We start from the raw sequence: 57,671 nt of genomic DNA on the forward strand, positions 1-57,671 counted from the left end.
ATGCTCTGGACAGACTGCTTAACTCGCTTGCGACAAGAGCTCTCTGACAACGTCTTTGCGATGTGGATTCGTCCTTTGGTTGCTGAAGAAGTTGACGGTGTGATGCGTTTATATGCACCTAATCCATATTGGACACGTTATATTCAAGACAACCATTTAGAATTAATTTCAATTCTTGCTGAGCAATTATCGGAAGGTCGAGTACGTCAGGTTGAAATCTTGGTTGATTCGCGTCCAGGTACTATTTTGTCTTCTCATGAGCAACCTGCAACCACGACTGCGGCTTTAAGTAACACCTCAACCACTCCAATTGTTCCTATTAAAGCTAAGAAAGAAACTGATTTGGTGCAACCAAGTCAAAATGTCACGAAAATACCAAAGAAAAGACAACTCAACCCATTATTTACATTCTCTTTATTTGTTGAAGGCCGTTCTAACCAAATGGCTGCTGAGACTTGCCGTAAGGTATTAACCCAATTAGGCGCATCTCAGCACAATCCTTTATTTTTATATGGTCCAACAGGTTTGGGTAAAACACACTTGATGCAAGCCGTAGGGAACGCACTTTTACAAGCCAAACCGAATGCACGTGTCATGTATATGACCTCGGAAAGTTTTGTACAAGACTTTGTCAGTTCATTGCAGAAAGGTAAGGTTGAAGAGTTTAAGAAAAATTGTCGTTCTTTAGATTTATTGTTGGTTGATGATATTCATTTGCTTGCTGGTAAAGAAGCAAGTCTTGTTGAATTCTTTTATACATTCAACGCCTTATTAGACGAATCTAAACAAATTATTTTAACTTCAGACCGTTATCCAAAAGAACTCACGGAACTGGATCCGCGTTTGGTTTCCCGATTCTCTTGGGGATTATCTGTTGGTGTTGAGCCACCAGATATTGAAACCCGTATCGAAATTTTGCTAAAAAAAGCTGAAAATAGTGGGGTAGATTTGCCACGAAATTGTGCTTTATTCATTGCACAACAAGTGGTCGCAAACGTTCGTGAACTTGAAGGTGCCCTCAATAAGGTGGTGGCCATCTCACGTTTTAAAGGCACTGCGATTGATTTGGATGTGGTGCGCGAGTCATTAAAAGATGTTTTAGCGATTCGTGCACGCACCATTAGTGTGGAAAATATTCAGCGTGTCGTCAGTGAATATTTCCGCATCCCATTAAAAGAATTAATCGGACCTAAGCGTACCCGTATTTATGCACGTCCGCGCCAATTAGCGATGGGGCTAGCTCGAGAGCTGACAGGGGATAGTTTTCCTGAGATTGGAATGGCATTTGGTGGTCGTGATCATAGTACCGTGATGCATGCCTGTGAAAAAGTGGTCAGCTTGCGAGAACAAGATCCAATTTTTAATGAAGATTATAAAAACTTACTTCGTCTGTTACAAAGTTAATCTATTTTTCAGAGTTGCAAACTACTTTTAAGTGCAGCATAGTACACTGCTAACATTCATATCAGCTTCTGTTGTAAGAGGAATAAAATCGTGCGTTTGAAAATCGCTAAAGAAAGTTTAGTCAATGTTTTATCACATGTGGTGGGGGCTGTTGAACGTCGCCATACCTTGAATATTCTTTCAAATGTCAAAATTCAAACCACTCAACAGGCCTTAACGATTACGGGTTCTGATTTAGAAGTTGAATTAGTCGCAAGCACAACTTTATCTGAAGGTGCTTGTTTAGAGGTAGGTGAAACAACAGTTCCTGCACGTAAACTCGTTGAAATCTGTAAATCCCTTCCGACAGCAGCCTTGATTGATTTGCAAATAACAGAAGACCAACGCTGTATTTTAAAATCAGGCAATAGCCGTTTCGTATTGGGTACCCTTCCAGCAGAAGATTATCCATTACTCACGACTGACAATAGTCAAGGTACTCAGGTTCAAGTCACTCAGCGTGAATTAAAACGTTTATTTGAAAAAACAGCCTTTGCGATGGCAGTTCAAGATGTACGTTTTTACTTAACCGGTACTTTGTTGGAAATTGATCAAAATCAATTGCGTACAGTAACAACAGATGGTCATCGTTTAGCTTTGTGTGAAGTTGCTGCTTCATCAACTGCATCTGCACCGATTCAAGCGATCGTACCTCGTAAAGCGGTTGGCGAGTTACAACGTTTACTGAGTATTGAAGATGAACAGTTGACCCTGTTGATTGGACGTGAATTGTTGAATGTCACCATCAATACGCCAAGCCGTGATAAAGAGCAGGGCGATATTACCGTGCGTTTCACCACGAAGTTAATCGATGGAAAGTTCCCTGATTATCGCCGTGTGATTCCTAAAAATGGTGATAAGCATGTCTCTATCGCTCATGATGTCTTTAAGCAATCTTTACAACGTGTTGCCATTTTAAGTAATGAAAAACTTCGTGGTGTTTTCTTGAATTTTAATCAAGATTCATTGCAGTTGCGTGCCAATAACCCAGAACAAGATGAGGCGGTCGAAGATATTGCAATTCAATATCAAGATGCACCTTTAGAAATGTCATTTAATGCGCAATATATCCTTGAAGTACTTGGTGTGCTGGATGGTGATGACGTGAAAATGAGCATGAGCGAAGCCAATCAGTCGGTGCTTGTTCAAGATCCAGCGCATCCTGATCAAACCTATGTCGTGATGCCAATGCGAGTTTAATGAAGATTGATGTTTGAGTTCTAAAGCATGCAAATCACGCGTTTAAATATCGAACGTGTACGTAATTTAAAGACGGTTGCACTCCATGAGTTGCAACCGTTTAATATTTTTTACGGCGCAAATGGTTCTGGAAAAACTTCAGTTCTAGAGGCTATTCATTTACTAGCAACAGGGCGTTCATTTCGCACCCATATTCCAAAACATTACATTCAATATGAAGCAGGGGATGCGATTGTTTTTGCGCAATCTGTCACTGAACGTATTGGTATGCAGAAGTTGGCTTCGGGCGAACAGGTGATTAAGGTCAATGGCGATACCATTGCGACTCAAGGTCAACTGGCAAAATTATTACCTTTACAGCATATCGATCCACAAAGTACCGATATTATTGATCATGGCGCAAAGCCAAGACGACAATTATTAGACTGGTTAATGTTCCACGTGGAACCTGAATTCTATTTTGCATGGCAGTATTATTCTCGCGCACTTAAACAACGGAATAGTTTACTCAAAACACGGCGTAATCTGACTTTGGCTGATTTAGAGCCTTGGAATAAAATGCTCAGTGATTATGGTGAAATGTTGCATTCACAGCGGGTCAGTATCGTTGAGCAATGGAACCAATTTTTCCATGAAGATTTAAAAATCCTGCTACCTAATCTTGAGATAGAACTGGAATACAATCCTGGTTTTCATACTGAGCAAGGTCTATTGCAAGACTTGGTTCAGCAGCATCAAAAAGATCTGGATCGGCGTTATACTGAGTATGGTCCGCATCGTGCTGATTTACGTTTAAAAACACCTTTTGGCAATGCTGATGATGTACTCTCTCGTGGGCAAAAAAAGTTGTTAATCATGGCATTAAAACTGTCACAAATTGCAATGCTACATGCGAGTAATAAGGAAACTGTGGTATTATTAGATGATCTGACAGCAGAGTTAGATGAGACCGCACAACAACGGTTAATTGAGCGATTGAGTCAGTTAGGAAGTCAAGTTTTTATGACCACCTTAGACCATGCGTCGGTATTAAAACACTTACAGGATTTGTCGATTTCTTTTCAATTATTCCACGTTGTTCACGGTCAAGTCAGTCTTGCTGCACTATAATTTTATTTCCTCATTTTTGGATAGATTAATATTTACTAGGGAGTAACCATGAGTTCAGAGTCTCAATCAGTCTCTCAAACAGAACAATCAAATGAAAAAGCTTATGATTCCTCTAGTATCAAAGTTTTACGTGGATTAGACGCGGTTCGTAAACGTCCTGGTATGTATATCGGTGACACTGATGATGGTACAGGTTTACACCATATGGTGTTTGAGGTGGTGGATAATGCCATCGATGAAGCATTAGCTGGTCATTGTGATGAAATTTTAGTCACGATTCATGAAGATGAATCTGTCAGTGTGTCGGATAATGGTCGTGGTATTCCAACGGATATTCACCCAGAAGAGGGGATATCTGCGGCAGAAGTGATTTTGACCATTCTGCATGCGGGTGGTAAGTTTGATGATAATAGCTATAAAGTGTCAGGCGGTTTACACGGTGTAGGTGTTTCAGTTGTAAATGCTTTATCAAAAAAATTACAACTTACGATTTATCGCGCTGGACAAATTCACGAGCAAGAATATCAGCATGGTGATTCACAATATCCATTACGTGTGATTGGTGAAACAGATAAATCGGGTACAACAGTTCGTTTTTGGCCAAGTGAGCTAACGTTTAGCCAAACTATTTTTAGTGTCGATATTTTGGCACGTCGTTTAAGAGAGCTATCTTTCTTGAATGCAGGTGTTCGAATCGTTTTGCGTGATGAGCGTGTCAATCTTGAGCATGTTTATGACTATGAAGGCGGTTTATCTGAATTTGTTAAATATATTAACGAAGGCAAACACCATTTAAACGATATTTTCCATTTTACCGTTGATGCTGATAATGGCATCGGGGTAGAAGTCGCGTTACAGTGGAACGATAGTTACCAAGAAAATGTACGTTGCTTTACCAATAATATTCCGCAAAAAGATGGTGGTACACACCTTGCAGGTTTCCGTGCTGCATTGACTCGTGGCTTAAACAGCTACATGGAAAATGAAAGTTTATTGAAAAAAGAAAAAGTTGCTGTGACTGGTGATGATGCACGTGAAGGTTTAACTGCAATTATTTCAGTGAAAGTACCTGATCCTAAATTCTCTTCACAAACCAAAGAAAAATTGGTTTCGAGCGAAGTAAAACCTGCGGTAGAGCAGGCCATGAACAAAGAGTTTTCTGCTTATTTACTAGAAAATCCGCAAGCAGCGAAATCGATTGCAGGTAAGATCATTGATGCGGCGCGTGCGCGTGATGCAGCGCGTAAAGCACGAGAAATGACCCGTCGTAAGAGTGCATTAGATATTGCTGGTTTACCGGGTAAATTGGCAGACTGTCAGGAAAAAGATCCAGCATTGTCTGAATTGTATCTAGTCGAGGGTGACTCTGCGGGCGGAAGTGCGAAGCAAGGTCGTAACCGTAAGATGCAAGCGATTTTGCCGCTGAAAGGTAAAATTCTAAATGTCGAACGTGCACGTTTTGACAAGATGATTTCCAGTCAGGAAGTAGGTACTTTGATTACCGCTTTGGGTTGTGGGATTGGACGTGAAGAATACAATCCAGACAAATTACGTTATCACAAAATCATTATCATGACCGATGCGGACGTGGATGGTTCACATATTCGGACCTTGTTATTGACCTTCTTCTTCCGTCAAATGCCAGAATTGGTTGAGCGTGGATATATTTATATTGCACAGCCACCATTGTATAAGTTGAAGAAAGGTAAGCAAGAACAGTACATCAAAGATAATGATGCACTTGAAACTTATCTGATTTCCAATGCGATTGATGAACTTGCATTACATGTCAGCGCTGAAGCACCAGCGATTAATGGTGCGGCATTAGCGAGCGTTATTGCTGACTACCAAGTGTCGCAAAAGAGCTTACAACGCCTCACTCAACGTTATCCTGCAAGTTTGTTGGATGGTTTACTTGAGATTGATGCATTTAAAACAGATCACAATCATGAACGTGACTATGTTGAATCATGGGCTGAGCAATTACGTATTGCAATTGAAAAGTTGCAACCAAGCTTACGCCCTGAGATTACATTAGAAGCGTTTGAACGTGAAAATGCACAAGGTGAGAAATCAGCACATTATTGGCCACGTGTCACTGTCTATGTACATAACTTACCGCATTCGTATTTACTCGATGCTGGTCTGTTAAATTCTGCTGAATATGCGCGTTTATTGAAGAATTCGAAGAGCTGGTTTAAGTTACTTGAAGAAGGAGCTTATCTGCAAAAAGGCGAGCGTCGTATTCAGGTAAGTAATTTCCATCAAGTATGGCAACATATTTTGCAAGACTCGCGCCGTGGCATGATGATCCAACGCTATAAAGGTTTGGGTGAGATGAATGCTGAGCAGCTTTGGGAAACGACGATGGATCCTGAAAATCGAAATATGTTGCAAGTGACCATTGATGATGCAATTGAAGCAGATCGTATGTTCTCTTGTTTGATGGGTGATGATGTAGAACCACGTCGTGCCTTCATCGAAGAAAATGCACTGAATGCGGATATTGATGCTTAATTAAATTGATGGGAGATTTAGTTTGTATTATTTCTCTCGTATATAAGAAAAAGGCGATGCTTGATGCATCGCCTTTTTCTTATATGAATGTTTCACGTGGAACATTCCGTTGATTAGGTTTCAACTAAATCACTGACTTGAATGAGTGCATGCCCAAATAAATAACCAGCAGTCACAAGCACACTAATCCATAATAGCGCGCCTAAGATATTATAAATTACGAAATGGGTATAATTCATAGCACTAGAGCCAGCGGCTAAAGGTGCAAAAGAACGTGCAAATGGGATAAAACGAGCCAATAGAATAGTTTTCCCACCATGTTTTAAGAAAAATGTATTAGTTTTCTTTAAATATTCTTGTTTGATAAATCGAGATTCCATCTTAAAAATACGATCACCAAAATGACGACCAATGTGATAATTCACCATGTAGCCTAAAGCCGCAGCTATAAAAAGTAAGCTAATCATATAACCGAGATGCATAAACTCAATGACTGAACATAAAGCACCTACGGTGAGTAAAAGACTATCGCCTGGTAAAAAGAACATAAACACAAAGGCGGTTTCTGAAAAAATAATCAAAAAAAGGATCGCATAAATCCATAAGCCATATTCTTGAATTAAAATGGGAAGAATATGTTCAAAGTTAAAAATAAAATCTAAAGAATTCATTCAGTTTGTATGATCCAAAATAGAGTACTCACCAAATTGAAGTACAAAAATATAAAATGAACTTAGTTCTCAATGCGCATTTAAAAGTAATAACTTTAAAATGATAGAGTTGAGTATATCTAGCCTGAACCTAAAGCTCAATTTTATGAGAAAATTCCAATTTAGACCTTATCTGAAATGATTGGCGGAATCATGACATTTTTAGCAGGATTCTTAGTATTTTTTAGTATCTTAGAAAACTGTAAGGTGGTCTTTTCCTCTGTGATGAGATAATGCCTAATTCATCATTGAGATAGAATTAGGCATTTTTTTAGACTTCAAAAGAACTTTCTAACTCTTCAAGCTCCATCATCAACTCTAACAGTTGTTCTTCGTAATGTTCCAGCTTAGATTTTAGCTCAGTTTGTTCATTCATCAGCTTAATCAAATCATCTTTTCGATTGGCTTCGTATAAAGCACTGTCTGCCAAAGCATGTTCAATAGTGGCTAAGCGAGGCTGAACTTTCTCAATTTGCGCTTCAACTTTCTCAATATTTTTTCGAATAGGACGAGTTATTTCACGACGACGAGCCGCTTCTTTACGTTGCGCTTCTTTGTCTACTTTTGTTGCTGAGGTTTGAGGACTTGCTGTTTGCTGCTGTTGTGTATTTTGTGCATTGATTTGTTGTTGGCGTGCTTCACGTAACCATTTCGCATAGTCTTGTAAATCACCCTCAAACTCCGTGCATTGACCTGCATGAACCAAAAGTAAGTCATCACATACACTGGCAATTAATTGGCGTTCGTGTGAAACCAATACCACAGCACCATCGAAATCTTGTAGAGCCATACTTAAAGCATGGCGCATATCTAAGTCTAAATGGTTGGTGGGTTCATCTAGAATTAAAACATTTGGGCGCTGCCATACGATGAGGGCTAAAGCTAAGCGGGCACGTTCACCGCCTGAGAAACTTTCACACGGCGTATCCATACGTTCGCCACTAAAACCAAAACCACCTAAAAATGACCGTAAAGTAGCTTCACTGATTTTTCGATCAGCTATGCGAGCCAATTGCAGCATTGGACTGGCATTGGCATCTAAAGCATCCATCTGGTGCTGAGCAAAATATCCAATATTGAGTAATTCTGAGGCTTTACGTTCGCCAGCAAGTAATGGCAAATCACCCACTAAAGTTTTGATCAGCGTTGATTTACCCGCGCCGTTCATCCCTAGTAAACCAATACGAGAACTTGGAGTAATTTGCAGACGAATTTTTTCAGCAATCATTTTGTCACCATAACCAATCGTAGCTGCATCTAGACTAAGGAGTGGTGAACTCATTTTCGTGGGTTCGCGGAAACTAAAGGTAAATGGCGTATCGACATGGGCAGGTGCAAGTTGCTGCATGCGTTCAAGCTGTTTGATACGGCTTTGCGCTTGGCGTGCTTTGGTGGCTTGGGCTTTAAAGCGGTCAATATATTTTTGAATATGTGCGCGTGTTTCGAGTTGCTTTTCATAAGCTTGTTGTTGTTGTGCCAAACGTTCTGCACGAGTGGTTTCAAAGGTCGAGTAGTTCCCTGTATATAAGGTTAACTCTTGATTTTCGATATGCAGAATATGGTCGGTAATTGCATCTAAAAAGTCACGATCATGCGAAATGAGGACTAACGTTCCTTCATAAGCTTTAAGCCAATCTTCTAACCATAAAATCGCATCTAAATCCAAATGGTTAGTCGGTTCATCCAGTAACAGGAGATCTGAACGGCTCATCAAGGTACGTGCTAAGTTTAAACGCATCCGCCAACCACCAGAGAAGCTTGCGACATTTAAACGGATTTGATGGTCAAGAAATCCTAAACCTGCCATTAATTGGGCTGCTTTAGCCGGTGCTGCATAACCATGAATTTCATCAAATCGACCATGTAATTTGGCTAAATCATCATTACTTAGCTGGTCTGGATGAGCTAATTTTTCTTGAATATCCCAATATTCTTCGTCACCAGACAAAACAAAATCAATTGCTGGCATTTCTAAGGCTTTAATTTCCTGAGCCATGTGCGCCACAGTCCATACCGCAGGACGGGTTAGATTACCTTCGTCAGCAACCACGCCACCTAAGAAAGCGGAAAAGAGTGTTGATTTACCTGCACCATTCACGCCAGTAAGACCAATTTTCCAGCCAGGGTGAAGCTGCATCGATGCTTTTTGAAATAGGACTCGCCCACCACGGCGTAAAGAAACTTGGTCAAATTGAATCATGAGTCTGCAAGGTCGCAAAGAGATAGCTGCATTTTAAGGTGATCGCCCATGAATGCAAATTTTTATATTACAGATCAAACTGATCGAATTAAATCATTCAATCAATAAAAAAATAGAGCAAAAGCTCTACTTTTGTCATGCAAATCAGATTATTATTTAGTTTATATGAAAAAATAAGTAACAAGACTAGAAAGATAGAAACAGGATTATGAATGAAGAATGGAATTCTTGCATTAGGGGCGATGCTACTTTTGGGTTTAAACACTCAGGTAAATGCCTCAACCACAATTTGTGTTTTCGATTTATTGGGTAAGTCTGGTGAAGCATACAAAGCCATGGAGGAATGGGCACTGGCTGCAAAAACATGGCGCGCTGACATTCATTTAATTAGCTATCAAAGTGAAGCACAAGCTGAGAATGATTTTGAACAAGGCAAATGCGATGGCGTATACATGACGTCTATGCGTGCGCGTAGTTATAACAAATTTGCAGGTTCTGTCGATGCGATTGGTGCTGTACCGAGTTATGCGATTGCACAAAAAGCCATTAGTTTTGCGTTAGATAAGCGTAATCAACGTCGTCTGACCAGTAGTATAGGTAATCAGGTCTACGAAGTTGTCGGTATATCACAAATTGGTCTGGCTTATATTTTCGTTAAAGATAAAAAAATGGATACCATTGAGCAAATCAAGGGTAAAAAATTTGCTGTTCTCGCCTATGACGAAGCACAGAAAATCGTTGTGAAAAGCCTTGGTGGGCAAGCGGTCCTTTCAGACATTTCCGATATCGCTAAAAAATTTAACAATGGCCAAGCCGATATTATGGCCGCACCAGCTTATGCCTATAAACCATTAGAACTCTTTAAAGGTTTGGGAAATGATGGGGCAATTATTACTTTTCCAGCTGTCAACATGACCATGGATTTGATTATCCGTCCTGAAAAATTCTCAAGCAACTTTGGTCAAAATTCGAGAAATTGGTTCTTGAATCGTTTGAATAATAATTTTGCATTAATCCAAAGAATCGAGGCTGAACTACCAGCGAAATATAAAATTAATCTGAGCAATGAAGACAAAATGCGTTATCAGCAAATTTTGCGTGAAGCTCGAATTGGTTTAATTAAAAAGGGGATTTACGACGCCAGTATGATGAACGTTTTAAAGCGTGCCCGTTGTACTGTAGAACGTACCAATTTTGAATGTACCCTCGGTGGAGAATAATTTTTTAGTTTTTTGTGTGTTTGATAATTTGATTTTTTGCAGGGAAACGAAATGAAAAAGGGGTTGTTTGTTTTGGCTGGCTTAGCACTTATGGGTATGAGTGCAACTGGTCAAGTTCAGGCTAAACAAAATGTATGTGTATTTGATTTACTTGGTAAAGCAGGTGAAACATTTAAAATTACTGAAGAATGGGCAATTGCAGCTAAAGGATGGCAAGCAGATATTCGTTTGCTCTCTTATCAAGATGAAGCAAAAGCGCAAAATGATTTTGAGGCGGGTAAATGTGATGCTGTTTATATGACCTCGATGCGTGCTCGTAAGTACAATCGTTTTGCAGGGTCGATTGATGCAATTGGTGGGGTTACAAATAATCATGTCGCGCAAAAAGCGATTAGTTTTGCTTTGGACAAGAGAAATAAGCGTCGTTTATTGGCAAATGTCGATAATCAGAATTATGAAGTTGCGGGTATTTTACAATTTGGTTTGGCATATGTATTTGTACACGACCGCAATTTAAATACGATCGAAAAGGCAAAGGGTAAAAAGTTTGCCTACTTGCAATACGATATTGCACAAAAAGAGATTGTTGATAGTTTGGAAATGGTTTCCGTGCCTTCTGAAATCTCAGATTTTGTTAAAAAATTTAATAGCTATCAGGTAGATGTGATTGCTTCGCCAGCTTATGCATATAAACCCTTAGAAATTGAGCGAGGAATTTCAAAAGGTGGTGCAATGTTTTCGTTTCCTGTAGTCAACATTACGGGTGATTTGATTATTCGTCCAGAGAAATTCCCAGCGAATTTTGCTGCACAATCAAGAGAGTGGTATGTTGATCAATTACCAAGAAGTTTTGCATTAGTGAAACGTCTCGAAAATGGGATTCCAAATAAATATAAGTTGAATCTTCCGAAGGAAGACGAAGTGCGTTACCAGAAAATTTTACGAGAAGGCCGTATTCGTTTAACCAAACAAGGAGTCTACGATCCAATTATGATGAGTGTATTAAAACGTGCTCGTTGTACAGTAGAAAGAACAAGTTTTGAGTGTTCTTTAGGAGGCGAATAATTCGCTTTTGTAATCTAAGTTAAATAGAGTGATTATTTTTGATAAATGATCACTCCATAAAACATTTGTGAAAATGTGATTTGGGTTGTAAAAAAACATAAAAAACCGGCTTATGTCGATAAATACACTAGGTTTTTAGGCAGAATTTGACTATATTTGTCTCAATTTGGCGTAAAAATATGCAAAAACAGCAAATAAGGGAAAACAAGATGAAAAAAGGAATTTGGGCATTGAGTGCTGCGACTCTATTTGTTATGACCACTCCTGTACAGGCAAAACAAGAAATTTGTGTATTTGATCTATTGGGAAAAGCTGGCGAATCTTACAAACTTGTTGAAGAGTGGAAGCTTGCCTCAAAAACATGGCAAGCTGATGTTGAGCTGATCCCTTATCAAGATGAAGAAAAAGCAGAGAAAGATTTTGATGCGGGTAAATGTGACGGGGTTTATATGACTTCGATGCGTGCTCGTAAATATAATAAATTTGGGTGGTGTTTCAAAAAGTATGCTGACATTAAATGAAGCCATTATTGATGTAAAAAAAGGTTAAGTCGAAAGCTTTAAAATGGTTTTCAATCTTTTTTGAAAAATTACAACTCCTTCTAAAACCGCGCCTAATTCGATGCCTTATTTTGCAATTATTACCTTCAATACCTACAGTAAAAAATTTACCAATACTTTGCTTGCAGTTTTTAAAAGCAGTTATGAAACTGTCCCAATGATCACTTGCAATTCGGGTGTAGTGAATACCTAATTGTTTAAGCTTTGTCTTCAATCGTTGAACTGTAGCTAAGTCTCTTTTACCCCAAACATAAGCAACAATCTCACCTGTTTCTCGATGGTAGGCGTAAATAAGCCATTGTTTATTATTTTTATTTCCCACAAAAGTCCAAAACTCATCAACTTCAAGAGACTCATAATGACTTTGTTTAGGCTGAATTTGGTAGGTCGATTCGGTTAAAGTACGTAAAACTTTACCGATACTGATTCGCTCAACTTCAGCGATATCTCGTATACCACTACCTCTGACCATCAACTGTAATATTTTTCGAGTAATGCCTGAATTACATCCTAGATAGCTCAGAGCATGGTCACCAATAAACTGACGTTTACAGTCTTTGCACTGATAGTTTTGTTTCCCATCTACTTTGATGCCATTTTTCTTTATACTGTCACTGAGGCAGGTTGGACATTTGATTTCTAGAGTTATTCGCATTTCTCTATTTTATCAAAATTCAACCTGCTTTGTTTCAGCATACTTTTTGAAACACCACCTAAATTTGCAGGATCGGTTGATGCTGTAGGCGCGGTGACTAGCAATGCGATTGCACAGAAAGCAATTACTTATGTGCTTGATAAGCGTAACCAACACCGTTTAACTGCAACAACCAATGGTGAAAAATACGAAGTTGTTGGTATTATTCAAGTTGGCTTAGCCTATATTTTCGTACGTGATAAAAATATAGATACGATTGAAAAGGCCAAAGGCAAAAAATTTGCGTATTTACATTATGATCAAGCGCAAAAAACGATTGTTGAAAGCATAAATCTTGTTGCTGTGCCCTCTGATATTTCAGATTTTGTGAAGAAGTTTAACAGTGGTCAGGTTGATGTAATTGCTGCACCAGCATATGCATATAAACCTTTAGAGATTAATAAAGGTTTAGCAAATGGTGCATTATTTAATTTTCCAGTTGTGAACATCACGGGAGATTTAATTATTCGCCCTGAGCAATTCCCGAGTGGTTTTGGTACCCAATCTCGACAATGGTTCGTGAACAAATTGCCAAGTAACTTCGCAATGGTACAGCGCTTAGAAGCGGGTATGAATGCGAAAAGAATTACATTGTCTAGTGAAGATAAAATTCGCTATCAAAAAATGTTGCGTGATGGGCGAATGAATTTGACCAGACAAGGGGTCTACGATGCCAGCATGATGAACGTCCTCAAACGAGCACGTTGTACGGTTGAACGCACTAACTTTGAATGTTCTTTGAGTGCCGAATAGTTATAGTTTTGTTCCTGAATTTATAAATTGATTAACAAAAGTCATCACTTATCACAAATATGTTTATGAAAATAAGTGAATGAGATAAAACAGGACAAAAAGTAAACATTATTGACATAAAAATAGAGCACAAGCTCTATTTTTTTTTGAAAAACATGATTAATATTTGCTTCGAACAAGGAGACAAACATAAAGTTTGTGGAAGGATGAAAAATATGAAAAAAATTGCGTTAGCTATTGCAGCAACTTCAATCTTAGGTGTATCTGCTTCTACTCAAGCAGCAATTGATGTGTGTGTATTCGACTTATTAGGAAAGTCAGGTGAATCATACAAAATGATGCAGGACTGGGCACTTGCAGCAAAAGGCTGGGGCGCTGATGTAAACCTTCTTGCGATTACAGATGAACAAGTCGCTGATAATAACTTTAAAGCGGGTAAATGTGCTGCTGTAGCAATGACAGCGATGCGTGCTCGTCCATATAACAAGTTTGCGGGTTCTATTGACTCTTTAGGCGGTGCGCCAAGTAATGAGATCGCTCAACGTGCGATTACTTATGTTCTAGATGAACGTAATGCTGCAAAAATGGTAACTAACCTTGGTGGTAATAAATACGAAGTTGCTGGTATTGCTCCATTAGGCGCTGCTTACATTTTCGTGCGTGATAAGAGTATTAACTCAATCGAAAAAGCAGCGGGTAAAAAATTCGCAGTATTGGGTTATGACGATGCGCAAAAAATTATGGTACAACGCGTAGGAGCACAAGCGGTACTTTCTGATATTTCTAACTTTGCTGCTAAATTTAACAATGGCCAAGTAGATATGGTAGGCGCTCCTGCTTATGCATATAAGCCATTAGAGTTGAGCAAAGGCTTAGGCGCTAATGGTGCAATGTTTAACTTCCCTGTATTACAAGTGACTGCGGATCTTGTGTTACGCCCAGAAAAATTCCCAGCTGGTTTTGGCCAAAAATCTCGTGATTATTTTGTGAAGCAACTTCCAAAAGCTTTCGCAATGATCAAGCGTTATGAAGCTGAAATCCCAGCAAAATACAAAATGAACTTAACTGCTGAAGACAAGTTAAAATATCAAAAATTAATGCGTGATGGTCGTTTAGAAATGACTAAACGTGGTATTTATGATGCTGGTATGATGTCAGTATTGAAGAAAGCACGTTGTTCAGTAGACAAAGCTAACTTTGAATGTGCATTACCAGGTGAATAATCATCAAATGCTATAAAAGTAACTTAAGGCCTAGATTTTTCTAGGCTTTTTGTTTTTAAGTGCTTGTCATTTAAGTCATTGTCTTTATGTGAAAATATCGCAATCATACCCATATAAAAACAAATGAAATCGATAAGATTTAAAAATATGTTTTAATCAGGAAGATTAAAAACGACTGTATTTAAACATATATTCATTTGAAGACCCTATCAGGATAGAACGTTGCTCTTCATATACGTAAATGTTTCGCAACAAAACAATATAGATGCAAAGGAAAAATAATATGCAATGGTTTAAAACACTCCTACTCGTAACGGGTATAGCAGCAGTATCTGCTGGAGCTCAAGCAAAACAAACAATGTGTGTATTTGACATCGTAGGCAAAAGCGGTGATGTGTATGCATTAATGAAAGATTATCAGCTTGCAGCTAAAACTTGGGGTGCAGATATTGAACTCAAAGTGGCAACGAATGAAGCTGTAATTGCTGAAGATTTTAAAGCAGGGAAATGTGATGGCGTCAGTATCACAGGCATGCGAGGCCGCCAATTCAATCCATTTACAGGCTCATTAGATGCAATTGGTGCTATCACCGACCTTAAGCTTGCTGTAAAAGTGATGCAAGGTTTAGCGAGTCCAACTTTTGCCAAAGCGATGGTCAATGGTAAATATGAAGTGGCTGGTGTGATTCCGATTGGTGATGCATATTTATTAGTAAACGACCGTAATATCAATACTGTTGCAAAAGCTGCAGGTAAAAAAATTGCGGTTTTAGACTATGATGAAGCACAAAAAATTATGGCTTCACAAGTGGGTGCTCAAGCTGTAAGTTCAGATATTACTAATTTTGGTGCTAAATTTAATAATGGTCAGGTTGATATTATTGGTGCACCTGCTGCCGCGTTTAAACCATTAGAACTTTACAAAGGTTTAGGTACTAAAGGGGCAATTGTCAATTATCCAATTTTACAGGTAACAGGTAACTTAATTATTCATCCTGATAAATTCCCAGAAGGTTTTGGTCAAAAATCAAGAGAATGGGTGAAGGCACAATTGCCACGTGCTTTTGGTATCTTGGGTAAAATGAAAGCGGATATTCCACAAAAATACTGGATGGAAGTACCTCCTGCTGATAAACCTGGCTATCAAAAATTAATGCGTGAGGCACGTATTAACCTTACAGCAAAAGGAATTTACGATAAGCGTATGATGAAGTTGTTATGGCAATTCCGTTGCCGCGAAGATGCCAAAAATTTTGAATGTGCTTTGCAGGAAGAGAATTATAAATAATCTGTTAAAAAGTCCTTAATCGCACTTTAAACTTCAAATACAGACCCGATATTGAGTATGCTATACTGAATATCGGGTCTTTTATTTATGAAAGACGTATTGAAGTCTGAGGAATATCTACCATGAATGCCCAAGCTCTTGAATTGTCAGATAATGCTGCCAACAAAGTTCGCCAATTACGCGAAAGTGAAGGGAATAACGACTTGATGTTACGTGTTTATGTAACGGGTGGTGGATGCTCAGGCTTTTCTTATGGTTTTAATTTCGCTGAAAGTGTTAATGAAGATGATGCTGAATTTACCAATGGCGACGTTAAAATGTTAGTTGATTCACTTAGCTATCAATACTTAGTTGGTTCAGTGGTTGATTATCTTGAAGGACTGGAAGGTTCTCGCTTTGTAGTGCAAAACCCGAATGCAACGACAACTTGCGGTTGTGGATCATCTTTCTCGATTTAATAGATTCTAAAGATAAAAAAGCTTCTCAATTTGAGAAGCTTTTTTATTGTTTACACCATCGTAATCGTACCTAAAATACGATCACCCGATGCACCTGTTACAGCGGGTAAATTACCGCTAAGTTGTTCAACGAAACGCATGGCTAACCATGCAAACGCCGTCGCTTCGACCCATGTCGGTGCCAAACCAAGGGCATCCGTGGTTTGTACTGACCAATTGTGTTTGCGTAAGCGCCAACGTAATTGTTCCAATAAATAAGAATTATAAGCACCGCCACCACAAACGTAGAGTTCGCCTGTTTCCATGCTAGAACGATAGACTGCTTTTTGAATTGCTCTTACGGTAAGTTTCAGTAAGGTCGCTTGAATATTTTCAGGCGTATCTTCTAGTTCGTCATAGGTTAGATCATTGCGCCAATCGATCAGTTGATCATCTAACCAATCAATATTAAAGTCTTCGCGACCTGTACTTTTTGGAGGTTCTTTCGAAAAGTATTCGTGTGAGTGCAGTCGATCTAATAGGGAACGTATTGGATGGCCATAAGCAGCCCAGTCGCCATTTTCATCGTATGGATGCCCTGTATGACGATGACACCATGCATCCATTAACATATTTGCAGGGCCTGTATCAAAGCCATAAACACCGTCAAGGTCATTTGCAGGCAACATACTGACATTTGCAATACCGCCTAAATTCAAAATGACACGATGGATACTGTCATGCTGAAACAATGCTTGATGGAAAGCTGGTACTAAAGGAGCACCTTGCCCTCCTGCGGCCATATCACGACGCCGAAAATCAGAAACGACAGGGAGTTGAGTAATTTCAGTGATGATATTTGGATCACCAATTTGTAAGGTAAAGCCATGCTCAGGGCGATGACGAATGGTTTGCCCATGAGAACCAATCGCCTTGATTTGATTACGATCTAAATTGTTCTTTTCAATCAGCGTATTAATGCCATGTCCAATCATTTGCGCCAAAGCGACATCGGCTTTACCCATACGATCAATTTCATTGTCGTCAGGAAGCGTTAAGGCCATTAATTCATCACGTAATTCAGGCTCAAAAGGCACAGTCAGCGTGGCATGCAGCGTTAAAGGGTCAAATGAACTTGCAACAATATCAACACCATCCATGCTCGTGCCTGTCATTACACCAATATAGATCGCGCTCATATACAACTTATCCTGCAAGATGCTGAAAAAATGTTAGTATATCGCACAAATTGAATAACTGATGTGTTTAGGTTTTGTGATGTCAAATTTCTTGCCAGCCGAAGAACAGCTTGCTCTCATTCAACGAGGCACGCACGAGATTATCTCTGATGAAGATTTATTGAAAAAACTGAAAGAGAATCGTCCACTCCGTGTAAAAGCAGGCTTTGACCCAACGGCTCCTGATTTACACTTAGGACATACGGTTCTAATCAATAAATTAAAAACCTTCCAAGATTTGGGACATGAAGTCACTTTCTTGATTGGTGATTATACCGCCATGATCGGTGATCCAACAGGCAAAAGCGCAACACGTCCGCCGTTGTCGCAAGAGCAAGTACTTGCCAATGCCAAGACTTATCAAGAACAAGTTTTTAAAATTTTAGATCCAAATAAAACCAAAGTTCGTTTTAACTCAGAATGGTTTAGCCAAAAAACTGCGGCTGATTTAATTCAATTGGCAAGTCAGCAAACCGTATCACGTATGTTAGAGCGTGATGACTTTACTAAGCGCTATAATAACCATCAACCGATTGCGATTCATGAGTTTCTCTATCCATTGGTACAAGGTTATGACTCGATTGCGCTTGAAGCAGATGTTGAGTTAGGTGGAACAGACCAAACCTTTAACTTGCTCATGGGACGTACTTTACAAGGTCGTTATGGTCAAGAATCACAAGTCTGCATCACTGTACCAATCCTTGAAGGTTTAGATGGCGTCAATAAGATGTCTAAATCTTTAGGCAACTATATTGGTGTATTTGACACCCCAGGTGCAATGTATCAAAAAATCCTGTCTATGCCAGATAGCTTGATTGAACGTTACTTTGATCTACTGAGCTTTAAGTCACTTGATGAAATCAAAGTCTTGCTAGATGAAATGGCTGCGGGTCGTAACCCACAAGAAATCAAACGTATTTTAGCACTTGAGCTAGTTGAACGTTTCCATGATGCTGAAGCTGCTGAAAATGCACATAAGAGCGCGGGTAACCGTGTCACAGAGGGCGAAGTACCTGAAGATACACCAGAAGTGACGATTTCTCGTGGTGAGTTTGGTGGTGAGTTATTTATTGCAACCATTCTTCGAGTGGCAGGCTTAAATCCGAATGCAGCTGCTGCAAAAGATGCCGTGGGTCGTGGTGCGGTTAAAGTTGACTGGAATGTGGTTGATATGAGCTTCTCTGTAAAAGAGAATGTCACTTTAATCATCCAATCGGGTAAAAAAGCGATTGCACGTGTGACTTTCACTGATTAAATCACAATGAAAAAAATAAAAAGCAGGCCATGAGTCTGCTTTTTATACGTAAATAGCTGATAAAAACAACGAAAACACTAATTTTGTAGAAAAAAGAAACATGCAAAAGAAAATAATAAGAAAGGGGGTTGTATTGGGTAAGGAATACTGTAGAATGCACATCCATCGGCGGTGATGCAGATAAAAACTTGTTGAGAAACAAGGATTTGGCTAGAAAGGTTAGATTCTTGGGTTGATTGGTAGGTTTAAAAAATATCGAAATTACCTGTTGACTTTAGTTTAGATTAGAGTAACATAGCCGACCTAGCTTGATGATGACGAATCATCGAGAAGATCATTAAGAGAATAGAAGAACAACTTGTGTGGATTTTTACTGGTTGATCGATCGAAAATATTTCATTGATTGAATGGTAGAAATTTCTCGAAGTTTATTTGAGCGAATTTTTAGTCAGAAAATTGATGAGCCAAGATTTGTAGCCATAAGCTACTAATGATTTTAAACTGAAGAGTTTGATCATGGCTCAGATTGAACGCTGGCGGCAGGCTTAACACATGCAAGTCGAGCGGAGATGAGGTGCTTGCACCTTATCTTAGCGGCGGACGGGTGAGTAATGCTTAGGAATCTGCCATTTAGTGGGGGACAACATTCCGAAAGGAATGCTAATACCGCATACGTCCTACGGGAGAAAGCAGGGGATCTTCGGACCTTGCGCTAAATGATGAGCCTAAGTCGGATTAGCTAGTTGGTGGGGTAAAGGCCTACCAAGGCGACGATCTGTAGCGGGTCTGAGAGGATGATCCGCCACACTGGGACTGAGACACGGCCCAGACTCCTACGGGAGGCAGCAGTGGGGAATATTGGACAATGGGCGGAAGCCTGATCCAGCCATGCCGCGTGTGTGAAGAAGGCCTTTTGGTTGTAAAGCACTTTAAGCGAGGAGGAGGCTACTAGTATTAATACTACTGGATAGTGGACGTTACTCGCAGAATAAGCACCGGCTAACTCTGTGCCAGCAGCCGCGGTAATACAGAGGGTGCGAGCGTTAATCGGATTTACTGGGCGTAAAGCGTGCGTAGGCGGCTGATTAAGTCGGATGTGAAATCCCTGAGCTTAACTTAGGAATTGCATTCGATACTGGTCAGCTAGAGTATGGGAGAGGATGGTAGAATTCCAGGTGTAGCGGTGAAATGCGTAGAGATCTGGAGGAATACCGATGGCGAAGGCAGCCATCTGGCCTAATACTGACGCTGAGGTACGAAAGCATGGGGAGCAAACAGGATTAGATACCCTGGTAGTCCATGCCGTAAACGATGTCTACTAGCCGTTGGGGCCTTTGAGGCTTTAGTGGCGCAGCTAACGCGATAAGTAGACCGCCTGGGGAGTACGGTCGCAAGACTAAAACTCAAATGAATTGACGGGGGCCCGCACAAGCGGTGGAGCATGTGGTTTAATTCGATGCAACGCGAAGAACCTTACCTGGCCTTGACATACTAGAAACTTTCCAGAGATGGATTGGTGCCTTAGGGAATCTAGATACAGGTGCTGCATGGCTGTCGTCAGCTCGTGTCGTGAGATGTTGGGTTAAGTCCCGCAACGAGCGCAACCCTTTTCCTTATTTGCCAGCGAGTAATGTCGGGAACTTTAAGGATACTGCCAGTGACAAACTGGAGGAAGGCGGGGACGACGTCAAGTCATCATGGCCCTTACGGCCAGGGCTACACACGTGCTACAATGGTCGGTACAAAGGGTTGCTACCTAGCGATAGGATGCTAATCTCAAAAAGCCGATCGTAGTCCGGATTGGAGTCTGCAACTCGACTCCATGAAGTCGGAATCGCTAGTAATCGCGGATCAGAATGCCGCGGTGAATACGTTCCCGGGCCTTGTACACACCGCCCGTCACACCATGGGAGTTTGTTGCACCAGAAGTAGGTAGTCTAACCGCAAGGAGGACGCTTACCACGGTGTGGCCGATGACTGGGGTGAAGTCGTAACAAGGTAGCCGTAGGGGAACCTGCGGCTGGATCACCTCCTTAACGAAAGATTGACGATCGGTAAGAATCCACAACAAGTTGTTCTTCGAAGATGTATCTGAGGGTCTGTAGCTCAGTTGGTTAGAGCACACGCTTGATAAGCGTGGGGTCACAAGTTCAAGTCTTGTCAGACCCACCAAATCTGAAAGATATATCGTTCATTAAGTGATAAGCTGGGGACTTAGCTTAGTTGGTAGAGCGCCTGCTTTGCACGCAGGAGGTCAGGAGTTCGACTCTCCTAGTCTCCACCATGTACTTTACAGAGTACAAGCTAAGAAGATTATAGAGTTTAGTGAATACAGTCTAATTTGACTGGTTTATTAATCTCTGTGATTTATCACAGTTTACTGCAAGCTGACGAGGCTGTAGTTAATCATTAACAGATTAGAATTTGAGTCTGAAATAAATTGTTCAAACTCGATTAAATAGGAAGATAACAAGTAATTGTTAAATTAATATTTAATCTGAGAACTAGCAAAAACACTGAATCAAGCGTTTTGGTATATGAATTTAGATTGAAGCTGTATGGTGATTAAGTTCACAGACAACGAATAGTAGCAATTAAGTTTGCAACGCTAACACTGACTTGTATGTGTTAACGACTGTTTGGGGTTGTATAGTCAAGTAATTAAGTGCATGTGGTGGATGCCTTGGCAGTCAGAGGCGATGAAAGACGTAATAGCCTGCGATAAGCTCCGGGGAGGCGGCAAATATCCTTTGATCCGGAGATTTCTGAATGGGGGAACCCACCCGCTATAAGGCGGGTATCATAAGCTGAATACATAGGCTTATGAAGCGAACGAGGGGAAGTGAAACATCTCAGTACCCTTAGGAAAAGAAATCAATTGAGATTCCCTTAGTAGCGGCGAGCGAACGGGGAGCAGCCCATTAAGTTGTGTGTGTTCTAGTGGAACGCTCTGGGAAGTGCGAACGTAGAGGGTGATATTCCCGTACACGAAAGGGCACACACAATGATGACGAGTAGGGCGAGGCACGTGAAACCTTGTCTGAATATGGGGGGACCATCCTCCAAGGCTAAATACTCCTGACTGACCGATAGTGAACCAGTACCGTGAGGGAAAGGCGAAAAGAACCCCTGTGAGGGGAGTGAAATAGATCCTGAAACCGCATGCATACAAGCAGTGGGAGCCGACTTGTTCGGTGACTGCGTACCTTTTGTATAATGGGTCAGCGACTTATATTCAGTAGCGAGGTTAACCGTATAGGGGAGCCGTAGAGAAATCGAGTCTTAATAGGGCGTTTAGTTGCTGGGTATAGACCCGAAACCAGGCGATCTATCCATGAGCAGGTTGAAGGTTGGGTAACACTAACTGGAGGACCGAACCCACTGTCGTTGAAAAGCCAGGGGATGACTTGTGGATAGGGGTGAAAGGCTAATCAAGCCTGGTGATAGCTGGTTCTCCCCGAAAGCTATTTAGGTAGCGCCTCGGACGAATACCATTGGGGGTAGAGCACTGTTTCGGCTAGGGGGTCATCCCGACTTACCAAACCGATGCAAACTCCGAATACCAATGAGTACTATCCGGGAGACAGACTGCGGGTGCTAACGTCCGTAGTCAAGAGGAAAACAATCCAGACCGCCAGCTAAGGCCCCAAAATCATAGTTAAGTGGGAAACGATGTGGGAAGGCATAGACAGCTAGGAGGTTGGCTTAGAAGCAGCCACCCTTTAAAGAAAGCGTAATAGCTCACTAGTCGAGTCGGCCTGCGCGGAAGATGTAACGGGGCTAAAACTATGTGCCGAAGCTGCGGATTTGACAATAGTCAAGTGGTAGGGGAGCGTTCTGTAAGCCGATGAAGGTGTATTGAGAAGTATGCTGGAGGTATCAGAAGTGCGAATGCTGACGTGAGTAACGACAAAACGGGTGAAAAACCCGTTCGCTGAAAGACCAAGGGTTCCAGTCCAACGTTAATCGGGGCTGGGTGAGTCGACCCCTAAGGCGAGGCCGAGAGGCGTAGTCGATGGGAAATTGGTTAATATTCCAATACTTCTGTGTAATGCGATGAGAGGACGGAGAAGGTTAAGTCAGCCTGGCGTTGGTTGTCCAGGTGGAAGGTTGTAGGCATGTATCTTAGGCAAATCCGGGGTACTCTATGCTGAGAACTGATAGCAAGCTGTACTTGTACAGTGAAGTGGCTGATACCATGCTTCCAGGAAAAGTCTCTAAGCTTCAGTTACACAGGAATCGTACCCGAAACCGACACAGGTGGTCAGGTCGAGTAGACCAAAGCGCTTGAGAGAACTCTGCTGAAGGAACTAGGCAAAATGGTACCGTAACTTCGGGAGAAGGTACGCTGCTGACGGTGATGGGACTTGCTCCCTGAGCTATTGGCAGCCACAGAAACCAGGCCGCTGCAACTGTTTATTAAAAACATAGCACTCTGCAAACACGAAAGTGGACGTATAGGGTGTGATGCCTGCCCGGTGCTGGAAGGTTAATTGATGGGGTTAGCGTAAGCGAAGCTCTTGATCGAAGCCCCAGTAAACGGCGGCCGTAACTATAACGGTCCTAAGGTAGCGAAATTCCTTGTCGGGTAAGTTCCGACCTGCACGAATGGCATAATGATGGCGGCGCTGTCTCCAGCAGAGGCTCAGTGAAATCGAAATCGCTGTGAAGATGCAGTGTACCCGCGGCTAGACGGAAAGACCCCGTGAACCTTTACTGCAGCTTGACATTGAACTTTGACCTTACTTGTGTAGGATAGGTGGGAGGCTTTGAAGTTGGAACGCTAGTTCCAATGGAGCCGTCCTTGAAATACCACCCTGGTAATGTTGAGGTTCTAACTCTGCCCCGTAATCCGGGGCGAGGACCATGTCTGGTGGGTAGTTTGACTGGGGCGGTCTCCTCCTAAAGAGTAACGGAGGAGTACGAAGGTGCGCTCAGCGTGGTCGGAAATCACGCGTAGAGTATAAAGGCAAAAGCGCGCTTAACTGCGAGACCCACAAGTCGAGCAGGTACGAAAGTAGGTCTTAGTGATCCGGTGGTTCTGTATGGAAGGGCCATCGCTCAACGGATAAAAGGTACTCTGGGGATAACAGGCTGATACCGCCCAAGAGTTCATATCGACGGCGGTGTTTGGCACCTCGATGTCGGCTCATCTCATCCTGGGGCTGAAGCAGGTCCCAAGGGTATGGCTGTTCGCCATTTAAAGAGGTACGCGAGCTGGGTTTAGAACGTCGTGAGACAGTTCGGTCCCTATCTACCGTGGGCGCTGGAAATTTGAGAGGATCTGCTCCTAGTACGAGAGGACCAGAGTGGACGAACCTCTGGTGTACCGGTTGTGACGCCAGTCGCATCGCCGGGTAGCTATGTTCGGAAGGGATAACCGCTGAAAGCATCTAAGCGGGAAGCCTACCTCAAGATAAGATTTCCCTAGGAATTTATTCCTCTAAAGAGCCGTTCGAGACTAGGACGTTGATAGGTTGGGTGTGGAAGCACGGTGACGTGTGAAGCTGACCAATACTAATTGCTCGTGAGGCTTGACTATACAACACCCAAACAGTTGTTGTATTCAAGATAAATTCAATACATAACTTGATTTAGTGTGAAAACTAGTTAAAATGCTGAACACAAAGTTAGACTCAATATCTAATCCGTTAATAACTCATTTGGAAAAAGCCTTGGCATAGATAAGACCAAAGCAAGTATCCATAAACAGTTTGCTGGCGACAATAGCAAGAGTGAACCACCTGATCCCTTCCCGAACTCAGAAGTGAAACCTCTTAGCGCTGATGGTAGTGTGGCGTTTGCCATGTGAGAGTAAGTCATCGCCAGCTTTTAAATTATAAACACCCCTAACCTAACGGTTAGGGGTGTTTTTTTATTGGCAGTGGAAAAAGAAAAATATAAGCCAATATTTAACGAGTTGTGCTATTTTTATCCTGATTAGATGCTAAATAAGAAATGCTATTAGGACTGATATGATTCTCTATGAACTTTTATCTGCTATTGGAATTGTCTATTTAGGTTTTTTAGTATGGACGTGGTTAGAAAAACCTAAGAAAAAATATAAAGCACCTAGAGTTATTCGCGAATGGATATTGGATGATCCTGAAGGGGAGCTGTATTTAGCTTCTATTACATCAGACCAAAAGGTCTGGTCTGCTTGTGGACGTTATGCGCATTCTTCTGGTTCAACGAGTACGACTTGGTCTTGCTTTTTAGCAGGGGATTTAAATGAAGTTGTGCGAACAACGATGGGGCAGAAAGTATTGGATGAAATGATTGAATGCCTAAAGCAGCAAAATTTAGGATAGTTCTGTTAGATTTACAATACGACAGCTCAAGACGTTCATAAATGAATGAAGGTATTTTTCAAACTTAAAATCTAGCATGCTATAACAAATCGTTTTGCCAATATTTTATGCAAGAAAGACCCTATATTCGAGCTGTGAAGTTTAAATCTCCTGAGTCCTTAGATTGGGCCAGTTATCCTTATGTCGTTCCTGCTGTTAATGATCTAGAAAGTATCGAGTTCCATCCAGAAGTCACTTTCTTTGTCGGGGAGAATGGTTCAGGGAAATCGACCATTCTTGAAGCTTTAGCACTTGCTTTGGGTTTTTCAGAAGAAGGTGGAACGCGGAATGTACAATTAAATACAGCGACAACAGCTTCTGATTTGCATCAGGCGATTCGAACGATAAAAAGCTATAAGAAGCCCCAAGATTATTACTTTTTACGTGCTGAGAGCTTCTATAACGTTGCAACCTATATGAAGCAAGTAAACTATTTGGTGGAGTATGGGGGAGATATACATTTGCGCTCGCATGGAGAGGCTTTCTTAAAATTATTAACAATGAAATTAAAAGGGAAAGGTTTATATCTTTTAGATGAGCCAGAAGCCGCCTTGTCTCCAACAATGTTGATGACAACCTTATCTGTTTTGGATCGTTTATGTCGGGAGCAATCTCAATTTATTATTGCCACCCATTCTCCTATTTTATTGGCTTATCCAAATGCCAAAATTTATCAATTTTCGGATTCAGGGATTAAAGAAATATCTTATGAAGAAACAGAGCATTTTCGGGTAACAAAGGATTTTTTAAATAATTATCAAAAGAGAATTCAGCAGTTGCTAGAGAAAGAATAGATAAAAAGAAGCCCCATCATCCTGACGGGGCTTCTTCATATTCAGTTTATGTCGTTGATATCCTATTAACGACCACGTCCTGTGTCTATTCTTATTCTCAATGAGACTTCCTGTCTCTCTATGCTTTATATATTAGCGACCAAGTCGAAAGTGGAATAGACGTAAATCGACCTAATCAACGTACGCTTAGGCGTACAACTAAGCGATATGATATTTCTGTAATTTGGCAACGAGAGCCGCTAAGCCTTTCACTTCAAACTCATTGGCTTCAAAGTTCTCGTCTTTATTACGTTTAAAGATGTCGCGAATTTCAATCACAGCATTGGGATCAACGATACCTAAGCTAGAGGTCACTTGGCGAATTTGACTGATTGAACGGGAGCCATTGGTTGAACCATAGCCGATAAAGGCTGCAGGTTTGCCTTGCCATTCTTTACCCACATAATCCAAGGCATTCTTCAGTGCTGGACTATAGCCATGGTTATATTCAGGACTAATGAAGATAAACGCCTGTGCCTGCGCAATTTTATCCGCCCATTGCTGTTGTTTCGGCTGATCATAGATGCCTGTTGCCGGTGGATGAGAACCCGCAAAGAGTGGTAAGTCCCATTCCTTAAGATCGACGATCTCTGTTTGAATATCTTTTAATGCGAGTTTAGTGGTTGCTTGCTGTACTCAATTTGCGACTTTGATCGCTGTACGACCTTCCCGAACACTACCAACAATAATATAAATCAGCATGTTTAAATTCCTGTGTGTTATTACTTTGATTTTAAAAATGAATGCCTTTAAATGATCTTATACTTTTTTTAGGCGATAAAAAAAGCTCTCATTTGAGAGCTTTTTTGTTACATCAATTTGATGCCTTGCTGGCCTGCTGGGGTGACTTTGAAGATTTCCACTTCAAAAGTAATATTTTTGCCTGCCAGTGGATGATTAAAATCAATCTCTGTGATGTCATCATTGACTGATTTTACGATGCCAAACAAAGTTGCTTTGGCCTTATCTTCAAATTCAATCATATGACCCACAATTGGGCGTTGCTCAAATTTAACCGTATCAAAGGTCTGAATATTTTCAGGATTCCAAGGACCAAAAGAATCTTCTGGTGGTAAATGTACGGTACGACGGTCGCCTGCACGTAAACCAAATAATGCCTTTTCGAATCCTGGCAGTAAGTTACCATCGCCGATCACAAGACTGACGGGTTCTTCACGATTACGTGTATTGTCAATCTCAACACCATTTTCAATAGAAACAGAAAAATGTAAGTCGACTTTTGAGCCATCTTGAATACGAATTTCTTCGTTTGGTTGGATAATTTCAGTCATCTTAATTTTCCATGTTTGGGTTACGTTTCTTCTCAAGGAAGAAGGTATCAATCAGTAGTAAAATAGTACCTAAAGTAATGGCACTATCCGCAAGATTGAACGCAGGAAAGTGGTTATTTTGATAATAAACGTGGATGAAATCGACCACATAACCTAAGCTAACACGGTCAATTAAATTGCCAATTGCACCACCAAGAATTAACGCAATCGCCATTGGTAATACAATCATTTTCTTTGGCATACGCATCAACCAAAAAATAAAAATGATGGATACCACACCCGCCAAAGAGGTAAATAAATAACGTTGCCAACCACCCGCATCAGATAAAAAGCTGAAGGCTGCACCATGATTATGGAGTAAAGTCCAATTCAAAAAAGGCAATACAGGTACAGGATCTGCATAGTTTAAATGCGAGCTTGCAACCCATTTGGTCCATTGATCCAACACAATGGCAAGGACCGATAGCCCGAGCCAAAGTAAATTGTGCGGATAAAATTGAAACAAGCCTTTTTTTGCTTGTGTATTAGGCATACTTTCTCACTTCGCCACTACCTGTGACGTTGACGATACAACGAGCGCATAATCCAGTATGACCAACGTGTGTATTTACATCTGGCAATACATGCCAGCAACGTACACATTTTTCACCATCTGCTGCGGAGACTTGGACACGTAATCCTGCAAGATCCGTGTTTTCACCTTGTTCAGCATAAGGGTGAACGATGACTTGAGAAGTAATCAAGACAAAACGTAGTTCATCAGCCAATTGGTTTAACAATGTTTGTAATGCTTCATCTGCCCAAAGTTCAACTTTTGCAGATAAGTTACTGCCGATGAGTTTAGCGTTACGTGCTGCTTCAATCTGTTTATTTACTGCTGATTTTACGCTAATCAATGTTTGCCAATCTGCTTCAGACAGTAAGTTTGCTGTTGATGCAGTTGGGATGTCATACCATTCAGCGGTAAATACATATTTGCCAGTTTGTTCTGGAATTAATGGCCAAGCTTCTTGTGCGGTAAAGCTGAGGATAGGTGACATCCAGCGAACAAAAGCTTGCACGATATGATATAGCGCTGTTTGCGCAGAATGACGTGCCTGAGAATCTGCTTTGGTGGTGTACTGACGATCTTTGATGATGTCGAGATAGAAGCCACCTAAATCATTGATACAGAAATTGGTCAATGCGTTGGTGACAATATGGAAATTCATCTCTTCATAGGCTTGCTGAATGGTTTTTTGAACATCAGCAGCACGTTGTAAGATGTATTGATCTAATGCAATCAACTCATTTACAGGTAGAGCATCAGTTGATGGTTTGAAACCATTCAAGTTGGCCAACAAGAAACGTAAAGTATTACGAATACGACGATAACCATCTGACGCACGGCTAAAGATTTCTTTACCAGCTGTCATTTCATAGCGATAGTCAGCAGATGCGATCCAGAAGCGTAAGCCATCTGCACCCATATCTTTGATAATATCTTGTGGGGTGATGATGTTGCCTAATGATTTAGACATCTTACGACCTTTCTCATCTACCACGAAACCGTGGGTGAGAAGACCTTTATATGGCGCACGTTCATTGATCGCGATCGAGGTTAACAACGACGATTGGAACCAGCCACGGTGTTGGTCTGAACCTTCAAGATATAAGTCTGCTGGATCTTGTAATTCTTCACGTTCACGCAATACTGCGTAATGTGTTGTACCAGAGTCAAACCAAACGTCTAGTGTATCGCGTACTGCATTGTATTGTTCAGCATCCGCACCAATAAAATCGCTCGCATCACGGTTATACCAACCATCAATCCCTTCTTGCTCGATCAGTTGTGCCACTTCTTCGATCAATTCAGGCGTACGAGGATGCAAAGCATTGGTATCTTTGTGTACAAAGAATGGGATTGGCACACCCCAAGTACGTTGACGTGAAATACACCAGTCAGGGCGACCTTCAATCATGGATTGAATACGATTTTTACCCCAATCAGGCACAAATTCGATGTCATTTTCAATTGCATTCAGTGCCGTTTGGCGCAGGCCTTTGGCATCCATGCTGATAAACCATTGTGGTGTTGCACGGAAGATAATTGGGGTTTTATGACGCCAACAGTGTGGATAGCTATGTTTAATCGGCTGATGTGCCCATAAACGACCTACAGCACCCAAAGCTTCGATAATTTTTGGATTGGCTTTATAAATGTGTTCGCCTGCAAAAATCGGTGCAGTTGGTAAATATACGCCATTACCACCGACTGGATTTTCAACTTTTAAGTTATACAGTAAGCCCACTTTATAGTCGTCTACACCATGCCCAGGAGCGGTATGTACGGCACCTGTACCACTGGTTGCAATAACGTGTTCACCTAAAATAACAGGCACTTGGCGATCAGTAATTAGAGGATGTTGTAATAGAACATTTTCGATAGCCGAGCCTTGAAAATCAGCCAATACCACTGGGTTTTCAAGCTTATAACGTTCGATTGCTGATTCAACTAAATCTTTGGCAAGAATAAAGTTTTGCGAGCCGCGGTCAGTTGTAACTTGCACAAGTTGATAATCAATGTCGGCATGTACTGCAACTGCTTGGTTTGCAGGCAGCGTCCAAGGCGTTGTTGTCCAAATTACGATGTCCGTTACATCTTGCACGTTGATATTTAAACGTGCGCTTAAATCTTTAAGATCAACAACTGTAAAGCCAACATCAATCGCATCTGATTTTTTATCTTCGTATTCAACTTCTGCTTCAGCCAGTGCAGAACCACAATCCAAACACCAGTTCACCGGTTTTAAGCCCGGTTCGATATGACCTGCTTTGGCAATTGCGCCAAGCGAACGAACAATGTCCGCTTCTTGCTTAAAGTTCATGGTGAGGTATGGATTATCCCAGTCACCAAATACACCCATACGCACAAAGTCTTTTTTCTGTAATTCGACTTGGGTGTAGGCATATTCACGACACGCTTTACGGAAAGTGGAGGCATCGACTTTAACGCCTACTTTACCGACTTTTTCTTCGACTTTCAGTTCGATTGGCAGACCGTGGCAGTCCCAACCTGGTACATAAGGCGCATCGAAGCCATCCATGATACGGCTTTTAATAATGATATCTTTTAAGACTTTATTAACTGCATGGCCTAAATGGATTTGCCCATTGGCATATGGAGGCCCGTCATGAAGTACATATTTTTTCTTGCCAATACGCGATGCACGAATCTGCTGATAAATGTTGTCGGCATACCACTCTTCTAACCATTTGGCTTCACGCACAGCCAAATTTGCTTTCATGGCAAATTCAGTATCAGGCAAATTGAGTGTGGCTTTATAATCCACTGCATTTTCAGGAGTTTGCTTATCGCTCATGCAAGTTCTCTTCCAGTTTTATCAGTCTAAACTGACATGTATTACAAATGAAATTTAAATTTAAAAAGGAAATTTTGGTGTGCGTTCACGATAGTCTCGTAATTTTTGCACATCATCATCGATTCCAGCTTTGAGTGCTTCAAGCGAAGGGTAATTCAGTTCACCATGTAGATAGTGAAGGAAAGTGACCCGCATCAATAAGCCATACAGATTAGCAGAAACATCAGGAAAATGTACTTCTAATCGCCACTCTGGATGCTCTTGTTTGATGGCTGGACGTGTTCCGACATGACCTGCACCAAATAAACTGTCAGCTTGATAGCCTGCAATTCCGTTCAAAGCAGGATCAGTGTGTTTTGTTTTTGCAGTGAGTGAGGCATTTTCACAGACGACATCAACCGCATAAATTCCGTTTAAACACGGTTTATGACGGTTTAAACGAACATTGATGGTTGGAAAATCAAGGGTACGACCAATCTGATCGCCATATTGCACTCGGCCCGTAATGCTATAAGGGCGACCCAACAATTTTGCCGCTAATGCCAAATCACCTTCTTGTAGAACCTGACGGATACGGGTTGAACTGACACGTTCATTATTTAAAGCCACAGTATTTAAATTAGTGACATCAAAGCCGTAATCACGCAAGAATTCGCTGTTGCCTTGGCGGTCTTTACCAAAATGGAAGTCATCACCCAGTACTAAGCTTTGTGCATTGAGTTTTAATTTGAGTAAGTCAGCAAATTCAGTGGCATTTAAACTTCTAAAATATTGATCAAACTTTGCGACAGCAATGTAATCTACACCAAGCTCGGTTAAATATTCTACTTTTTCTCTAAGCGAGCTAATACGTGGTGGAGCATCATAACCTTTAAAAAATTCAAGCGGTTGTGGCTCGAAAATCATCACTAATGTTTTTAAGCCTTTGGCATCTGCCAATGTTTTGAGCTGGCTAATCATCGCTTGATGACCAAGATGGACACCATCAAAATTGCCAATCGTTACCGCAGTTGGGGGTAACTGAAAATCTGGCGATAATGCGTTGAGACGAAGCAACTTCATGGGCGTTAAATTCAGCGAATTTTGCAGAGGCTATATATTGCCATATTCTCAGCGTTTCGTCTTGTTGTTGTGTTTTTACACAGGAATTTTTCAATATTTAGAAGTTTTATATAAATTAAAATGATTCGTTAAATAAAAATAAATCAATTTTTCTTATTTTAGTGTTGCTCTAAGATGGTCACATAGTCGCTTGATATTGAGAAAGAGATGAAAAAGCCGTTTTATCAGCTAGAACAAACGATAGATGTGATTCGCCATTTTACCCCAAACTGGTTTACTGCAACCATGGGTACGGGTGTAGTGGCGATGATTTTAGCACAGCTACCTTTTGCTTCATCTCTGTTATTTATGCTTGCGACTAAATTATGGCAATTCAATATCCTGTTATTTAGCACATTCACTATTCTTTATGGCTTACGCTGGATTCTATTTCCAACCGAAGCCAAGCAGATTTTTACTCATCCCAATATGAGCCTATTTTTGGGTGCTATTCCGATGGGATTAGCCACGATTGCCAATGGTTTTCTCAGTTTCGGTACGCATTTATATGGTGATATTGCCGTTCAAATTGCCACTTACCTTTGGTATATCGATGTTGTTCTTGCGGTGGTGATTGCGTGGGTGGTGCCATTCTGTATGTTTAGCTGCCAAGATCATGACTTACAACGGATGACAGCGGTATGGTTACTCCCGATCGTAGCGTGTGAAGTCGCTGCTAGTTCTGCGGGTCTACTATTAGAGCACTTAGCTGCCGATCAACATGCATTAACGATCTTGATCACAGGTTATGTGTTGTGGGGTATTTCAGTATTACCTGCTTTTGCAATCTTAACGATTTTGATGTTGCGTCTGGCTTTACACCAGTTACCTGAAAAAGAGGTCGCAATTTCTAGCTGGTTATGTTTAGGGCCGATTGGAACAGGGGCATTAGCGTTATTATTACTGGGTGAACAAGCACCACGTATTATGCAGGCGATGGGTTTCGAAGGTTTAGCGACATTACTGCCAGCCTTGGGTATTGTGGCAAGTTTGGTGTTATTAGGTTTTGGCTTATGGTGGTTTGGGATTGCGATTTTGACCACACTGCGTCATATGCGTACTGGCATTCCATTTAACTTGGGCTGGTGGGGACTGACTTTCCCATTTGGTGTGTTTATCTTGGCGATCTTTAATTTGGCGCATCAGTTAAATATTGACTTTTTACAGTATGCGGCGGTGATCTTAAGTGTATTGTTAGTTGGTTTGTGGGCATTGGTGATGAAAAAAACGTTGGCAGGGGCGTATAGTGGTCAATTATTTTTCTCTCCTTGTTTGGTCGCCTTACAGCAGAAGATGCAATAATATCGAGGTGTGCTGAGGCACAATTTTTTTGTGTCTCTATTTTGAGTTGAACGAGTCTTTTTTATGAATGCTGATATTGCTCTGATTATGGCTTTACCGAATGAATCTAAAGGGTTGTTTGAACAAGCAGGCATTGACGTTCATTACAGTGGAATTGGCAAAATTAATGCAGCATTCAAGGCATTTGAGGTGATTCAAAAGACGGGATGCAAAACGCTGATCAATTTAGGCAGTGCAGGCAGTTCACACTTCGATGCACACTGTTTGGTTGAAGTCACTACTTTTGTGCAACGTGATATGGATGTATCACCTTTGGGTTTTGCTGTAGGTGTAACCCCAATGGATGATGACATCCCCGCAGAGATTTATACTCAACCACACTTTGAACACTTACCCAAAGGCATTTGTGGCACAGGTGATTCTTTTGAAACAGGTCTTCCAAAGGTCAGCTGTAATTTGGTGGATATGGAAGCGTATGCTTTAGCCAAAGTGTGTCAAAAACTGGGAGTGCGTTTAATCTCGGTCAAATACATAACGGATGGCGCCAATGATACGGCTCATTTAGATTGGGAAGAGAATTTATTACTAGGGGCACAAAAGTTATTGGCGCTGTATCAGGCGCATTTTTAAATGCAAAGGTCTAGCCTTGTAGTTTGTATGGGTGGACTTTTGCGTATCGGTAGATTGTTGAAATTAAATAATATTTTTATTTATTTGTATGATGTTCATTATGTTAAATAAAATTTATAAAAGGAAAAGTTTGCTTAAATTTCTCGGATATATGTGGATTATTTTTTAGATATTCAATGGATTGTTCTTGCGTAGAAATAGGGTCAAAAATATCTACTCCCCTTAGATAGGAGATGCCTTCTAACGCTATTTTTTCTGTTTTTGATAGCCCAGAGCTTGGCACAAAGCCAATAACTAAATGAATCTTCGCTAGTGAGTCTTCGAAATTTATAAGATCAAACATATAAAGCGGTATTTCATCTTGATCTAAATCGTTGATACAAAGCTCAATCCATTGTCTAAACTCATTTAAATTAATTGCTTCTGAAAATAGACACCCAATAGCAAATCCAAGATCAGAACTTTGTTCTTTATATATTTTCCACATATTTAAATTTATCTAAAATTAACATAATACACCTTATACGAGATCGAAAACAGGTGTCTTAAGCTCCCGTTTCTAATATACTTTTTAAAAATTTCATATAACGCCCATTGTGTTAAATAAAATATTAATTCATAATTTATACTATAAAAAAATTAATTGAGCGGACTAAATGAATATTGATGCAAGCAGAGATCGTGGTCAAATTGATAAAAAAATTATTGAGAATTATGCTGAATCGATTGGGTATAAATTCCCCAAATCTTATGTTGAATTACTCAGTAAACACAATGGATTAACACCTGAAAAGAACTATTTTGAGTTTCAAGATCATAACAATGAGATCACAGATAGAGACGTATATTTTTATAGCTATGGGTACGAAGAAATAGAAGTTTGGGATGAAGAAGATCGTAAAAAGTATGAGGATTCTATCAAAAAATATGAAGCTATTGAATTAAATCAGCCTGATGAACACATGTATGAATTTATGGATAAACATATGGTGATTTTTGGAGAATGTGCAGGTGGTGACCAAATAGCTTTTGATTATAGAGACAACTTTAATACGGATGAGCCACATATTGCTCTAATTTATCATGATGACCTTATCGAAATATCACCAACAGAAAATAAGTTAAGAACTATAAAGCTAGCAGACAGTTTCACTTCTTTTATGGCATTGTTGAAAGAAAATAATTTTTAAATATTTCTAAAATTAACATAATACGCCTTATGAGAAATGTTTGAAGTTTCCTCTTTAGCATCAATATCTTAAAGTAAGCCATTCTAGAGTTCAGCGCACTGGAGCGGCTTTTTCATGACTATTCATTTTCCATGTATGTTTCTTAATCAATGTTCCACATTTTTGATTAGCTTAGTTGAATAATCACCTTAACCATTTGGCAAGAAAAAAGCGACTAACAAAGTCGCTTTTTTAATGTATTTCAATCGCTAAAATTAAGGCTTTTAACGGAATAAAATTTAACGTGGTATCACGCCATATAGCATCAGGTGAACGGTGTGCTCGATGGTACGTTGGTACATACTACGGTTACGCAAGGTTTTGCCCGTAACCATTTCCATTTGGGTTGCGAAATCCGCATAGTTTTGCGTAATTGCCCAAATATTAATAATTAACAATTCAGGGTCAATTTCTGCTGATAATTTACCTTGCTCTTGCCACGTTTGAATGACTTTAGTTTTACGCTTAAACAGTTTTTTTAATGGCCCTTTTAAGATCGGTAAAATATGCGGCGCACCTTGAATAATTTCGAGGGCAAATAAACGAGAAGCTTTTGGCTGATCACGTGAGCTTTCAATTTTTTGAATTAAATAGTGAGTCAGAGCTTCAGTTGGCTCAAGTTCTGATTCTAAGGTTTGTAAAGGAGCGAGCCATTTTTGCAGTACGGTTGTCAGTACTTCAACGTAAAGTGACTCTTTATTTTCATAATAATAGAAAATATTAGACTTATGCATATTAGCAAGCTGTGCAATCTCGTCCAAACTGGCACCGCTAAACCCATAGACGGAAAAAACATCGAGGGCAGCATTCAGCAGTTGATTGCGCTTTTGTGTACTTTTTTTCTGTTCCATCTGCGAGCTTGATTCAAAAAATGTCATTGACATTGTAAGATAAATTGTCCGATTTGTGCACAATAACACAGTTTTTTTGTCGAAAAATACGCAGTTCTAAGATGAATTGAAGCGATCTAATTGATAATACTTGAAATCTAAAAAATGAATTACATATTTTGTAAACAATTCAGTGTTAAATGCTGATGAATAAGCTCATTTTTTTGATTCATATCCAGTGGGTTTTATGATCATGGTGCGGTTTTAAGTTGCTAAAACCGCATCTAACACTTGTTGTTCCAACTGCGCAAATGCAATAGTTTTCTTACGTGGTCGTGGTAAATTCACTTGAAATTGATGTGCAATATGTCCTTGATCTAGCAAAATAATTCTATCTGCCAATTGTACCGCTTCACTGACATCGTGTGTGACCAAAATTGCAGTAAAGCCTTGTTCTTTCCAAAGGCGTTCAATCAAGCTTTGCATTTCTAAACGCGTTAGAGCATCTAGTGCACCTAAGGGTTCATCCAGTAATAAAATACGTGGTGTGTGAGATAGTGCTCTGGCTAATGCGGCACGTTGACGTTGACCTCCAGAGAGTTGAGTTGGCCACTGTGTGGATTTGTCTTTTAAGCCTACTTTTTCTAATAAATTCTCAGCAAGAAGGTATTGATCTTTTGGTAAACCTAATTGTACGTTGTGTAAAATATTTTTCCACGGGAGTAAGCGTGGATCTTGAAACATAACGCGAATATCATCGTTTGTGATGCCTTCACGAAAGTTTCTTGCGGATTGAAATTTAATCTCGCCATAGCTTGGTTTTTCAAGTTGGGCGATTAAGCGGAGTAGGGTGCTTTTACCACAACCACTGCGACCTACTATGGCGACAAATTCACCTGCTTGAATATTTAAGTCTAAGTCCTCAAGTACTTTGACTTCACCATAAAACTTATACAGTTGTTCAATCAGAATATTTGCACCATTGCTATGGCTTGCAGTAGTCGATGCTTCAGATTCACCAAGGGGTTGAATCAAGGGATTTTCATAGAAATTTAAATTTAGATTGCTCATATAGTTGACCTTTTTATTTTTGATAGCCTGCATGCCAACGTAATAAATATCGCTCTAGGGCTTGAGCCAGTACATCCGCGAGTTTTCCAAGCAGTGCATAGAGCAAAATGCCAACCAAAACGATATCTGTCTGTAAAAATTCACGTGCGTTCATGGTCATATAGCCAATGCCTGCTTGAGCTGAAATGGTTTCGGCAACAATTAAAAGCACCCAAACTAAACCCAAAGAAAAACGTAGACCCACTAAAATCGATGGCATCGCACCTGGTAAAATGATTTCTTTATAGAGCTGCCAACGATTAAGCCCATAACTTTTACCCATTTCAATCAACTGAGGGTCTACCGAGCGAATACCATGATAGGTATTGATGTAGATTGGAAAAAATACACCTACTGCGACTAAAAAGAGTTTGGCTGTTTCATCAATACCAAACCACAAAATTACCAGCGGAATGAGTGCTAGCGCAGGAATATTGCGGATCATTTGCAGTGTAGTATCTAATAAGGTGGAAGCAATCCGTGATGAACCATTCAGTAGTCCTAGAACCAGTCCTAAACCGCCACCCACCAATAAACCAAGCAGGGCACGACCTGCGCTGACTTTGACATGATGCCAAAGTTCACCACTGATCAGTAAGTGCCAAAAAGCACTCACTACAGCAGTTGGAGCAGGTAACACACGGCTTTGTAATAGACCTGAACTTGAAGCAGCTTGCCAAATCAGCAGCAATAAAATTGGAAACAACCAAGGCAGGAGACCTTTGCCTATTTTTTGTGTTCCACGTGAAACATTATTTAGAAATGGCGTTGTTCTCATGCCTCCTCCTTAACCAAGCCTTTTTGTGTTTTGACCTCAGGCACATAGTTATTGGCAATGATTTCACCAAAAGGACCTGTGAGATGTGGCTGTGCCAATTTCTCACGAGTTTTGAGTGGCAGAAGAGGAAATACCAATTCTGCAAAACGAATCGACTCTTCTAAATGCGGATAACCTGAGAAAATAAAGGTATCAATCCCCAAGTCAGCATATTCTTGAATACGTGCAGCAACAGTTTCTGGATCGCCGACTAAAGCCGTACCCGCACCGCCACGAACTAAACCGATACCTGCCCATAAGTTTGGTGAGACTTCTAATTGATCTTTACGCCCGCCGTGCAAAGCTGCCATACGTTGCTGCCCGACCGAGTCCATTTGTGCAAATTTTTTCTGCGCTGCTGCAATAGTCTCATCATCTAAATATTGAATCAGTTCATCGGCAGCAGCCCAAGCCTGTTCATTGGTCTCACGAACAATGACATGCAAGCGAATACCATAATTCAGGATGCGCCCTTTGGCTGCGGCTTTTGCTTTTAAATGGTCTATTTTTTCTTTTACTGCCGCAGGCGGTTCACCCCAAGTTAAATAAGTATCGACTTGTTCGGCTGCAAGTTCAGTCGCGTCTGCGGATGATCCACCAAACCAAAGGGGTGGATAGGGCTTTTGCACAGGTGGATAAAGTAATTTTGCTTCATCGACACTGAGTCGTTCACCATGAAAAGTAAACGACTCACCTGTATGGGAGCGAGTCAGAATTTCACGCCAAATTTTGACATATTCAGAGGCAGTCTGATAACGCGTGCTGTGATCTTCATATAGACCATCGCCCTTGAGTTCCTGCTCATCACCACCTGTTACAAGATTGAGTAAAATACGACCATTGGATAGGCGATCAAAGGTAGCAGCCATGCGCGCTGCCAATGCTGGTGTCGTAATTCCGGGACGTAGCGCCACCAAAAACTTTAATTGTTTGGTTGCATCAATGAGGCTGGCTGCTGTGATCCATGGATCTTCACAAGAACGACCTGTTGGAATCAGTACGCCAGCATAACCAAGGTTGTCGACAGCAACGGCGATTTGTTTCATATAAGCATGATCGACCTGACGTGCGCCCTTGCTGGTGCCTAAGTAACGGCTGTCACCATGAGTGGGGATGAACCAGAAAATATTCATGTCGATATTCCTTATGAAGAATGAGATCATGTGAATGAGACAGATTGCATCGTGTTTTAGATTGCAATCTGCATGGGGGATAAAGCACTTTGATTGATCACAATCAAAACCGATGAGAAATTACCTAAAGTAGACTCTCAATTATTGAACTTGGTTTTTTAATACAGCATCTGCAATGACCAATTGCTTTGGAATTAATTTCTGAGCAAAAAAGGCATCAGCGACGTACTGCTGTTCTTTTTCGACTTTTTCAGAAATTGGCTGAACGCCAAAACCCATGCGAGAAATTGAAGTTTTTAAAACATCGAGTTCAAGTGCGGTTGGTTTTTCGAGTAATTTTGCAGCATCATCAGGATGGGTCTTTACCCAATCTGTGGTTTGATTCAATGTTGTCACCAGTGTTTTTAGAACTTCGGGATGTCCTTCCGCAAACTTACGATCAGCTAAATAGAATTGATGATTGTTGACCAAATGCTCGCCGTTTGCGATCACACGTGCATGGATTTGATGCTCTGCTGCTGCGAAGAATGGATCCCATATCACCCAAGCATCGACTGCGCCTTTTTCAAAGGCTGCGCGTGCATCTGACGGTGGTAAATAAACAGGCTGAATATCATTTAAAGTTAAATTATTGGCTTCTAGTAATTTCAATAAAAGATAATGAACGTTTGAGCCTTTGTTCAATGCAATACGTTTACCTTTCAGGTCTTGTACAGATTGTATTGGTGAATCTTTTTGAACGATTAAGGCTTCTGCTTTCGGTGCAGGTGGCTGATTTGCGACGTAGACCAAGTTAGGATTTGCTGCTTGGGCAAAGATCGGAGGCGCTTCACCGGCCTCGCCAAATACGACACTACCTACATTTAGGCCTTCTAAAAGTTGGGGGCCAGCTGGAAATTCAACCCATTTTACATTGACACCTTGAGCAGCAAGATTCTTTTCTAATTCACCTTTTGCTTTAACAATCGGCAAAATGCCATACTTTTGAAAGCCGATATTTAATGTTGTGGTTTCTTGTTTTGGTGTTGCTTGCTGCTCAGGTTTTTTTGCACAACCCGCAACGCCCATTACGCCAGCAATAGTTGCTGCGATGATGGTTGAAGTTGCCCATGAGCGATTGATAAAAATAGCCATGTTGATTGTGCTCCCCAGAAAATTACAAGATCTAAATAAGTTGAGCAATTAAGCTAAAACTTTTTTTAATGCATAAAAAATAAATAATTGGGCTTTGCTTATGATGAAAAGTGCAAAATAGAAAAATAGATAATGTTATTGAGAAGATGAATAAGCATTGAAATTTAATTAACACTTAAGTTTCTGTTTTATATTTTTATTTTTAAAAAATTCAGTGCGCTTATTTTTCTAATGAGCTGAATAAAAATAGAAAAGAAAGAGGTCAAAAGATATCTTTATCAGAAATAAAGATATCTTCGAGTCAAATATAATTAGAACAAAACTTTTTTGAAGACTAAGGAGTTACGCTGATAATTGTACAGCGCTTGTCGAGCATTCGGTAAATCATCAACACTTGCTGGGCTGAAACCCTGCTCTAAAAACCAATGTGCGGTACGGGTTGTGAGAACAAACAGTTGTTGAATACCCTGTTGTTTTGCTTTGGTTTCCAAAAATTGCAAAATTTGGCTACCACGGTTCGATTTACGATAACTCGAATCGACAGCGACACAGGCAATTTCAGCAGATTTAATTTCACCTGATTCAGCAGGAATAGGATAGAGTGCTGCACAGGCTAAGATCATGCCATCTCGTTCAATCACCGCGAACTGTTCTATTTCACTTTCAAGACGTTCACGTGAACGATAGACTAAAATACCTTCCTGTTCGAGTGGACGTAATAAGTTGATTAAACCACCCACATCATGAATATTAGCAATGCGTACTTCTTCATAGTGGGCATCTGTGATTAAAGTGCCAATCCCGTCGCGTGTAAATAGTTCTTCAATCAAAGCACCATCATAAGTATATGAAATGAGGTGAACACGGTGCACCCCAGACAATGAAGCTTGTTGAGCTTGTTTAAGGTGTAAGGCAAATTCTGGATATTGTGTTTGGTATTGTTGAATATAAGGTTCAAGTTGATACGAGCTTAATTCACGTAATAATTGTTGTTGCTCATTCATTAATCCTTGTTTTTCACCCAAGAAAATCAATTTATCGGCTTGTAATGCAGTTGCTGTTTTGGTCGCGACTTCTTCCGCCAATAAGTTAAATACTTCTCCAGTGGTTGAATAACCTGTAGGCCCTAGTAACACAATATTGTGATTATCTAAGTGACGTTGAATCGCATCGGTATCAATTGAACGGACTTCGCCTGTGAGCTGAAAATCAACCCCATCCCGAATGCCATAGGGTTTAGCCGTTACAAAGTTACCCGAAACCACATCAATGCGAGCACCATACATGGGTGAATTTGCTAAGCCCATTGATAGAAGAGCTTCAATTTCTAAACGAATCGATCCAACTGCATTCATGACACTACGTAGTGATGCACGAGTTGTCACACGACGACTTTGATGAAAAGGCGTTTCAATTTGGCTTTCACGAAGATTTTGATTAATTTGTGGGCGTGCGCCATGCACCAAAATCAAACGAATCCCTAAAGAATGCAATAGGGCAATATCATGAATAATATGCTGAAAGTTCTGGTGTAAGACGGCTTCACCGCCAAACATAAGCACAAAGGTTTTATCACGATGGGCATTAATATATGGTGCTGAGTGGCGAAACCAATGCACATAATCTTGCGTTGTACTATGTGAAGTTTCAGTCATTTGGTTCGCCATGTTCATCTCAGATATACATCAATTTATCTGATTCTAACGAAAAAAATAAAAAGATAAATCTATTCCTAAAACAACGCTTCAACTTTGTACAGTCATCGTCTGAGAACGTGTTTAGAACCCCATGATGCGGATAATACTATTATCATCAGAGTTGACTAAAATAAAATCATTATTGATTTTATACCATTGCTCATTACGACCGGGACGTGGGAGATTATTATCTTTATAATCAACTTTGTAGCCGTTTCCGCGATAATGCTGTGGCATGACGTAACCTGCTTGCCAGCGATGTTGTTTTAAACGCTCGACACCACGTTCTTCACGCATACGACGTTCACGCATACGGTTTTCATCATCTGGACGGTCAAAGTTACGACCTTGCCAGCCACCACCGCGTGAGTCATCATCATCATCAAAATGTGGACCTGCAAAACTACCCATACTACTCAATAGGGTTGTTGAACCTAAAACCAAGATAATGAAAAATTTTTTCATGATGCACCTTATGGACTTCGGATGTCTCTCATGTGAAAACTGTACCTTAAAAATGCAGAGAAACTGTGAAGATCAATTCATTATTCCATTAAAAAGATGGAGATCCTTAAGCAATTTCTCTAGAAAAGCATCATCGAAGCCCGTATTTAATATCATTTAAATTTATTATATTCAATTAGTTAAGATTGAGCGTCAATACTTTGCCCATTCATATCTAAACTATCATCACCCATCAAATAAAGATAAGCAGGCATAATGCTATCCGGCGTTGGAAGAATTTTTGGATCTTCCTCAGGATAAGCCTTCGCCCGCATTGCTGTACGGGTACCGCCTGGATTAATGCAGTTAAAACGAATGTTTGGATAGGTGTTTTCTGCTGCAAAAATCTTACTCATTGCTTCGATTGCAACTTTAGAAACAGAGTATGCTCCCCATAAAGCACGAGCTTCACGACCTACACTCGAACTGGTAAATACCACTGAAGCATGTTCAGATTTTTCAAGCAGTGGTAATAATGTTTGAGTTAACGCGAAAGGTGCACGTAAATTTACGGCCATGACATCATCCCAAACATCAACAGGGTAATCCGCTAGTTCAACTCGATCACCTAACATGCCCGCATTATGTAAAATTCCATCCAAGCGACCAAATTGTTGCTCAAGCGTATCGACAAGAAGCTCATAGTCATGACTGGATGCAGTTGAAAGCTGTAATGGCAATATTGCAGGCTGTGGTGCACCTAAACCTTCAATTTCATCATAAATGACTTCAAGTTTATTCAGGCTACGTCCATGCAAAACCACAGTTGCACCATGAAGGGCATAACTAAGAGCAGCAGCTCGACCAATTCCATCACCTGCACCTGTGATGAGAATGATACGATCTTTGAGTAGATCTGGACGAGGTTGATATTCTGAATATTTCATTGTTATGCCTCCTAGTTGTTATATTAAATATTTAGCTCATCATACCCTGATTTTCTGATAATGCAGAGATTTTCTGTTTTAACAGTTGGTGTAATTCAGGGACAGTTTGAATAATTGCATCTGCTTGCCAAGCGTTCAGATCATCACGAGATTCTATTGGTAAATACCCGTAAGCTGCCAAAATGGTATACATCTCTGCATTTCGACCTGCATCAATATCACGTGGATGATCACCCACATAAATAATTTTTTCTGCATCGATGCCGAGATGCTGAGCTGCTAAATACATCGGTTCAGGATCGGGTTTGGTATGTGTGACATCTTCAGGACAAACCAAAACTGCACAGCGTTCGGTTAAATTTAATTCAGCCAATAATGATTCACTTAAACCACGTGGTTTATTGGTCACAATTCCCCAAGGAATCTGGTTTGCTTCAAGTTCTTCGAGCAGAGGATACATCCCAACAAATAAATCCGTATCCACCACAATATTGTCACCGTATACATCTAAAAAGCGCTGGCGATGGGCTAGAAAGATGGGATCGGTCACATCCAATTCTGGATACACCAATTTGACCATTGCCCGTGCGCCTTCAGACACTTGAGTGCGAATGGTTGCTGCATCAACAACAGGACGCTGTTCATCACGGCACATTTGTTGAATGATGCGAATAAAATCTGCAGCAGTGTCGATCAAAGTACCATCAAGATCAAATAAAACGGCTTTCATTAGGCACCTGTATTTGTGGTATGAACCATATAATTCACATCTACGTTGGGCGCTAACCAATAATGCTTAGTGATAGGGTTGTAATGTAAGCCAGTCATTTCTTTTAGACTCAAGCCTGCGTTACGAATATCATGCGCCATTTCTGAAGGACGGATAAATTTATGATAATCATGCGTACCTTTTGGTAACAAACGTAGGACATATTCTGCGCCAATAATTGCGAATAAATATGATTTTGGATTGCGATTAATGGTCGAAAAGAAGACGTGTCCACCCGGTTTAACCAGTGTTTGACAGGCTTTGACAATTGAGGCTGGATCAGGAACATGTTCCATCATTTCCATACAGGTCACTACGTCATATTGTCCTGCTTGTTGTTGCGCTAACTCCTCGACTGGGATTTGACGATATTCAATATTTTGCACATTGTCTTGCTGTGCGTGTAAACGTCCTACAGCAAGCGGGGCTTCGCCCATGTCGATCCCTAAAACATCAGCGCCACGACGAGCCATACTTTCTGCCAAAATACCGCCACCACAGCCAACATCAAGCACTTTCTTACCTGCTAAGCCACCAACACGTTCGTCAATCCAATTTAAACGTAAAGGATTGATTTGATGAAGTGGGCGGAACTCAGAATGTTGATCCCACCATTTGGCAGCCAATGCTTCAAATTTTGCGATTTCTTGTGGGTCAACATTCAATTGTGACATGGAAATACCTCTATATTAGGATGATTATTTCGGTTTAATCTGTTGTTAGTGTAGCGCTTCTTGAAAAAAAAGCGATAAATCCAATAAAAAACTTCACACAAGCAAAACGAATTAGTCGTGTTTGATTTATATTTAGCATATAAACTTACGAAAAATGCTTAGAGGAAAAGCAAACTCAATGAAAAAGTTAGTATTAGGTGGTTTAAGTGCAGCTGTAATGGCATTTTCGATGAATGCAATCGCTGCTGATTTTGTAGCGGGTAAAGACTATACCGTGGTTGCCAATCCGGGTAAAACAGCTGCGCCAGCGGGAAAAATTGAAGTACGTGAATTCTTTTGGTACGGTTGCCCGCACTGCTTTAAGCTTGAACCACATATGCAAACGTGGTTAAAGAAGATTCCAAGCGATGTATATTTCCTCCGTACGCCAGCAGCTATGAATAAAGTATGGGAGCAGGGTGCTCGAGGTTACTATGTGTCTGAGGCACTAGGAGTACGTAAGAAAACCCATATTCCATTATTCCATGCCATCCATGACGGCGGACAACAAATTTTTGATCAAGCATCACAAGCAAAATTCTTTGCCCGTTATGGCGTGCCTGAACAGAAATTTAACAGTATGTTTAACTCTTTCCCAATTACTGCAAAAGTGGCTGAGTCAAATAAATTGGCACAGCAATATCAACTTACGGGCGTACCTGCCGTTGTTGTAAACGGTAAGTATGTTGTGCAAGGTGAAGATGGCAAAGTGACACAAGTTGTTGATTACTTATTAGAAAAAGAACGCAAAGCAAAATAGTTCGTACGATGAACAGTAAAAAAGGACTGCAGTAGCAGTCCTTTTTATTTAGTTTTGATCGATTTGTAAATCTTTTAAATCGATTTGAACTTTTTGTGTCGGTAAAGACAGAGCTTGGTTTACATACAGGTTAATCAGCTTCTCACGAGAACCAATTGAACGCTGGTAATAGCTTGAATTCAATAGCAAAGCTGCGCCGTAAGTCAGAGACCAAATATAGGAAAGATAATCACGAATCGACATATCATAATTCTGTGATTTTAAATATTTTTCAGTCATATCTTTGAGCGAAATAATACGCTGTTGACGGATCGCATAAAGCTCATCGAACAAATGTTTGAGCTTGGACTCGGTCATCGTCAGATGCTCTTCTAACTGATGCAATAAAATCGTGCGACTTGGTGAGGTTAAATGATAAAGCATATAACGAGGCGCATATTCTTTAACATCAGTGTTATATTTTTCTGAAATTTTTAAAATTTCTTTTTCATTTTGAATAATCAGTTCCAACAGTAATTCATTTTTACTGCGGAAATGTTTATATAAAGTACCTTTAGCAATATCTAGCTCGGCAACCAGTTCATCCAAGGTCATTTCTTGGTTATTTTCTAATAAAAGTTTTTCCGCAACCTGCAAAATTTTTTCTTTACGAATTAAGAACTGAGTATGACGATCAGGATTCATGATGCTTATAAGCTCCTCATAGTGTTCTAAACGGCATTTGCATTAGTGTCTTATCAATCATAACGCTAAGCAATGCTTTTATATATCAAACTTTAGCTTTGATAAGATCAGGCGTTTTGTGGTTCCCAGTTCGAGATACCTCGGAAAAGTAAGCGGACTTGAGTCGCTGCATTGTCAATAAATAAGTTTTGTTGTTCTAACAAACGATCAATTGGAAATTGTTTCGGTAAGTTGATCCACGTCATTGCCCATGTAAATGACATATTAATCAAAATCGTGGATAACACTTGTAAATCTTTGGCTTCTTGAATGTGTTTAAAGGTATCGAGTTTACACAAATCAATTGCAAGATCTTCAATCAAAAATTCAATTTCACGCGCAATTGCGATACGAACGGTTTCAGAGCCACCCCAACGTTCTGCAATCATAAATTGCCATTGTTGTGGGCTGTGATTTACTGCCTGTACAAACAATTCAATGCTTGTCCGTGTTTTAGCAGATCCGCTATGTTTTAAATAGCTTTGCCCCAATTGATGAATCAAGCTTTTTAAATGCAAAGACACTTGGTCAACCAGTTCTTGCCCTAATGCCTCCATATCTTGGAAATGACGATAAAATGCCGTTGGGACTAAGCCAACTTCACGTGCAACTTCACGCAAACTAATACTACTAAATGAACGTCCAGAAGTACTGAGGTGGAGCGCTGCATCAAGTAAAGCCTGACGACTCTGTTGTTTTCGTTCATCTCTAATCGACATGAATAAGATCCATTAAAACCATACGCTAGAGTCTAGCAAAAAAAACATGATTTTTTTAGCTTTTATCCATTGCTAAATCATATGCATTTGTGGTTTTAGCAAAATAAATCGTTTTTTTTAAAAATAATAAATGCTAGATCGTGATCAATTTTCAAGAAAATTTAAATGTTTATAGGGATGAATAAAAAATATTCAAAAAAATAGTGAACAGGTGTTGACTCAGTGAGCACAAATAAATATAGTGTACACATGTTCACTACACGAACATTTGTTCACTCAAAATAAATAGCCAGATACAAAACGAGGAACGTATGAACGCACAGTTAAGTTATCAGCCACATTGGGTTAGAGAAGATTTTGTTGATTTTATCCTTGCAAAGGTTAACCCGATGTGGACTTTGCGCCGCATTATGGCAAAAATCGAAGCGATTGAGCCTATTGCCGATGAAATGATCAAGGTCACTTTAAGCAGTAACAATAAATTTACAACCTATCAGCCAGGTCAATTTGTAATGGTGACGGTTCGTATTGATGGTGTGCAGCATCAACGAGCGTATAGCTTGGTGAGTTCACCAAGTCACGACAAATTGGTATTAGGTATCAAAAAACAAGGTCGAGTATCTAACTATTTAGCCAACAGCGCACGTGCTGGTGATGTGATTGAAATTACTCAGGCGATGGGCGAATTTACGCTAAAAGACTTTGATACAGAAGAAGGTAAACAACCGATTCTTTTGGTATCTGCGGGTAGTGGTATTACGCCGATTATTCCGATTGCGAAACAGGCATTAGCACGTTCGAATCAACCTGTGACGTTGATTTATTACTCACGTGATCCAGCGTTCCGTACTGAATTGGAAACACTGGCAACAGAATATCCGCACTTTGACCTACACATTATTGTCGATAGTGCTGAACAACCTGCTTATTTTGATGAAGAAACTTTGGACCGTTTGTGTGCCGATGCTGTTCAACGTCAAACCTATGTGTGTGCTGCTCCAGGATTGATGAAAGCGACACGTCAAATTTGGGCGAAGCGTGGTTGGTTAGACCGTTTAACACAAGAAAGCTTCTTGCCAGTGACGATGGATGTGGATGCCCAAATCCAACCGGTCAATTTCCGTCGCAGTATGCAAGAGTTTGAAGGCCGTGGCAACTTGTTAGCCAGCGCTGAAGCTGCGGGTTTGAAACCATCTTTTGGTTGCCGTATGGGGATTTGTAATACCTGTGTTTGTACCAAGGTCAGTGGTGCAGTGAAAAATCAACTTACAGGTGAAATCGATAACCAAAACAATGTGCAAATCAAGTTGTGTGTGAGTGAAGCAGTCAGTCCTGTTGAGATTGACCTTTAATTCATATTGACCAGATAGAGAATAATATTATGAACATGATGACAGTAAATCCGACTAAAACGATTCCTCCAATCAAATTTGGTGGTAACACAAGCCGTGCATTAACACCAGAAGAAGTACAAGAGTTTGGCCGTAAGATTGATGCCATCCGTACTGAAACCATGGCTAAAATTGGCAAAGAAGATTCTGATTATATTTATAAAGTACGTAACTTTGTACGTTACACCGAAATTGCATCGCGTGGCATGTTGATGTTTGGTGGTTGGATTCCACCTGTTTGGTTATTGGGTACCGTTATGCTAGGCGTATCTAAAATCGTTGAAAATATGGAACTCGGTCACAATGTGATGCACGGTCAGTTTGACTGGCTAAATGATCCAACCTTGAACGGTGCAACCTACGACTGGGATACGGTGTGTACGGGTGAAGATTGGAAATATACCCATAACTATAAGCACCATACCTATACCAATGTTGTTGGCATGGATCATGACATTAGCGGTTATGGCGTAATGCGCATGAGTCGTGAGCAAAAGTGGGAACCTCGCTTTTTATTCAACGTACCAACAGGTTTTGTATTATCAACGGGTTTTGAATGGCTATTGGCTTTGCAACGTTTAGAGATGGAAAAAGTGTTGTTTGATGGCACCAAAACTTGGAAAGAAGTGTATGTAGAATCTAAAAATCTACGTAAAAAGATGGTGCGTCAGTTTGGTAAAGATTATGTATTGTTCCCATTGATCGCGGGCCCAATGTTCTTGCCAGTATTAGCAGGTAACTTTGTTGCCAATCTGATCCGTAACTACTGGGCATCGACCGTGATTTATTGTGGTCACTTCACAGAAGACTCTGAAATTATCACTGACAATATTGATAATGAAACCAAAGCAGAATGGTACTTACGTCAGATTCGTGGTTCAGCAAACTTTACTGGCGGTAAAATCATGCACTTCTTGAGTGGTAACTTGAGTCATCAAATCGAACATCACTTGTTCCCTGATGTACCTGCCAACCGCTATCAAGAAATGGCACCTAAAGTACGTGAAGTCTGTGCAGAGTTTGGTCAACAGTACAATACAGCGCCGTTTGGATCTCAAATTGTGAGTGTATATAAACGTTTGGCGATTCATTCTTTGCCTGACAATGTGGTTGACCGTTTGGGGGCGATCAAGCATAGCCTTGTTGACGCAGTGAAAAGTATGTTTGGTAAAGCTGCTTAATCAAGATTGAGCGTCGTTTGAGCCATCAAGCGATGCTCATCACCAATAAGTAAAAGGGAAAGTACGAGTAATTGAGATATACTATGGTGCAATTATATTTGTGCCATCGTTTTAAGGAATCATTATGCGTATTGACCAAAGAGCATTAGACCAGTTACGTGAAGTAAAAATCACCCGTAACTATACCCGTTACGCAGAAGGTTCAGTTTTGGTTGAATTTGGTCATACCAAAGTGTTGTGTACAGCAAGTATTGATAACTCAGTTCCACGTTTCTTGAAAGGTAAAGGGCAAGGTTGGGTGACTGCTGAATACGGTATGTTGCCACGTTCGACACATACACGTAGTGACCGTGAGGCAGCGCGCGGTAAGCAAACAGGACGTACCCAAGAAATCCAACGTCTCATTGGTCGTAGTCTTCGTGCCATGGTGGATTTGAAGAAGTTGGGTGAGAACACGATTACGATTGACTGTGATGTGATTCAAGCAGATGGCGGTACTCGCACAGCAGCCATTACAGGTGCAGCTGTGGCTTTAGTTGATGCCATGAATGTGTTACTGAGCAATAAAAAGATTAAACAAGACCCATTAAAAGGTCTCGTAGCAGCAATTTCAGTAGGAATGTACCAAGACGAAGTTCTACTCGATTTGTGTTACGAAGAAGATTCAAATTGCCAAACGGATTTGAATGTGGTGATGACACAAGCGGGCGAATTTATTGAAATTCAAGGAACGGCAGAAGAGAAACCGTTCACTCGCCAGCAGTCTAATGCCATGTTAGAGCTTGCAGAAAAAGGAATCGCAGAATTGATTCAGAAGCAACAGCAGGCACTCGGTTGGTAATCTCCAGTTGATAGTGCGGGCGGTCTGGTATGTTTAGACCGCCTTTTTTTTATTTATCAATTTAGATGCTAATGAAGCATAAACCTATAAATACCTAGGAAAATGAGTATAAGCCAAGTCAAAAGTCCAACCATAACAGATCAACACTGACCTGTTGCCAAGGGCTGTAACAGCAAGCAAAAAATAAACAGGTCAATTTATTCCTCAACATAAAATCACACAATCTTTGCAGTTTGTCACATAACCCATTTATTTGACTCATTTTGGATTGATAGACTAGAAAAATTAAGAATAAATAAGGAAGGGGAACATGGTACAAGTTTTTCTAGTGTTATTAACTGCAGTGACTTTTGTGCTAATGGCGGCAGATCCAAGACCTACTGATTCAGCTGAAGCTAAATCAGCGTGGACTGAGAAAGTCGAAACAACAAACATTTCGACTTCTGATGAACTTAAAACACAGTCATCGGATGATGATGCTTAGAATATTTAAGCATTAAAACGCATAGATAAGTCTACAGCGCGAACATCTTTAGTGAGTACGCCCATTGAAATATAGTCGACGCCTGTGGTTGCAACTTCGCGCAAGTTTTCAATTGTAATATTACCAGAAGCCTCTAATTTACAACGCCCCGCAACATGCTTGACCGCATCAATCATTTGTTGCTGGCTAAAATTATCTAACATCACGATATCTGCACCAGCTTCAAGTGCTTGGTTTAACTCGTCCCAAGTCTCAACTTCTACTTCGACAGGTTTACCTGGTGCAATGTCATGTGCTTTGCTAATCGCTTGAGCAATACCACCAGCTGCCATGATATGGTTTTCTTTAATTAAGAATGCATCAAATAGACCTAAACGATGGTTCTGTCCACCACCCACAGCAACTGCATATTTTTGTGCAATACGTAGACCGGGTAAGGTTTTACGTGTATCAAGCAATTTGGTATTTAAACCCTCAAGTTGTTGCACATAATTTGCAGTTTTAGTCGCCACAGCAGAAAGAGTTTGAATGAAGTTTAAAGCAGGGCGTTCCACAGTCAGTAAACTACGCGCAGAACCAGCGAGTTTTAAAAAAGCCTCATTTGCAGCAACATGCTCACCTTCTTGTTTAAGCCATGTGATTTGTACGGAGTCATCATACGCTTGAATCAGCGCATTGACCCAAGGCTGACCAGCTAAAACCATATCTTCACGGGTAATAATCGTTGCGGTTGCTTGCTCTTCTTCAGGGGTAAGCATTGCGGTAATATCACCATCCCCAATATCTTCTTGTAATGCTTGTTGAATATTGATTTGAATAGATTGTTCAAGCAAAGATTGAGGAATACTCATACCCGTTCCAGTATATTTATGACCAAAAAACTTGTGCGATATATTAGCACCCTCCTCATAAAAAATAAGTATTTCATCTCGATTATTCGTGATAAAGCATGTCAGAATGCAGTAGATAAACATTAAATTGCTGATTCGGGTCATAATGCAACAGGCTAAATTTACTCAAGTGCAAGATGGAAAATTAATCGGTGCGACCCAGATTGCATCACCTAATTTTAATACTCGTCCTGATGATACGGATATTCAACTAATTGTTATTCATAATATTAGTTTGCCACCCTCACAGTTTGGTGGAGGCTATATTCAGCAGTTTTTTCAAAATAAATTAGATTGGTCTATCCATCCATATTTTCAGACCATTGAAGGGATGCAGGTATCCGCACATTTGCTGATCTTGCGTACAGGAGAGGTCATTCAATTTGTAAACTTTAATGACCGTTCATGGCATGCAGGACGTTCCAGTTATCTGGCTCAAAAAGAATGTAATGACTATTCGATTGGCATCGAATTAGAAGGCAGCGATGATTTGCCTTTTGAAATTGAACAATATCAGGCTTTGGTAGAAGTCGTAACACTACTGCGACAGGCCTATCCAAAAATTCAGAATCATATTGCAGGTCACTCTGATATCGCCCCAAAACGTAAAACAGATCCAGGACCATATTTTGATTGGCAGTTGTTCCGCCAACAACTCGCTAAAAAAACTTCGTCGGATTTATGATTTCACAACGAAATCTATTTGGACTTTCATTACAATAACGCTTTTTAAAGATAAGCCGTAGGTGAATGCGATGGCATTGTGGCGATCGACTGTCATTGTCAGTGCAATGACGATGTTATCCCGAATTTTGGGATTAGTGCGTGATGTTGTGCTACTCAATGTATTTGGTGCGGGCAAGGACTTCGATACTTTCGTCGTTGCCTTTCGTATTCCCAATTTTTTTCGGCGACTCTTCGCAGAAGGGGCTTTTTCTCAAGCATTCATTCCTGTTCTAACTGAATATAAAACCAGTCGTGCGCATGCCGAAGTTCAGATTCTCATTAGTCGAGTTTTTGGTTGTCTACTCACAGCCATGTCATTATTGACGTTTGTCGCAATGGTTGCTGCACCTGCAATTATTTATATCTACGCACCCGGATTTCATAACGATCCTGAGAAATTTGACCTCGCTGTTGATATGTTTCGTCTTACGATTCCCTATCTGATGTTCATGTCATTAACGGCTTTTGCGAGTAGCATCTTAAATAGTTATGGTTCATTTGCATCGCCAGCCTTTTCACCTGTGTTGCTGAATCTGGCAATGATTGCAGGGGCGTGGTGGCTAACGCCGTATATGGCTGAACCGATTATGGCATTAGGATGGGCTGTTGTCGTGGCAGGTGTTTTACAGCTCGCGATTCAGATTCCTGAGTTATGGAATAAGAACTTACTGATTCCCCCGAAAGTTGATTTTAAGCATGAAGGTGTTAACCGTATTTTAAAACTGATGTTACCTGCTTTATTTGGTGTATCAGTCACGCAGATCAACTTATTGCTGAATACGATTTGGGCTTCATTCATGCAAGATGGTTCAGTGTCATGGTTATATAGTGCTGAACGTATGACAGAGCTTCCACTCGGTTTAATCGGCGTAGCAATCGGTACCGTGATTTTACCTTCGTTATCAGCGCGTCATGCAGAACAAGACCAAGCTAAATTTAAGAGCATGATCGATTGGGCTGCTAAAATCATCATGCTTGTTGGTATTCCTTCGAGCATCGCATTATTTATGTTGTCTACACCGATTATTCAAGCCTTGTTCCAACGTGGTGAATTTACGTTGGAAGATACACGAATGACAGCATTAGCCTTGCAATGTATGAGTGCAGGCGTGATCTCATTTATGTTGATCAAAGTGTTTGCACCTGGGTTTTACGCTCAGCAAGACACCAAAACCCCTGTTCGTGTAGGTTTGATGGCAGTGGCTGCGAATGCGATTTTAAACGTCGTCTTTATTGGCTTGTTTAAGTTAATTGATTGGCATGCAGAACATATGGCTTTAGCTTTAGCATCATCAGGTTCAGCTTTGGTGAATGCGTGTATGCTATATTTCTATTTACATAAACGGAATATTTATCGATTTGGTGCGCATTGGAAGAAACTAGCGTTCCAATATGCAATTGCGAACATCACTATGATTGTCGCACTTTGGTATGGTTTAAGTTGGTATCAAGGCGATATTTCACAATGGTTACGCATCGCTGAAGTGGCTGGTTTATGTGTAATTGGTGTTATTGCGTATGCTATTGGGCTTTTTGCAACAGGCTTTCGCCCAAGACAACTTAAGCATTAATATAAAAAACCTCCTGTACAGGAGGTTTTTTCTTATTTCACTTCTAGTAATTCAATATCGAAAATTAGTGTGCTATTTGGTGCAATCACATCACCTGAACCCACTTCGCCATATGCTAAATTTGCTGGAATAAAGAAACGACTCTTACCACCTACTTTCATGGTTTGAACGCCTTCAGTCCAACCGGCAATGACTTGATTAAGTTTGAATTCAACTGGATGATTTCGTGCAATTGAACTGTCAAATACCGTATCGTCTAAGAGTCGTCCTTCGTAATTTACTTTCACTGTTGAAGTTGCTTTAGGTGATTTGCCTTTGCCTTCTTGGATCACTTGGTACTGTAAACCTGATTTGGTGGTTATAATCTCAGCTTTCTTTGTGTTTTCAGCTAAAAATGCTTTTCCAATTTGCTCATTTTTTTGAGCAAGTTCCTGAAATTCTACCAGTTGTTTTGCTTCGAGACGCTTTTTATATTGGCTTAATAGATTAATCATTTCTTCATCAGTTAACGATGCAGACTTACCTTGTATCGCTTCTTCTAGACCTTGTGAGATTGTTGCAATATCAAGATCTTTTAATGTCTCAGCGTAACTCTTACCAATTAAATAACCGTAACTATATCCCAACTGATCTTTTTGTGGGCTTTTTAAAGTAATGGGTGCTGCATGTGCTGTCCCCAGCATTGAAGCAATTAAAATCAAACTTAGTTTTTTCATTATTTCTTCCAAAATAAAGGAGAGCTTATGCTCTCCTTGTTACTAATTATTTTACAGCGATTAACTCGACATCAAAAATTAATGTGCTATTTGGTGGAATAGAACCCGGAACGCCTTGTTCTCCATAAGCAAGTTGAGAAGGGATATAAAACGTTGCTTTACCACCTTCTTTCATTAATTGTAAACCTTCTGTCCAACCCGGAATGACTTGGTTGAGTGGAAATTCGATTGGCTCACCACGGTCATAAGAACTATCAAAGACCTTACCATCTGTTAATTGACCTTTATAGTGAACTTTCACAACAGACGTTGCGACAGGTTGTTTGCCAGTACCTTCTTTAATAATTTTGTACTGTAAACCGGAAGCCGTTGTTTTCACACCTTCTTTTTTCGCATTCTCAGCTAAAAAACTATTGTTTGTGGTTTCAGCTTTTTTTGTTTCATTAAGTTGTTTTTGTTGAAGTTCCTTTTGGAATTCCATATAAGCAGCTTGTAATTCTTCTTCGGTGTATGCAGCAGGCTTTTTGGCATGCCCATCACGGAAACCTGTGATAAATGCAGCTGTTTCCAATTCAGGTGGTGTTTGTTTTGCAACTTCATAGCCTAAGGCATAACTGATTTTTGCAACAGGTGCTGCATTCTTATCCGCTTTTGATCCAAGTTCAGTCGTTGGATGCTGAGTAGCATAGTAAACAGGAACAAGGGCTGCGCCACCTAAAACGACTGCTGCAATGACAGGTAAAGCTTTACTCATGAGATGTCCGAAGTAAGATTTTAATAAAAAATATGGTCATGATCTTAGCATGTCTAAGCTTAAGCATTGAATAACTCAGCTAAAAAATGCGTGTATTTTTTATATAGTTTATGTGTTTATCAATAAAAAGCCAGACTTTGAGATCTGGCCTTTTGACATGACTATCATGATGGATTTTTAATCATTGTTATTTGCTTTGTAAGCATAGGAATAATTGTATCCATATCCATAACCAGCACTTGCACGTTGAATATCATTTAAAATGAAGCCATTTACTTTAACATTCGCTTGTTCAAAACGATTTAAACTCAGTTCAAGTTCTTTCATTTGTGACTTAGCATAGCGCGCTACAAGTAAGTTTACACCCGCATATTGAGAAATGATAATTCCATCGGTCACGGCAAGTACAGGCGGTGTATCAATGATAATATGATCATATTCTTGGCTTAATTGATTAAGTAATAATTCAAACTGCTCAGATCCTAACATTTCTGAAGGATTCGTAGGACTTTTACCTCGTGTAATAACACTTAAGCCTGACACCTCAGTTGTATTGACGACTTGGTTTAAATCAGCTTGATGACTTAAAAATTCAGATAAACCAGGCTTTACGTCTAAATTAAAATATTTATGCATGTAGCCACGACGCATATCTGCATCAATTAACAAAACTTTCTTGTTACTCTGTGCAAAGATAGTTGCCAAATTGGTTGAGATAAATGATTTACCAACTTCAGGAGAAGGGCCTGCAATCACAATGACATTGTTTTTTGCACTTGCGAGTGCAAAATGAATCGCAGTTCGAATACTACGTAAGCTTTCGATTGCAATATCATCATTATGCTTAACCGCAAGGATAGGAATAGTTTTCTTTTTCTTTAAAATACTGATACGTGTCTCTTGAATCGGAGAGCGAGGTACAGTTGAGTAAACAGGTAAATTAAATTCGTTTTCAATTTGCCCACTATCTTTGATGCCCGTACGTAACATATTGCGCAATAATGCAATTACTGTGCCTAAGAAGCCACCCAAGAACATAGCAAGAATAAGCACTTGTAGTTTCTTCGGCTTAATTGGTTCAACTGGTTCAACCGCAGTATCAACAATACGAACATTACCAATTTCTCCTGCTTTTGCGATTCGGAGTTGTTGATACGAATTCAATAAAGCAGTGTAAAGTTGGGTTTTTACTTCAACTTCACGATAAAGTTGTAAATATTGGCGTTGCAAATCAGGTAATTGTTTTAATGTAGTATTTAATTCACCAATCTGTTTATTAATTGCAGAAATTTGAGCGTTAATTTCTCTCATCGCTGGATGTTCAGTTGTATATTTCGCTGACAAATCTGCTTGTTGCTGTTGTAATTCTATTTTTTTAGTTTCTAACGTGATGCTCTGAGTAAGGTAAAGTTCAGATTCTTTGGTGACATCAACAGTATTATATTTTTGACGAAATTTATTAAATTCTCGTTCAGCATCATCGAGCTGTTTTTTTAACTCTGGTAGTTGTTCATCTAAGAATTTAAGTGTTTGAGCTGTTTCAGCAGAACGACGAGCAACATTTTGAGCACTATAAGCTGATAATATTGCATTTAAAACCTTGGTAATATGTTGTTTATCTTGACCTTGATAACTTAAACCAAGAATTCCAGTCATTTTACCTCTTTCTGCAACTGTATAATTTGAACTAAGAGCATTGACAGCAGCGGGTAAAGATTTCTTTTGAATTCGATATGCACTGGTTAAAGTGTCTTTTGTAAAAACACTTATTTTCCATGAGCCATATTTATTTTGAATGGAGTTTGATTGATTAATGATGCCGGTAAATATAATTTGATCATTTTGGGGATTTACTAAGAAAAAGTCCCGATTTTTGAAAGTAAGGTTAAGTCCTTTATCAATAAATTGATTTGGTATTAGAAAATCTCGGACTTCAAACTGCTTGGTATTATCTTTAAAAATGACTGACTTAGAATTATATTCAGTCATAAAATGTGGTTTTTTCAATAAACGATTACGTAAAGTATCTTCTGTACTTGAAATATTGAGATCAAGATGAAGTGCTTGAATCACTGATCCTAAGACTAAACGGGATTTTAAAATTTCGATTTCAGACTGAGCAGGTGATTTTTGATCAATCATTTGTGACAAGTCGCCTAATAAAGCAGCTGAGGCTCCCTTACTGTCTTCAACTTGAACTAAGGCATCAACTGAATAGGTATCAGGTGTTGCACGAAGGTACAAAAGTGCACATACAAGACTAAGAATGATAAATAAAGCAATTAATTTCCATTGAGCAATAAGAGAGA

47 protein-coding genes, 2 tRNA genes, 3 rRNA genes and 3 pseudogenes (1 of these 55 running past the window's edge) are annotated in these 57,671 nt (G+C 40.2%); 29 read left to right on the forward strand and 26 right to left on the reverse strand.

The features are described from left to right. From dnaA to gyrB, 4 genes are all read left to right on the forward strand, one after another. Positions 1 to 1,404, forward strand: coding sequence for a chromosomal replication initiator protein DnaA (gene dnaA / locus O1449_RS00005; RefSeq protein WP_005219063.1), 1,404 nt, complete (start codon positions 1 to 3; stop codon positions 1,402 to 1,404). Positions 1,405 to 1,494: 90 nt separating this feature from the next. Then, a complete protein-coding gene (dnaN, locus tag O1449_RS00010) occupies positions 1,495 to 2,643 on the forward strand; it encodes a DNA polymerase III subunit beta (protein ID WP_269229234.1) in 1,149 nt (382 codons plus the stop codon). 27 nt (positions 2,644 to 2,670) lie between these two features. After that, positions 2,671 to 3,753, forward strand: coding sequence for a DNA replication/repair protein RecF (gene recF / locus O1449_RS00015; protein ID WP_269229235.1), 1,083 nt, complete (start codon positions 2,671 to 2,673; stop codon positions 3,751 to 3,753). Between the two features lie 48 nt (positions 3,754 to 3,801). Further along, the gene (gene gyrB / locus O1449_RS00020; protein ID WP_269238795.1) at positions 3,802 to 6,270 is read left to right on the forward strand and encodes a DNA topoisomerase (ATP-hydrolyzing) subunit B; all 2,469 of its coding nucleotides are present in this window, start codon (positions 3,802 to 3,804) and stop codon (positions 6,268 to 6,270) included. A gap of 113 nt (positions 6,271 to 6,383) precedes the next feature. On the opposite strand, the gene O1449_RS00025 is transcribed toward gyrB, so the two are convergent. Both O1449_RS00025 and O1449_RS00030 read right to left on the reverse strand, forming a co-directional pair. Then, positions 6,384 to 6,941: a VTT domain-containing protein gene (locus O1449_RS00025; protein WP_269229237.1), complete on the reverse strand. Its 558-nt coding sequence runs from the start codon at positions 6,939 to 6,941 to the stop codon at positions 6,384 to 6,386. Positions 6,942 to 7,251: 310 nt separating this feature from the next. After that, on the reverse strand, positions 7,252 to 9,180 hold the full coding sequence (locus tag O1449_RS00030) for an ATP-binding cassette domain-containing protein (RefSeq protein ID WP_269238796.1): 1,929 nt from the start codon (positions 9,178 to 9,180) through the stop codon (positions 7,252 to 7,254). Positions 9,181 to 9,392: 212 nt separating this feature from the next. Here O1449_RS00030 and O1449_RS00035 point away from each other — a divergent pair, with 212 nt between their 5' ends. From O1449_RS00035 to O1449_RS00045, 3 genes and pseudogenes are all read left to right on the forward strand, one after another. Continuing rightward, positions 9,393 to 10,400, forward strand: coding sequence for a putative solute-binding protein (locus tag O1449_RS00035; protein ID WP_269238797.1), 1,008 nt, complete (start codon positions 9,393 to 9,395; stop codon positions 10,398 to 10,400). Between the two features lie 51 nt (positions 10,401 to 10,451). After that, entirely contained in the window at positions 10,452 to 11,465 is a 1,014-nt protein-coding gene (locus O1449_RS00040) for a putative solute-binding protein (protein ID WP_269229240.1), read from the forward strand. Between the two features lie 209 nt (positions 11,466 to 11,674). Continuing rightward, positions 11,675 to 11,950: pseudogene (locus tag O1449_RS00045) on the forward strand (putative solute-binding protein); the annotation flags it as partial. 28 nt (positions 11,951 to 11,978) lie between these two features. On the opposite strand, the gene O1449_RS00050 reads toward O1449_RS00045, so the two are convergent. Then, positions 11,979 to 12,680 (reverse strand): IS1-like element ISPa14 family transposase, encoded by a 702-nt coding sequence (locus O1449_RS00050; protein WP_001223318.1) that lies wholly within the window; start codon positions 12,678 to 12,680, stop codon positions 11,979 to 11,981. Between the two features lie 60 nt (positions 12,681 to 12,740). Here O1449_RS00050 and O1449_RS00055 point away from each other — a divergent pair. The 4 genes and pseudogenes from O1449_RS00055 to erpA form a co-directional block, all read left to right on the forward strand. Next, positions 12,741 to 13,472: pseudogene (locus tag O1449_RS00055) on the forward strand (putative solute-binding protein); the annotation flags it as partial. A gap of 215 nt (positions 13,473 to 13,687) precedes the next feature. After that, entirely contained in the window at positions 13,688 to 14,695 is a 1,008-nt protein-coding gene (locus O1449_RS00060) for a putative solute-binding protein (protein ID WP_269229242.1), read from the forward strand. A 283-nt stretch (positions 14,696 to 14,978) separates the two neighbouring features. Next, positions 14,979 to 15,983 carry a putative solute-binding protein gene (locus O1449_RS00065; RefSeq protein WP_269229243.1) on the forward strand — a complete coding sequence of 335 codons (1,005 nt, stop codon included), beginning with the start codon at positions 14,979 to 14,981 and terminating at the stop codon, positions 15,981 to 15,983. A 122-nt stretch (positions 15,984 to 16,105) separates the two neighbouring features. Further along, the gene (erpA, locus tag O1449_RS00070) at positions 16,106 to 16,441 is read left to right on the forward strand and encodes an iron-sulfur cluster insertion protein ErpA (protein ID WP_005158950.1); all 336 of its coding nucleotides are present in this window, start codon (positions 16,106 to 16,108) and stop codon (positions 16,439 to 16,441) included. A gap of 50 nt (positions 16,442 to 16,491) precedes the next feature. Here erpA and O1449_RS00075 read toward each other — a convergent pair whose 3' ends face one another. After that, positions 16,492 to 17,619, reverse strand: coding sequence for an anhydro-N-acetylmuramic acid kinase (locus O1449_RS00075; RefSeq protein WP_005219074.1), 1,128 nt, complete (start codon positions 17,617 to 17,619; stop codon positions 16,492 to 16,494). A gap of 61 nt (positions 17,620 to 17,680) precedes the next feature. On the opposite strand from O1449_RS00075, the gene tyrS reads away from it, so the two are divergent. From tyrS to O1449_RS00115, 8 genes are all read left to right on the forward strand, one after another. Continuing rightward, positions 17,681 to 18,913, forward strand: a complete 1,233-nt coding sequence (gene tyrS, locus O1449_RS00080; RefSeq protein ID WP_152630146.1) for a tyrosine--tRNA ligase — start codon at positions 17,681 to 17,683, stop codon at positions 18,911 to 18,913. 498 nt (positions 18,914 to 19,411) lie between these two features. Continuing rightward, positions 19,412 to 20,949, forward strand: a 16S ribosomal RNA gene (locus tag O1449_RS00085). 59 nt (positions 20,950 to 21,008) lie between these two features. After that, a tRNA-Ile gene (locus O1449_RS00090) sits at positions 21,009 to 21,085 on the forward strand. Between the two features lie 36 nt (positions 21,086 to 21,121). After that, positions 21,122 to 21,197: transfer RNA gene (locus O1449_RS00095), tRNA-Ala, on the forward strand. Between the two features lie 367 nt (positions 21,198 to 21,564). Further along, positions 21,565 to 24,455: ribosomal RNA gene (locus tag O1449_RS00100) — 23S ribosomal RNA — on the forward strand. A 174-nt stretch (positions 24,456 to 24,629) separates the two neighbouring features. After that, a 5S ribosomal RNA gene (gene rrf / locus O1449_RS00105) occupies positions 24,630 to 24,744 on the forward strand. The 16S, 23S and 5S rRNA genes sit together here with 2 tRNA genes alongside, the layout of an rRNA operon. 144 nt (positions 24,745 to 24,888) lie before the next feature. Continuing rightward, on the forward strand, positions 24,889 to 25,224 hold the full coding sequence (locus O1449_RS00110) for a hypothetical protein (protein ID WP_269238799.1): 336 nt from the start codon (positions 24,889 to 24,891) through the stop codon (positions 25,222 to 25,224). A gap of 107 nt (positions 25,225 to 25,331) precedes the next feature. Continuing rightward, positions 25,332 to 26,057, forward strand: coding sequence for an AAA family ATPase (locus tag O1449_RS00115; protein ID WP_159885648.1), 726 nt, complete (start codon positions 25,332 to 25,334; stop codon positions 26,055 to 26,057). A gap of 198 nt (positions 26,058 to 26,255) precedes the next feature. On the opposite strand, the pseudogene O1449_RS00120 reads toward O1449_RS00115, so the two are convergent. From O1449_RS00120 to ribF, 5 genes and pseudogenes are all read right to left on the reverse strand, one after another. Then, a pseudogene (locus tag O1449_RS00120) lies at positions 26,256 to 26,798 on the reverse strand (NADPH-dependent FMN reductase). Positions 26,799 to 26,905: 107 nt separating this feature from the next. Further along, the gene (locus O1449_RS00125; protein ID WP_269238800.1) at positions 26,906 to 27,388 is read right to left on the reverse strand and encodes an FKBP-type peptidyl-prolyl cis-trans isomerase; all 483 of its coding nucleotides are present in this window, start codon (positions 27,386 to 27,388) and stop codon (positions 26,906 to 26,908) included. A 1-nt stretch (position 27,389) separates the two neighbouring features. Continuing rightward, positions 27,390 to 27,920 carry a signal peptidase II gene (gene lspA / locus O1449_RS00130; RefSeq protein ID WP_269238802.1) on the reverse strand — a complete coding sequence of 177 codons (531 nt, stop codon included), beginning with the start codon at positions 27,918 to 27,920 and terminating at the stop codon, positions 27,390 to 27,392. Beyond that, positions 27,913 to 30,750, reverse strand: a complete 2,838-nt coding sequence (gene ileS, locus O1449_RS00135) for an isoleucine--tRNA ligase (RefSeq protein ID WP_269238803.1) — start codon at positions 30,748 to 30,750, stop codon at positions 27,913 to 27,915. Before ileS ends, lspA begins: the two co-directional genes overlap by 8 nt. Before the next feature lie 60 nt (positions 30,751 to 30,810). After that, entirely contained in the window at positions 30,811 to 31,812 is a 1,002-nt protein-coding gene (gene ribF / locus O1449_RS00140; RefSeq protein WP_269238804.1) for a riboflavin biosynthesis protein RibF, read from the reverse strand. Positions 31,813 to 32,019: 207 nt separating this feature from the next. On the opposite strand from ribF, the gene O1449_RS00145 reads away from it, so the two are divergent. Both O1449_RS00145 and O1449_RS00150 read left to right on the forward strand, forming a co-directional pair. Continuing rightward, positions 32,020 to 33,153: a TDT family transporter gene (locus tag O1449_RS00145; protein ID WP_269238805.1), complete on the forward strand. Its 1,134-nt coding sequence runs from the start codon at positions 32,020 to 32,022 to the stop codon at positions 33,151 to 33,153. 63 nt (positions 33,154 to 33,216) lie between these two features. Beyond that, on the forward strand, positions 33,217 to 33,783 hold the full coding sequence (locus O1449_RS00150; protein ID WP_125316883.1) for a 5'-methylthioadenosine/S-adenosylhomocysteine nucleosidase family protein: 567 nt from the start codon (positions 33,217 to 33,219) through the stop codon (positions 33,781 to 33,783). A gap of 103 nt (positions 33,784 to 33,886) precedes the next feature. Here the strand turns inward: O1449_RS00150 and O1449_RS00155 are convergent, their stop codons facing one another. Then, on the reverse strand, positions 33,887 to 34,270 hold the full coding sequence (locus tag O1449_RS00155) for a hypothetical protein (RefSeq protein WP_269229191.1): 384 nt from the start codon (positions 34,268 to 34,270) through the stop codon (positions 33,887 to 33,889). 169 nt (positions 34,271 to 34,439) lie between these two features. Here O1449_RS00155 and O1449_RS00160 point away from each other — a divergent pair, with 169 nt between their 5' ends. Further along, positions 34,440 to 34,973, forward strand: a complete 534-nt coding sequence (locus O1449_RS00160; protein WP_269229190.1) for an SMI1/KNR4 family protein — start codon at positions 34,440 to 34,442, stop codon at positions 34,971 to 34,973. A 278-nt stretch (positions 34,974 to 35,251) separates the two neighbouring features. Here O1449_RS00160 and O1449_RS00165 read toward each other — a convergent pair whose 3' ends face one another. The 10 genes from O1449_RS00165 to ubiG form a co-directional block, all read right to left on the reverse strand. Beyond that, positions 35,252 to 35,863, reverse strand: coding sequence for a TetR/AcrR family transcriptional regulator (locus tag O1449_RS00165; protein ID WP_269229188.1), 612 nt, complete (start codon positions 35,861 to 35,863; stop codon positions 35,252 to 35,254). 243 nt (positions 35,864 to 36,106) lie between these two features. Then, on the reverse strand, positions 36,107 to 36,913 hold the full coding sequence (locus O1449_RS00170; protein ID WP_269238806.1) for an ATP-binding cassette domain-containing protein: 807 nt from the start codon (positions 36,911 to 36,913) through the stop codon (positions 36,107 to 36,109). A 13-nt stretch (positions 36,914 to 36,926) separates the two neighbouring features. Then, entirely contained in the window at positions 36,927 to 37,730 is an 804-nt protein-coding gene (ssuC, locus tag O1449_RS00175) for an aliphatic sulfonate ABC transporter permease SsuC (protein ID WP_269238807.1), read from the reverse strand. Beyond that, positions 37,727 to 38,902 (reverse strand): FMNH2-dependent alkanesulfonate monooxygenase, encoded by a 1,176-nt coding sequence (gene ssuD, locus O1449_RS00180; protein WP_269229185.1) that lies wholly within the window; start codon positions 38,900 to 38,902, stop codon positions 37,727 to 37,729. The genes ssuC and ssuD overlap by 4 nt, the downstream gene beginning before the upstream one ends. A gap of 141 nt (positions 38,903 to 39,043) precedes the next feature. Continuing rightward, entirely contained in the window at positions 39,044 to 40,036 is a 993-nt protein-coding gene (locus O1449_RS00185; protein WP_269238808.1) for a sulfonate ABC transporter substrate-binding protein, read from the reverse strand. 311 nt (positions 40,037 to 40,347) lie between these two features. Continuing rightward, positions 40,348 to 41,703: an amino-acid N-acetyltransferase gene (gene argA, locus O1449_RS00190; RefSeq protein ID WP_050041999.1), complete on the reverse strand. Its 1,356-nt coding sequence runs from the start codon at positions 41,701 to 41,703 to the stop codon at positions 40,348 to 40,350. Between the two features lie 111 nt (positions 41,704 to 41,814). Next, complete coding sequence (locus tag O1449_RS00195; RefSeq protein ID WP_269238809.1) at positions 41,815 to 42,198, reverse strand: RcnB family protein; 384 nt, start codon at positions 42,196 to 42,198, stop codon at positions 41,815 to 41,817. A 179-nt stretch (positions 42,199 to 42,377) separates the two neighbouring features. Beyond that, positions 42,378 to 43,124 carry a YciK family oxidoreductase gene (locus tag O1449_RS00200; RefSeq protein WP_269229182.1) on the reverse strand — a complete coding sequence of 249 codons (747 nt, stop codon included), beginning with the start codon at positions 43,122 to 43,124 and terminating at the stop codon, positions 42,378 to 42,380. 31 nt (positions 43,125 to 43,155) lie between these two features. Continuing rightward, positions 43,156 to 43,854, reverse strand: a complete 699-nt coding sequence (locus O1449_RS00205) for an HAD family hydrolase (RefSeq protein WP_269229181.1) — start codon at positions 43,852 to 43,854, stop codon at positions 43,156 to 43,158. Beyond that, complete coding sequence (ubiG, locus tag O1449_RS00210) at positions 43,854 to 44,567, reverse strand: bifunctional 2-polyprenyl-6-hydroxyphenol methylase/3-demethylubiquinol 3-O-methyltransferase UbiG (RefSeq protein WP_005163612.1); 714 nt, start codon at positions 44,565 to 44,567, stop codon at positions 43,854 to 43,856. The genes O1449_RS00205 and ubiG overlap by 1 nt, the downstream gene beginning before the upstream one ends. A 178-nt stretch (positions 44,568 to 44,745) precedes the next feature. On the opposite strand from ubiG, the gene O1449_RS00215 reads away from it, so the two are divergent. Continuing rightward, positions 44,746 to 45,366: a thiol:disulfide interchange protein DsbA/DsbL gene (locus O1449_RS00215; RefSeq protein WP_269238810.1), complete on the forward strand. Its 621-nt coding sequence runs from the start codon at positions 44,746 to 44,748 to the stop codon at positions 45,364 to 45,366. A 48-nt stretch (positions 45,367 to 45,414) separates the two neighbouring features. Here O1449_RS00215 and O1449_RS00220 read toward each other — a convergent pair whose 3' ends face one another. Together O1449_RS00220 and O1449_RS00225 are read right to left on the reverse strand one after the other, a co-directional pair. After that, on the reverse strand, positions 45,415 to 46,050 hold the full coding sequence (locus tag O1449_RS00220; RefSeq protein ID WP_004665358.1) for a TetR/AcrR family transcriptional regulator: 636 nt from the start codon (positions 46,048 to 46,050) through the stop codon (positions 45,415 to 45,417). A 107-nt stretch (positions 46,051 to 46,157) separates the two neighbouring features. Beyond that, the gene (locus O1449_RS00225) at positions 46,158 to 46,808 is read right to left on the reverse strand and encodes a TetR family transcriptional regulator (protein ID WP_018678343.1); all 651 of its coding nucleotides are present in this window, start codon (positions 46,806 to 46,808) and stop codon (positions 46,158 to 46,160) included. 311 nt (positions 46,809 to 47,119) lie between these two features. On the opposite strand from O1449_RS00225, the gene O1449_RS00230 reads away from it, so the two are divergent. The 4 genes from O1449_RS00230 (at position 47,120) to O1449_RS00245 (ending at position 50,705) form a co-directional block, all read left to right on the forward strand. Further along, entirely contained in the window at positions 47,120 to 48,160 is a 1,041-nt protein-coding gene (locus tag O1449_RS00230) for a ferredoxin reductase (protein WP_269238811.1), read from the forward strand. Between the two features lie 29 nt (positions 48,161 to 48,189). Further along, the gene (locus tag O1449_RS00235) at positions 48,190 to 49,380 is read left to right on the forward strand and encodes a fatty acid desaturase family protein (RefSeq protein WP_269229176.1); all 1,191 of its coding nucleotides are present in this window, start codon (positions 48,190 to 48,192) and stop codon (positions 49,378 to 49,380) included. Positions 49,381 to 49,504: 124 nt separating this feature from the next. Further along, positions 49,505 to 50,221, forward strand: a complete 717-nt coding sequence (rph, locus tag O1449_RS00240) for a ribonuclease PH (RefSeq protein WP_269229175.1) — start codon at positions 49,505 to 49,507, stop codon at positions 50,219 to 50,221. Positions 50,222 to 50,531: 310 nt separating this feature from the next. Continuing rightward, positions 50,532 to 50,705 carry an ABZJ_00068 family colistin stress protein gene (locus O1449_RS00245; protein WP_269229174.1) on the forward strand — a complete coding sequence of 58 codons (174 nt, stop codon included), beginning with the start codon at positions 50,532 to 50,534 and terminating at the stop codon, positions 50,703 to 50,705. Positions 50,706 to 50,710: 5 nt separating this feature from the next. Here the strand turns inward: O1449_RS00245 and nadC are convergent, their stop codons facing one another. Beyond that, positions 50,711 to 51,556, reverse strand: a complete 846-nt coding sequence (gene nadC, locus O1449_RS00250; protein ID WP_269229173.1) for a carboxylating nicotinate-nucleotide diphosphorylase — start codon at positions 51,554 to 51,556, stop codon at positions 50,711 to 50,713. A gap of 145 nt (positions 51,557 to 51,701) precedes the next feature. Between nadC and ampD the strand changes: the two genes are divergently transcribed. Together ampD and murJ are read left to right on the forward strand one after the other, a co-directional pair. Further along, on the forward strand, positions 51,702 to 52,280 hold the full coding sequence (gene ampD / locus O1449_RS00255; RefSeq protein ID WP_269229172.1) for a 1,6-anhydro-N-acetylmuramyl-L-alanine amidase AmpD: 579 nt from the start codon (positions 51,702 to 51,704) through the stop codon (positions 52,278 to 52,280). Positions 52,281 to 52,341: 61 nt separating this feature from the next. Continuing rightward, complete coding sequence (gene murJ / locus O1449_RS00260; RefSeq protein WP_269238812.1) at positions 52,342 to 53,892, forward strand: murein biosynthesis integral membrane protein MurJ; 1,551 nt, start codon at positions 52,342 to 52,344, stop codon at positions 53,890 to 53,892. Positions 53,893 to 53,924: 32 nt separating this feature from the next. Here the strand turns inward: murJ and O1449_RS00265 are convergent, their stop codons facing one another. The 3 genes from O1449_RS00265 to O1449_RS00275 all read right to left on the reverse strand — a co-directional run. Beyond that, positions 53,925 to 54,608, reverse strand: a complete 684-nt coding sequence (locus O1449_RS00265; RefSeq protein WP_269229170.1) for an FKBP-type peptidyl-prolyl cis-trans isomerase — start codon at positions 54,606 to 54,608, stop codon at positions 53,925 to 53,927. Between the two features lie 46 nt (positions 54,609 to 54,654). Continuing rightward, entirely contained in the window at positions 54,655 to 55,362 is a 708-nt protein-coding gene (locus tag O1449_RS00270) for an FKBP-type peptidyl-prolyl cis-trans isomerase (RefSeq protein ID WP_269229169.1), read from the reverse strand. 177 nt (positions 55,363 to 55,539) lie between these two features. Beyond that, on the reverse strand, positions 55,540 to 57,671 hold the 3' portion of the coding sequence (locus O1449_RS00275; protein ID WP_269238813.1) for a polysaccharide biosynthesis tyrosine autokinase. It continues 52 nt past the right edge of the window; the window shows 2,132 of its 2,184 coding nt (coding positions 53-2,184); its start codon lies off the right edge, out of view — the gene reads right to left on this strand; it ends in the stop codon at positions 55,540 to 55,542.

Source organism: Acinetobacter sp. TR3 (genome assembly GCF_027105055.1).
GTDB lineage: Bacteria > Pseudomonadota > Gammaproteobacteria > Pseudomonadales > Moraxellaceae > Acinetobacter.

What these genes read in the sequence shown, in the direction of transcription:
- O1449_RS00075 (WP_005219074.1), bottom strand. Translation starts at nt 17,619, where the DNA reads ATGAGCGCGATCTATATTGGTGTAATGACAGGCACGAGCATGGATGGT.
- gyrB (WP_269238795.1), top strand. Translation starts at nt 3,802, where the DNA reads ATGAGTTCAGAGTCTCAATCAGTCTCTCAAACAGAACAATCAAATGAA.
- O1449_RS00150 (WP_125316883.1), top strand. Translation starts at nt 33,217, where the DNA reads ATGAATGCTGATATTGCTCTGATTATGGCTTTACCGAATGAATCTAAA.
- ssuD (WP_269229185.1), bottom strand. Translation starts at nt 38,902, where the DNA reads ATGAATATTTTCTGGTTCATCCCCACTCATGGTGACAGCCGTTACTTA.
- O1449_RS00115 (WP_159885648.1), top strand. Translation starts at nt 25,332, where the DNA reads ATGCAAGAAAGACCCTATATTCGAGCTGTGAAGTTTAAATCTCCTGAG.
- rph (WP_269229175.1), top strand. Translation starts at nt 49,505, where the DNA reads ATGCGTATTGACCAAAGAGCATTAGACCAGTTACGTGAAGTAAAAATC.
- ubiG (WP_005163612.1), bottom strand. Translation starts at nt 44,567, where the DNA reads ATGTCACAATTGAATGTTGACCCACAAGAAATCGCAAAATTTGAAGCA.
- dnaA (WP_005219063.1), top strand. Translation starts at nt 1, where the DNA reads ATGCTCTGGACAGACTGCTTAACTCGCTTGCGACAAGAGCTCTCTGAC.
- O1449_RS00155 (WP_269229191.1), bottom strand. Translation starts at nt 34,270, where the DNA reads ATGTGGAAAATATATAAAGAACAAAGTTCTGATCTTGGATTTGCTATT.
- ampD (WP_269229172.1), top strand. Translation starts at nt 51,702, where the DNA reads ATGCAACAGGCTAAATTTACTCAAGTGCAAGATGGAAAATTAATCGGT.
- O1449_RS00145 (WP_269238805.1), top strand. Translation starts at nt 32,020, where the DNA reads ATGAAAAAGCCGTTTTATCAGCTAGAACAAACGATAGATGTGATTCGC.
- O1449_RS00230 (WP_269238811.1), top strand. Translation starts at nt 47,120, where the DNA reads ATGAACGCACAGTTAAGTTATCAGCCACATTGGGTTAGAGAAGATTTT.
- ssuC (WP_269238807.1), bottom strand. Translation starts at nt 37,730, where the DNA reads ATGAGAACAACGCCATTTCTAAATAATGTTTCACGTGGAACACAAAAA.
- O1449_RS00200 (WP_269229182.1), bottom strand. Translation starts at nt 43,124, where the DNA reads ATGAAATATTCAGAATATCAACCTCGTCCAGATCTACTCAAAGATCGT.
- argA (WP_050041999.1), bottom strand. Translation starts at nt 41,703, where the DNA reads ATGGCGAACCAAATGACTGAAACTTCACATAGTACAACGCAAGATTAT.
- ileS (WP_269238803.1), bottom strand. Translation starts at nt 30,750, where the DNA reads ATGAGCGATAAGCAAACTCCTGAAAATGCAGTGGATTATAAAGCCACA.
- O1449_RS00060 (WP_269229242.1), top strand. Translation starts at nt 13,688, where the DNA reads ATGAAAAAAATTGCGTTAGCTATTGCAGCAACTTCAATCTTAGGTGTA.
- O1449_RS00185 (WP_269238808.1), bottom strand. Translation starts at nt 40,036, where the DNA reads ATGGCTATTTTTATCAATCGCTCATGGGCAACTTCAACCATCATCGCA.
- O1449_RS00050 (WP_001223318.1), bottom strand. Translation starts at nt 12,680, where the DNA reads ATGCGAATAACTCTAGAAATCAAATGTCCAACCTGCCTCAGTGACAGT.
- O1449_RS00160 (WP_269229190.1), top strand. Translation starts at nt 34,440, where the DNA reads ATGAATATTGATGCAAGCAGAGATCGTGGTCAAATTGATAAAAAAATT.
- O1449_RS00040 (WP_269229240.1), top strand. Translation starts at nt 10,452, where the DNA reads ATGAAAAAGGGGTTGTTTGTTTTGGCTGGCTTAGCACTTATGGGTATG.
- lspA (WP_269238802.1), bottom strand. Translation starts at nt 27,920, where the DNA reads ATGCCTAATACACAAGCAAAAAAAGGCTTGTTTCAATTTTATCCGCAC.
- O1449_RS00225 (WP_018678343.1), bottom strand. Translation starts at nt 46,808, where the DNA reads ATGTCGATTAGAGATGAACGAAAACAACAGAGTCGTCAGGCTTTACTT.
- O1449_RS00065 (WP_269229243.1), top strand. Translation starts at nt 14,979, where the DNA reads ATGCAATGGTTTAAAACACTCCTACTCGTAACGGGTATAGCAGCAGTA.
- O1449_RS00030 (WP_269238796.1), bottom strand. Translation starts at nt 9,180, where the DNA reads ATGATTCAATTTGACCAAGTTTCTTTACGCCGTGGTGGGCGAGTCCTA.
- O1449_RS00195 (WP_269238809.1), bottom strand. Translation starts at nt 42,198, where the DNA reads ATGAAAAAATTTTTCATTATCTTGGTTTTAGGTTCAACAACCCTATTG.
- O1449_RS00205 (WP_269229181.1), bottom strand. Translation starts at nt 43,854, where the DNA reads ATGAAAGCCGTTTTATTTGATCTTGATGGTACTTTGATCGACACTGCT.
- nadC (WP_269229173.1), bottom strand. Translation starts at nt 51,556, where the DNA reads ATGAGTATTCCTCAATCTTTGCTTGAACAATCTATTCAAATCAATATT.
- O1449_RS00125 (WP_269238800.1), bottom strand. Translation starts at nt 27,388, where the DNA reads ATGACTGAAATTATCCAACCAAACGAAGAAATTCGTATTCAAGATGGC.
- ribF (WP_269238804.1), bottom strand. Translation starts at nt 31,812, where the DNA reads ATGAAGTTGCTTCGTCTCAACGCATTATCGCCAGATTTTCAGTTACCC.
- O1449_RS00235 (WP_269229176.1), top strand. Translation starts at nt 48,190, where the DNA reads ATGAACATGATGACAGTAAATCCGACTAAAACGATTCCTCCAATCAAA.
- tyrS (WP_152630146.1), top strand. Translation starts at nt 17,681, where the DNA reads ATGTGTTTAGGTTTTGTGATGTCAAATTTCTTGCCAGCCGAAGAACAG.
- O1449_RS00220 (WP_004665358.1), bottom strand. Translation starts at nt 46,050, where the DNA reads ATGAATCCTGATCGTCATACTCAGTTCTTAATTCGTAAAGAAAAAATT.
- O1449_RS00170 (WP_269238806.1), bottom strand. Translation starts at nt 36,913, where the DNA reads ATGAGCAATCTAAATTTAAATTTCTATGAAAATCCCTTGATTCAACCC.
- recF (WP_269229235.1), top strand. Translation starts at nt 2,671, where the DNA reads ATGCAAATCACGCGTTTAAATATCGAACGTGTACGTAATTTAAAGACG.
- O1449_RS00215 (WP_269238810.1), top strand. Translation starts at nt 44,746, where the DNA reads ATGAAAAAGTTAGTATTAGGTGGTTTAAGTGCAGCTGTAATGGCATTT.
- O1449_RS00165 (WP_269229188.1), bottom strand. Translation starts at nt 35,863, where the DNA reads ATGGAACAGAAAAAAAGTACACAAAAGCGCAATCAACTGCTGAATGCT.
- O1449_RS00110 (WP_269238799.1), top strand. Translation starts at nt 24,889, where the DNA reads ATGATTCTCTATGAACTTTTATCTGCTATTGGAATTGTCTATTTAGGT.
- O1449_RS00035 (WP_269238797.1), top strand. Translation starts at nt 9,393, where the DNA reads ATGAAGAATGGAATTCTTGCATTAGGGGCGATGCTACTTTTGGGTTTA.
- O1449_RS00245 (WP_269229174.1), top strand. Translation starts at nt 50,532, where the DNA reads ATGGTACAAGTTTTTCTAGTGTTATTAACTGCAGTGACTTTTGTGCTA.
- O1449_RS00265 (WP_269229170.1), bottom strand. Translation starts at nt 54,608, where the DNA reads ATGAAAAAACTAAGTTTGATTTTAATTGCTTCAATGCTGGGGACAGCA.
- O1449_RS00270 (WP_269229169.1), bottom strand. Translation starts at nt 55,362, where the DNA reads ATGAGTAAAGCTTTACCTGTCATTGCAGCAGTCGTTTTAGGTGGCGCA.
- erpA (WP_005158950.1), top strand. Translation starts at nt 16,106, where the DNA reads ATGAATGCCCAAGCTCTTGAATTGTCAGATAATGCTGCCAACAAAGTT.
- O1449_RS00025 (WP_269229237.1), bottom strand. Translation starts at nt 6,941, where the DNA reads ATGAATTCTTTAGATTTTATTTTTAACTTTGAACATATTCTTCCCATT.